Here is a 54,010-nt window from a genome sequence, read left to right on the forward strand (position 1 = left end):
AGTTCTGTTCAGATCGACCTCGTTGCCCGGCCGATACGCCACTCTTGAAGCCACGCAGCCTTTGCGCACAGTGCAGCAGACCATGCAGGACGTGCAGCAGTTCGACGAGCAGCGCGCGACCGAGCGCGCCCTATCCCAGGCACACGCCGCAGCGCAAGCGGACCAGCAACAGGGGAACGATCGGGGGCGGTGATGGACGGCGAAAAAGTCAATCCATCCACCAGCGATCTGGCGCAGCAAGTTGCCGCGCTTCAAGCGACTCTCGCAGACCTGATGGCCACTATGGTCTCGGTGATGAGCGATGCCCGTGTGGCGCAGGCGATGGGCAGCACAGAACGCGACCGGGTCGTATGCCTGCTCGGCAAAGCGATGGGGTCGCTGTCCGAGTCCATTTCAGACGGGCCCCTGCATTGGAATCATCCGTTTGTTCAAGAACTGCTCTTCGGCATGGCCCTCTGTCGTCTTGCGTGCAAGAACGCCTTTGAGGGGAACTGTCGACTGATGCCGGGCCATGAGATCGCTGATTTCCTGCAAGACCATTGCTTCGGTTGGCCAAGGAGGTTGTATGCCCATGAAACGACGCATTGAATTTTTCTCTGAGATCCGCTACTACCAGGACTTTCACGCAGCGGCTGAAGGACAAGGTGGCGATTCTCGCGTTGGCGATTTGATAAGAAGTGCACGCAATAATTAAATCTTCAAATAATTTCAGAGAGCTAAGCTCGGCGCATGCAACTACCCACCTACGACGACGTCATTGCCGCGGCCGCGCGGCTCGAAGGCCACGCCCATCGCACGCCTGTGCTGCGTTCGACCACCGCCGACGAGCAATGGGGCGCCCGGTTCTTCTTCAAGTGCGAGAACTTCCAGCGCATGGGCGCCTTCAAGTTTCGCGGCGCCTTCAATGCGCTCTCGAAATTCGACGCTACGCAGCGCAAGGGTGGCGTGATCGCGTTTTCTTCGGGCAACCACGCGCAGGCGATTGCGCTCTCGGCGCGGTTGTTGTCGATGCCCGCGGTGATCGTCATGCCCAAGGACGCACCCGCCGCGAAGGTGGCGGCCACAAAGGGCTACGGCGCCGAAGTGGTGATGTACGACCGTTTCACGGAAGACCGCGAGGCGCTGACCAGGCGGCTCGCGCAGGAGCGCGGCATGACGATGATTCCGCCCTACGACCACCCCGACGTGCTCACGGGGCAGGGCACGGCGGTGAAGGAGCTGATCGAGGAAACCGGTCCGCTCGACCACTTGTTCGTGTGTTTGGGGGGCGGCGGGCTGCTGTCGGGCTCGGCGCTGTCGGCACGCGCGCTGGCGCCCGGTTGCAAGGTCTACGGTGTGGAGCCCGAAGCCGGCAACGACGGCCAGCAATCGTTCCAAGCGGGAAAGATCGTGCACATCGAAACGCCCAAGACCATTGCCGACGGCGCCCAGACGCAGCATCTGGGCGGATACACCTTCGGCATCATCAAGCGCGACGTGAACGACATCTTTACCGTGACGGACGACCAGCTCGTCGAAGCGATGCGCTTCTTTGCGGAGCGCATGAAGATGGTGGTGGAGCCGACGGGCTGCCTTGCGTTTGCGGGCGCGATTGCGGCACGCGAGGCCATCGCGGGGCAACGGGTCGGCATCGTGATCAGCGGGGGCAATGTCGACCTGTCGCGCTACGCGGCCTTGCTCGCCTAGCTCACTCGCTCAGGCGCGGATTCCTTCTGCGGTCAGGTGCAGCAGCCGGTCCGCGCGGGCCGCGGCGCTTTCGGAGTGCGTGACCAGCACCAGCGAGGCGCCGTGTTCACGCGTCTGGCCGATGAGCAGCTCCATCACCTTGGCCGCGGTGGTCGGATCGAGATTGCCCGTGGGCTCGTCGGCCAGCAGCAGGGCGGGGCGATGCACGAGCGCGCGCGCAATGGCCACGCGCTGCAGCTGCCCGCCTGAAAGCGTTTGCGGCAGCCGCGCGCCCATGCCGGGCAAGCCGACCGCGTCGAGCATGTGCACTACACGGTTTGCATCGCGCTGCTGGCCGAGCAGCATCAGCGGCAGCGACACGTTCTGCGCCACGTCCAGGTGCGGCAGCACGTGGAAGGCCTGGAACACGAAGCCGACATGGCGGCGGCGCCAGAGCGCGCAGGCCTCGCCGTCGAGGGCACCGATGTCGATGCCCTCGTGCGTGACGGTGCCTGCGTCCCAGCTGTCGAGCCCGGCCATGCAGTTGAGCAGCGTCGACTTGCCCACGCCCGATTCGCCCACGATGGCGACGAACTCGCCGGGCTCGACAGTGATCGTCACGTTCTCGAAGACGGGCACGTCGCCGTAGTGCTTGGCAAGATTCGAAATGCGCAGTGTCATGCGGCGGCCGCGATGCGTTGAACGGCGGTGCGCACCGCGTCGGGTGCGTCGCAGGCGATGACGGTGCGCGCGGGCATGCTGCGCAGCCAGGTGATCTGCCGCTTGGCCAATTGGCGCGTGGCGGCAACGCCGCGTTCGCGCAGCTCGGCCATGGCCTTGGCGCCGGGCCTCTCGTTGCCGCAGGCATCGAGCATTTCCCACGCTTGCCGGTAGCCCACGCAGCGCATCGAAGGAAGCTCCGTCGACAAGTCGCCACGTGCGCGCAGTGCCTCGACCTCGTCGAGAAAGCCGGCGGCAAGCATGGCGTCGAAGCGATCGGCAATGCGCGCGTGCAGCCAGGCGCGGTCGGCGGGTTCGAGCGAAAAGAGCGCGCCGCCCGCCAGGCCTTTTGCGGCCTTGTTTTCACCCGCATGAAAGCTGGACAACGGCTGTCCGCTGCTTTCCCACACTTCGAGTGCGCGCTGAATGCGCTGGCTGTCTTGCGGCGCAAGGCGTGCGGCCGTCGCGGGGTCGACCTTGGCCAGCCGCGCGTGCATGGCGGGCCAGCCGAGCGCCGCGGCTTCGGCGTCGATGCGCGACCGCACTGCAGGGTCTGCCGCGGGCATGGCGTCGATGCCGTCGAACAGCGCCTTGAAGTACAGCATGGTGCCCCCCACCAGGAGCGGCAGGGCGCCGCGCCCGCGGATCTCTTCGATCAGCCGCGTCGCGTCGGCCACGAAAGCCGCCGCGCTGTAGCTTTCGGCCGGGTCGCGAATATCGATGAGGTGGTGCGGCACGCTGGCTTGTTCGGCCTTGCTCGGCTTGGCCGTGCCGATGTCCATGCCGCGGTAGATCAGCGCGGAATCGACGCTGACGATTTCGACAGGCCGCAGCTGTGCCACCGCGAGCGCCACCGCGGTCTTGCCGGAGGCCGTCGGCCCCGCGAGCGCGATGTATGTCAGTTTTTCAGGAAGGCCGGAAGCGGCAACGGAGGGCGGCATAAGCGCCCGAGGGTAACAACAAAACCGAAGCCGGGACTTTCGCTCAGATGGCCTGTGCGCTTGCCGTGGCCTTGCCGCGCGCTTCTTGCGGCAGCACGGCCGAATCCGGGCGAGGCACCGCCCGCAGCACCGGCACCGGCTGCGCGCCGCGCACGACGGGCGCGCCTTCCGGCTGCCGCGCGGCCAGCGTGGTCTCGGGCTTCATGCGGAACAGCTGCGAGAGCGCCGAACGGTACTGCGCTTCGCCGACCGAATTGGTGTTGTGGTGCGATCCGCCCTCGACCAGCACGAAGAGCTTGGGCACCGTGGCCGCGTCGTAGAGCTTGCGGCCCAGCGTGGGGTTGATCAGGCTGTCGGCGGTGCCATGCACCACCAGGAGCGGCGCGCCGATGTCCTTGACCCGGTTGATGGCCTCGAAACGCTGCGTGATGAGCGGACCGAACGGCAGCCAGCCCCACTTGAAGCCGCTCACTACGTCGGCAATGGAGGTGAAGGTGCTTTCGACGATGGTGCCGCTCTCGTCCTTGACGTTGGCCGCCAGGTCGATGCCGATGGCACCGCCCAGCGAGTGGCCGAAGATGTAGCGGTGCTGGCGCGGGTGGCGCGCGGCCAGCCACATCCAGGCGGCGCGGGCGTCTTCGCGAGCGGATTCTTCCGAAGGCAGGCCCTTGGAGCTCTTGCCGAAACCCCGGTAGTCGATGGCCAGCACCGAAAAGCCCAGTTCGTGCATGCGCTGGATGCGCGGGGCCGAACCGGCCACGTTGTAGCGGGCGCCGTGCAGGTACAGCATCACGGGCCGATCGGTGGTCTCGGGTTCGCCGCCGAGCCACAGGCCGTGCAGGCGCGCGGATTCGCCGGTAATGGACGACTGGAAGTCGATCCAGACGTCCTGCATGCCCTCGGTCATGGTGGCGGTGTTGCCCCAGCTGCGGTCGCTGGGTTGAAAAATCCATTCGCGCTGCTGTTCGTCGAATGTGGAGCAGCCGGCGGCCAAAAGGGCGCACAGCGAAATAACGGAGGCAAGCAGAGACCAGCGTTTCATGGGCTAGAGGGACAGCGAAGCCGGCAGAAAGTTCATACGCTTTCGACTGAAACGCGCCGACACTGCGTTCCAGAACCTCCCCCATAGTGCCTCAGGTGGCACTTTGTTCTACACATGCAACGCCCGTGCCCGCTTCGCGGATGACTTCCAAAAACTCCGTAAAAACCCTGAAAATGTCCGGATCTGCTACCTGCCGCGCATAAAAAGCGCGTCCAACTCGCGAATCGAGAGCTGCCGCCACGTCGGGCGGCCATGGTTGCACTGGTCCGAACGCTCTGTTGCCTCCATCTGGCGTAATAAAGCGTTCATTTCGTCGATGGTGAGCTTGCGGTTGGCCCGCACTGCGCCGTGGCAGGCCATGGTCGAGAGCAGCTCATTCTGTGCCCGCTGCACCACAGTGCTGGCGTCGTGCTGGGCCAGTTCGGCCAGAACACTGCGGGCGAGTTCGACCGGATCTCCGTCGGCCAGCGTGCCCGGCACCGCGCGCACCGCAAGGGTGCGCGGCGAAAACGGCGTGATTTCGAGGCCCAGCGTGGGCAGCACCGCGGCGCAGGCCTCGGCTGTGGCCACTTCTTGCGGTGTGGCCGCAAAGGTCGCCGGGATCAGCAGCGGCTGGCTCGTGATGGCGGCGCCGTCGAGCTGCGTCTTGAGGCGCTCGTAAACGATGCGCTCGTGTGCGGCGTGCATGTCGACCACGATCAGGCCCTGGCTGTTCTCGGCCAGGATGTAGATGCCGTGCAGCTGGGCCACGGCGCGGCCGAGCGGCCACGCCTCTTCGTTGGTGGCCAGCGGCTCGGCGGGGGCGGGGTTCGCCGCCAGCCCGACAGGCGCCCGGAACGACATGGGCGGGGTGCCGATCACGGGCCAGTGGGAGGTTTCGGCGCCGGAACGCTCCATTACCGATTCATCGGCTCGCCGCGGCCACATGGCGTCGAAATCGCCCACGCCGCGTTCTGCCGCCACAAAGTTGATGGCCGGCTGCGCCCAGGTGGCTCCAGAGGCAGGCACATTGGGCTTGAAGAAGGGCTGTTGCGCCGCTGCCGGCACGACCGCATCGCCCGCGCGCGGCGCGGCAAGCGCGTTCTCGATGGCATGGCGCACCGCCTGGTGCACCTCGCGACCATCGCGAAAACGCACTTCGATCTTGGTCGGGTGCACGTTCACATCGACCCGTGACGGATCGATTTCGAGGTAGAGCGCGTACACAGGCTGGCGCTGGCCGTGCAGCACGTCTTCGTAGGCGCTGCGCACCGCGTGCGAAAGCACCTTGTCGCGCACGAAGCGGCCGTTGACGTAGAAGAACTGGTGGTCGCCGCGCGATCGCGCCGCATCGGGAATGCCCGCACGGCCGACCACGCGCACCGCGCCGCCGATGTGATCGACCGCCACGCTCTGCATCACGAAGTCGTCGCTCAATGCATCGGCCAGCCGCTGCTCGCGCTTGTCGGCGGCGCGCCATTGCTCCATCAGCTTGCCGTCGTGCCATACCGAAAAACCGACTTCGGGCCGCGCCAGCGCATGCCGGCGCACGGCCTCGATGCAGTGGGCCAGCTCGGTGGCGTCGGTCTTCAGGAACTTGCGGCGCGCGGGCGTTGCAAAGAACAGCTCGCGCACTTCGACCGTGGTGCCGACGGAGCGTGCCACCGGCCGCAGTTCGCCGGTGCGCCCGTCGAGCGCAAAGGCGTTGTCGGCGCCGGTAAAGCGCGAAAGAATGCTGAGTTCGGCAATCGCGTTGATTGCCGCGAGCGCCTCGCCGCGAAAGCCCATGGTGCCGACCGTTTCAAGGTCGTTGAGGCTCGCGATCTTGCTGGTTGCGTGGCGGCGCAAGGCCACCGTGAGTTCTTCGCGCGGAATGCCCAGGCCGTCATCTTCGACCGAAATCAGCCGCACGCCGCCCGAGGCCAGCCGCACCGTGACCTGGCTCGCGCCGGCATCGAGTGCGTTGTCGAGCAGCTCGCGCACCACCGAAGCCGGCCGCTCGACCACTTCGCCTGCGGCAATCTGGCTGATCAGCTCGTCGGGGAGCTCGCGGATCGGCCGGCGTTCGAAGACGGGAATGGAGGAGGGAAGGGCGCTCACGCGAGCATTCTAGAAGCCCTGCCGGGATGTATCGACCTGTCATTGAGCGTGTCCGAATCCGTCACGGGACATCGGTTGGCGTGCGGCACGGATAATCCGCCACACCATGGAAATCATCAGCTTTCTCGTCGACTTCATCCTGCATGTCGACAAACACCTCGAGGCCTTCGTCGTGGCCTATGGCCCCTGGGTCTATGCGCTGCTCTTCCTGATCGTGTTCGTGGAGACCGGCGCGGTGGTGATGCCGTTCCTGCCTGGCGACTCACTGCTCTTCATCGTGGGGGCGCTGTGCGGCGTGGGGCTCATGAGCTATCCGATCGCGTGCGCGGTGCTCATCGTGGCGGCCATTCTGGGCGACCAGTGCAACTACAGCATCGGCCGCTATTTCGGGCCCAAGGTGTTCAAGTGGGAGAACTCGCGCTTCTTCAATCGCAAGGCCTTCGACCAGGCCCATGCGTTCTACGAGCGCTACGGCGGCATCACGATCGTGCTGGCGCGCTTCATGCCGTTCATTCGCACCTTCGCGCCCTTCGTGGCCGGCGTGGCTGAAATGAACCGGGCCAAGTTCACCATGTTCAATGTGGGCGGCGCGCTGATCTGGGTGCTCGGCATCGCAACGGCGGGTTACTTCTTCGGCAACCTGCCCTTCGTTCGCGAGCACCTCGACAAGATCATCTGGGCGCTGATCATCGTGCCTGGCTTGCTCGCAATCTTCGGCGCATGGCGCGCGTCGCGAGCGGAAAAGGCGCGCGCGCAACTGCCTTCGAAGGCTTAAACACCGGGCCCATGAAAAAAGCGCGCCAGTGATGGCGCGCTTCAACATGGGTTGGTAAAGGGTCAGTAGGTCGGGCCATTGCGCGGGTAATAGGTGCCCGGCGGATAGGCGCGCTGGCTCTCGTAGTAGTTGCGCTGGTTGCGTTCGTCGACACTGCGGCCCACTTGATTGCCGATCACGCCGCCCACGGCTGCACCGCCCAGGGTACTGGCCGTGTTGCCGCCGATGGCGTGGCCGACCGCTGCGCCGCCGAGCGCGCCAACGCCCGTGCCCAGGTTCTGGTTGGGACCGGAAGCGCAACCTGCGAGCGCCATGACCGAGGTCGCTGCTGCAGCGGTAATCCAGATGCGTGCTTTCATGATGTCCACCTTTCTAAAGTGATGGGTTCATGATGGGCAAAAGCGGCCCGGCCCCTGTGTAGGAGCCTGCCGCGCCTGACTGTGCGGTGCCACGGGCCGCCCCGCGTGGGACAGCAGGGCGGCGCGCAAGGGTTTAAAGCTGACGGCTGCGCGCGAGCGGCGGGTTCTGCGCAAAGTAGCGCTGGATGCCGCGCATCAGCGCATCGGCCAGGCTCTCCTGGTAGCTCACGCTGCGCAGGTTGGCTTCTTCTTCGGGGTTGCTGATGAACGCCGTCTCGACCAGCACGCTCGGAATATCGGGTGCCTTGAGCACGGCGAAACCCGCCTGCTCGACCTGCGGCTTGTGCAGCCGCGCGCCAATGCCGCGGATTTCGCCGAGCATGGCACCGCCGAGCTTGAGGCTGTCGTTGATCTGCGCCGTGGTGCTCATGTCGAGCAGCGCGCGCTGTACCTGCGCCTCGTGGTTGCCCACGTTCACGCCGCCGACCTTGTCGGCTTCGTTTTCCTTGTTGGCGAGCCAGCGCGCGGCGCTGCTCGAGGCGCCGCTCTGGCTCAACGCAAAAACGCTTGCGCCGCGCGCGGCGGGCGTGGTGAACGCATCGGCGTGGATGCTCACGAAAAGATCGGCCTGCACGCGCCGCGCCTTTTGCACGCGCACGCCAAGCGGCACGAAGAAGTCGGCGTCGCGCGTGAGAAACGCGCGCATCGGGTTGCCGCCGACGCTGCTGGAATTGATGCGGTCGCGCAGGCGATGCGCAATCTGCAGCACGATGTCTTTCTCGCGCGTGCCGTTCGGGCCGATGGCGCCCGGGTCTTCGCCGCCATGGCCGGGGTCGAGCGCCACGATGATGATGCGGTCAGTGCGGCTTGCGGTGGCGCCGCCGCGCGAGGCCGGGGCGGGCGCGGGAGGCGGCGCGACGGCCACCGGCGGTGCGGCGGGAGGTGCGACGGGCGCTGGCGGCGCGGCGGGGCCGGGCCGCGTGGCCTGTTGCGCCATCAGCTCGCCCAGCGGATCGGGTGCCGGCGCGGGTGGCGGCATGGCCACGGCTGGCGGCCGGGCGGGCGTTGCGGGAGGCGCGATGCTGCCGGCCGTCGGGCGCGGCGCAGGCACGTTGGGCGAGGGCCGCACGAGGATCGGCGGGCCGCCGTCGGGCGCCAGGCGCGAAGAAGGTGCCGCGGGCGGCGGCACCGAGGGCGCGGTGGCCACGGCGGTGTCGTTGCTGCTGCTCCCGTTGCTGCGCGGTGCCTCGCGCAGGCGCTCGGTGATCAGCGCTTCCATCGGGTCGATGGCTTTTTCGGGGTAGAGGTCGAGCACCAGCCGGTGCTTGTACGCAGCAATGGGCGCAAGCGAGAAGACCTGGGGCACCACGGCCTGCTTCAGGTCGAACACGATGCGCACGACCTTCGGCGCGTTCTGGCCCACGCGCAGCCCGTTGATGTAGGGGTCGCCGGGCTTGATCTTGCCGACCAGTTCGCGCAGCTCGGGGTTGAGGTCGATGCCTTCGATGTCCACCGCCAGCCGCGGCGGACTGCCGACCACCAGTTGCTGCGAATGCAGCCGTGCATCGGATTCGATGGTGACGCGCGTGTAGTCGGCCGCGGGCCACACGCGCACGGCAAGGATGGTGGCGCCGCGCGCAATCTGGTGCACGCCGAGCATCAGCGCAATGCTGCCGCCCTGCAGGAGCACGCGCCGCTTGAGGCCGCCCGCCTTCATGCGGCGATGTGCGTCAGCAGAGTGCTGCCGCGGCGAGTGTTCGCAAGAAGGGTCACGCTGCGTGTGTCGTCTGTCATTGCTTCTATTTTAATAGCGAGGTCCGCAATTGGTGTGCGGCCCGCAGCGTTTTCTGGCCATTCGGCAAGCTTGAGCCCCGGTCCGGCAAAAATGTCACGGAAGCCGGCGTCGTCCCACTCGCGCGGATCGTTGAATCGATAGAAGTCGAAATGGAAGATGGCAAGGCCGTCGGGCGCCTCGTGCGGCTCCACCACGGCATAGGTCGGGCTCTTGATGCGGCCCTGGATGCCGAGTGCGCGCAGCAGGTGGCGCACGAAGGTGGTCTTGCCGGCGCCGAGGTCGCCGTGCAGCGCAATGAAGGCATCGCGCAGCGCAGGTGCGGCCGCGAGCGCGCGCGCAAAGGCGTCGGTGTCCTCCTCGCTGCGCCAGCGCAGTGTGTGGCCGGCGTTCTTCGGCGTTTCTACAATCGGCAAGTGATCGTCAGCCATCCACTCGTTGCTCGTATTCAGGCATTGGCCCGGGAACTCGGATTCTCCCAAATCGGAATCGCGGGCGTCGATTTATCGAGCGCCGAGGAAGGTCTGATGCAATGGCTGGCCCATGGGTTCCATGGCGAGATGAAATACATGGCAACGCACGGCACGCGCCGCGCGCGGCCCGCCGAGCTGGTGCCGGGAACGGTGAGCGTGATCACCGCGCGCATGGACTACCTGCCGCGGGACACGCCCCTCGATGATTGGCAGGCCGTGGAATTCGATCGCCTCGAGCGGCCCGGAGAGGCCATCGTCTCCGTCTATGCACGTGGGCGCGACTATCACAAGGTGCTTCGCACGCGGCTCGCAAAGCTGGCTGAACGCATTGCGGAAGAGGTAGGGCCCTTCGGACATCGCGCCTTCACCGATTCGGCGCCCGTGCTCGAGGCCGAGCTCGCATCGCGCAGCGGCCAGGGCTGGCGCGGCAAGCACACGCTGGTGCTGGACCGCAGCGCGGGCTCGATGTTCTTTCTCGGCGAGATCTATGTCGACATGGCGCTGCCCGAGAGCGAGCCGGTCACCGCGCATTGCGGCAGCTGCAGCGCCTGCATCGATGTATGCCCGACCAAGGCCATCATTGCGCCGCACCGGCTCGACGCGCGGCGCTGCATTTCGTATCTCACCATCGAGCACGGCGGGCCGATTCCGCTGGAGCTTCGGCCGCTGATGGCCAACCGCATCTACGGCTGCGACGATTGCCAGCTGATCTGCCCCTGGAACAAGTTTGCGAAGAAGAGCGCGCTGCCCGATTTCGACGCACGCGAAGGACTGACCGGCCAGGCGCTGGCTTCACTCTTTGCCTGGACGGAGGAAGATTTCTTGCGCTTCACCGAAGGCAGCCCCATCCGGCGCATCGGGCACGAGCGCTGGCTGCGCAACATCGCCGTGGCGCTGGGCAACGCACTGCGCGCGGGCGAGAGCGGCGCCGCGGAAGCCCTGGCCACGCGGACATCGGATGCGAGCGAACTGGTGCGCGAGCACGTGGCCTGGGCGCTGGCGCAGCGCCCGAACGCCGAACAGCCCTAGCGCGGCAAGGCCAGCGCGAACGGCAGGCTCGCCACGCCGAGCAGCGTGGACAGGGTCACGAGTCCGGCCACATACGGGCCGTTGTAGCCCATGCGCGCCGCGAGCACATAGGCGCTCGAGGCCGTGGGCACGGCGGAGAACGCCATCAGCACGGAAGCCTGGGTTGCATCGAGCCGCAGCGCGCGAGACAGGCCCCAGGCAACCAGCGGCAGCAACAAATGCCGGATCGACAACACCGAAACCGCCAGCACCTTGCCGCGCCCCAGCGTGGCGAACTGCATGCCCGCCCCCGCGGCCAGCAGGCCGAGCGCGAGCGAGGCGGCGCCGATTCGCGTGAGTGTCGGCGTGGCCCAGTTCGGAACGGTGAAGCCCAGCAGGTTGGCCAGCAGGCCCGTCAGCGTGGCGACGATCAGCGGATTGCGCACCAGCTGCCGCGCAAAGCCGCTCTGCGCATGCCGCGCCATGGGCCACACCGCCGCAATGTTGAACATCGGCACACACACGCCGATCAGCACCGCAATCAGCAACAGGCCCTGCGGCCCGGCCAGCCGTTCGGCAAGCGCAAGGCAGATGAAGGAGTTGAAACGGAACGCGATCTGCGCGCTCGCCGCGTGGTCGCGCCGGTCGATGTGCGAGCGCAGGCCCGGCACGTAGGGCAGGGCATAGGCCAGCGCGATGCCGCTGAGCCCCACGCCGACGCCCGCCGTGAGCAGGCTCGAGGTGGCGCCAAAATCGAGCGGGCTGCGCACGATCGAATGGAACAGCAGCACCGGGAAGAGAAAGTAGTACACCAGGCTCTCGACCTGATCCCACACGCGGCGGTCGAGCGCGGTGTAGCGGCAGAGCAGCCAACCGATGGCAATGAGCGAAAAATCCGGAAAGAGCAGCTGGGCGAAGTTCACCGCTTCGAGCATAAACCGTGGCGGACCATGGGTAATCCACAGCACCGCCAATGTGCGAAGCGGCTAGCATCCGGGGCTTTGCTTTTTCGACATCAGTCAATCAAGGAGTTATAGATGCAACGTCGTCAATGGGGCGCCATGGTGGGTGCCGCCGCGCTGGTCGCGGCCGCGGGCCAGAGCTTCGCGCAGGGCTATCCCAACAAGCCGGTCGAACTGAGCGTGCCTTTTGCACCCGGTGGCACCACCGACATCGTGGCGCGCGTGATTTCCGACCCGCTCGGCAAGGTGCTGGGCCAGCCGGTGGTGGTGATCAACCGCGCAGGTGGCGGCGGCATTGTGGGCGCGGCCGAAACGGCACGCGCCACGCCAGACGGCTACAAGCTGGGTGTTGCCACGGTCTCGAGCACGGCGGCCAACCCGGCCATCAACCCCAAGGTTCCGTACGACCCGGTCAACGATTTCACGCCGATCATCAACATCGCGGCCACGCCGAACATCATTGCGGTGAACCCAAGCTTCCCGGCCAAGAACTACGCCGAGTTCGTGGCCGAGCTCAAGAAGAACCCCGGCAAGTATTCGTACGCCTCGTCGGGCACGGGCGGCATCGGCCACCTGCTGATGGAGCTCTACAAGAGCCTCACCAACACCTTCGTCACGCACATTCCCTACCGCGGCGCGGGCCCGGCGCTGAACGACGTGGTGGCCGGCCAGGTGCCGATCATGTTCGACAACATTCCGTCGGCCATGCCGTTCATCCAGAGCGGCCGCCTGATCCCCATCGTGGTGTCGGCGCCGCAGCGCTTGGCCGCGCTGCCCAACGTGCCGACCTTCAAGGAAGTGGGGCTCGAGCCGGTCAATCGCATGGCTTACTACGGCATCCTCGGCCCCAAGGGCCTGCCGAAGGAAGTGGTCGACAAGATCAACGCCGGCGTGAAGAAGTCCGTGGAAGACCCGGCCGTGAAGAAGCGCATCGAAGACACGGGCTCGCTGATCGTGGCCAACACGCCCGACCAGTTTGCCGCGCAGATCAAGGCCGAATACGACGTCTACAAGCAGGTGGTCGCCAAGCAGAAGCTGAAGCTCGACTGATCCTGCTTCTTGCGAACAGGCCGCCCGCGCCACGGGCGGCCTTTTTCTTTGGTGTTCTTCTTTTTGATATCTTGCGAGCATGACCGAGGCGGCCGCCGTACAAACCCCTGAAATCGACGACTTCATCGATGCCCTCTGGCTGGAGGACGGGCTGTCGAAGAACACGCTCGCCGCCTATCGCCGCGACCTGGCGCTGTTCGCGCAGTGGCTTCGCAGGGAGCGCAGCGGCACGGGGCTCGACACCGCGAAGGAAAACGACCTGCAGGCCTACATGGGCGTGCGTCTTTCCAGCAAGGGCAAGGCCACGTCGGCCAACCGGCGGCTCACCGTGTTCAAGCGCTACTACCGCTGGGCATTGCGCGAGCGGCGCATTTCGGCCGACCCCAGCTTGCGGCTGGCGCCCGCACGGCAGATGCCGCGCGCCATCAAGACCCTGTCGGAAAAGCAGGTGGAGGACCTGCTGGCCGCGCCCGATGTGGAAACGCCGCTCGGGTTGCGCGACCGCGCCATGCTCGAGCTGATGTATGCGAGCGGGCTGCGCGTGAGCGAACTCGTTGCGCTCAAGGCCATCGACATGAGCCTGAACGACGGCGTGCTGCGCGTGCTGGGCAAGGGCAACAAGGAACGCTTGGTGCCATTCGGCGGCGAGGCGCGGCGCTGGATAGAGCGCTACCTGGAGGAGTCGCGGCCCGCCATCCTCGATGGGCAGCAGACGCCCGACCTGTTCGTGACCTCGCGCGGCGCGGGCATGACGCGCGTGATGTTCTGGGTCATCGTGAAGAAGCAGGCCGCGGCCGCGGGCATTCACGTGCCGCTGTCGCCGCACACCTTGCGCCATGCGTTTGCCACGCACCTGCTGAACCATGGCGCCGACTTGCGCGCGGTGCAGCTGCTGCTGGGCCATGCCGATATTTCGACGACCACCATCTACACCCACGTGGCGCGCGAGCGGCTCAAGCAGCTGCATTCACAGCATCATCCACGGGGCTGAGGGCTGGGCGAATGAACCGCGCGATGCCGCTACCGCCACTGCGCATTGGTTGCGCCGGCTGGAGCCTGCCGCGTGCGTTGTGGCCGGAGTTTCCGTCCGAAGGCTCGCACCTGGAGCGCTATGCCCAGCGCTTCGACGCGGTGGAAATCGACACCTCGTTCTACCGGCCGCACCGGCGCGAAACCTACGAGCGCTGGGCCGCGAGCACGCCAGAGGGTTTTCGCTTTGCGGTCAAGCTGCCGCAATCCATCACGCACGAGAAACGGCTGCTCGATGCCATGCCGGAGTTCGATGCCTTTCTCGAACAGGCCGGCGGATTGGGCGCCAAGCTCGGCTGCCTCGTCGTGCAGCTTCCGCCCAGCCTGCCTTTCGATGCCGGCGCGGTGAAGCGATTTCTTTCGGCGCTGCGGCGGCGGCACCGGGGCGCGGTTGTGCTCGAGCCGCGGCATCGCAGCTGGTTCACGCCGCAGGTGGACGCGCTGCTGTCGCGGTTCCAGGTGGCCCGCGTGCTGGCCGATCCGGTTCTGTTCGACGAGGCGGCGGCTCCGGGTGGATGGCCGGCGCTGGCGTACCTGCGCCTGCACGGCTCGCCGCGGCGGTACCGGTCGGCTTACGACAACGCGCTCCTTGTGCGGCTTGCAAAGCGGCTGCGGCAGGCGCGTGAAGAGGGCGCGGCATGCTGGTGCATCTTCGACAACACGGCAGGCGGCGAGGCCGTGGGCAACGCGCTCGCGCTGCTGCGCATTGATTCAGAATCGGCGGTCTCTTCAGACCGACAGCCATGATTTTTTCCGGACCCGATATGCATTTTTCGTTCAAGCCGTCGCGGCTCTTTGCCGCCTTGGCGCTTTGCTGCGCAGCCGCCGCGGGCGCGCAGGCCCAAACCGTTCCCAAGACCATCCGACTCATCGTGGCGTACCCCGCGGGCGGTGTCAGCGACGTGGTGGCGCGAGCGCTCGGGGACAAGCTCGCTGCCCAACTGGGCACCACGGTGGTGGTGGAAAACCGCGCCGGCGCCAGCGGCGCCATCGGCATGGACGCCGTGGCCAAGGCCGCGCCCGACGGCGCCACGCTCGGCTTCTCGGCCATCAGCCCGCTGGTGCTGAGCCCGCACCTGGGCAAGCTGCCCTTCGATCCGCTGAAAGACATCGCGCCCGTTTCGAGCGTCATGTATTCGCCGGTGCTGCTGATTGCCACGCCCGCCAGCAAGTCGAAGGATTTCCGCGCGCTCATCGCCGATGCCAAGGCGCAGCCGGGCGCCGTGCGCTGGGCCACTTCGGGCCCGGCGTCGCTCGGCCACATCGTGCTGGAGCAGGTGAGGGTGGCCGCGGGCGTGGACATCACGCACGTTCCGTACAAGGGCGGCGGCCAGCAGCTCAACGATGCGCTGGGCGGGCAGTTCGAAATTCTTTCGACCAACGCGAGCCCCACGCTTTCGTCGCACATCCAGTCGGGCAAGCTGCGTCCGCTGGCGGTGGGCGCACCCGCGCGGCTCGAGAGCCTGCCGCAGGTGCCCACGCTGGGCGAACTGGGCTACAACGCCGCAAACATCAACTCGCTGTTCGGTGTGTTCGCGCCCGCCGCAACGCCGCCGGCTTTGATTGCGAAGTACAACACCGAGATCACCAAGGCATTGGCCAGCCCCGAGCTGCGCGCCAAGCTCACCGCCACCGACAACGTGCCCACCGGCGGCACGCCGGCCGCCTTTGCGAAGGAGATCGCCTCGGAGTTCGAGAGCAACGGGCGGATCATCAAGGCAGCGAACATCAAGGCCGATTGACCCTGCCGCTTGCAGGCTCGCGCCTCCCTACCTTATAGTAGGTAGATGTCCAGCGCCACAGCCCTTGCCACCGGCAGCACCCGCGAGCAGATCCTCGCGGTGGCGCGCTCGCTGATTGAAACGCGCTCCTACCTGGGCTTCAGCTTTCAGGACGTGGCCGATGCGGTCGGCATTCGCAAGGCGAGCCTGTATCACCACTTTCCCACCAAGGAAGCGCTGGGCATTGCGGTGATCCGCGAGGCCACCCAGCTTTTCAAGAACTGGGAAGCCGCACGAGTGCGAGCGCCGAACGACGCACTCGAATCCTATTTCCGCATGTACCGCAACACGCTCAAGGCGGGTTCGGGCATGTGTCCCGCAGGAGCGCTGACGCCCGGGTGGGACTGCATCAATGAGGAGCTGCGCCAAGCCGTGCAGGAGTTGCGCAACACGCAGGTGCTGTGGCTCACCGGCGTGCTCGGCGCGCTGGCGCCGGCCGGGCACAAGAAGGGCGCATCGGCGGCCTCGCTGGCGTCTTATGTGTTCTCGGTGTGCCAGGGCGCGCTGCTCGCGTCGCGCATGACGGGCCGCGTCGAAGACTTCGACGAAGCCATCGCGCAGCTCAGGAGTTCATTGCCCGGTTGACGCCGGGCGGATCGCAGGCACGCATCGACGTGCTTATTTTTTGACCCTTTTGCCTACCGATTGGATGGTAGGTGTGACACAAGGAGCATCTTCATGAAAGCCGTCATTTCCGCCTACGCCCGCTCGCCGTTCCACTTCGCGAAGAAGGGCGCACTTGCTGAGGTTCGCCCCGACACGCTGGCCGCCGGTGTGGTGCGCGGCCTGCTGCAGCGCACCGACCTCGACCCGGCGCTGCTCGAAGACATCGTCCTCGGCTGCGCCTACCCTGAAGCTTCGCAGGGCAACAACCTCGCGCGCATCGTGGGGTTGCTGGCGGGGCTGCCGCACGAGGTGGGCGGCATGACGGTGAACCGCTTCTGCGGCTCGTCGATGCAGGCGGTGCACATTGCTGCGGCGCAGATCGAAGCGGGCATGGGCGAGGCCTTCCTGTGCGTTGGCGTGGAGTCGATGACGATGGTGCCGCAGGGCGGCTTCAACTTCTCGCCCAATCCGGAGCTGAAGGAAAGCACCGACGCCTACATCTCGATGGGCGAGACGGCCGAGAACGTTGCGCAGCGCTGGAACGTGAGCCGCGCCGACCAGGAGGCCTTTGCCGTCGAGTCGCACCGCAAGGCCGCGGCCGCGCGTGCTGAGGGCCGCCTGGCAGGAGAGATCGTGCCGGTGCGGCTGGCATCCGGCGACGTGATCGATGCGGACGGCTGTATTCGGCCGAGCACCTCGCCCGAGGCGCTGGCGGGCCTGAAGCCGGCGTTCCGTCCCGATGGCGTGGTAACCGCCGGCACCTCGTCGCCGCTCACCGACGGCGCTGCGGTCGTTCTCGTGACCAGCGATGCCTTTGCCGCAAAGCACAACCTGCAGCCGCTGGCCCGCATCAGGTCCTTCGCAACGGTGGGCGTGGATCCGGCGATCATGGGCATCGGTCCGATCCCCGCGACGCGCAAGGCACTGGCACGGGCGGGCCTGACTGCTGCCGATCTCGACGTGATCGAACTCAATGAAGCCTTCTCGTCGCAGGCGCTGGCCTGCATTCGCGACCTGGGGCTCGATCCGGCCAAGGTCAATCTCGACGGCGGCGGGCTTGCCATCGGCCATCCGCTGGGCGCGACGGGTGCGCGCATCACCGGCAAGGCCGCGGCCCTGCTCGCGCGCGAAAAGGGCCGCTACGCGCTGGCCACGCAATGCATTGGCGGCGGGCAGGGTATTGCCACCATCCTCGAACGCGTCTGAAGGTTGGAGAATGCGCGCAGGCACTACAAGGAACCCTCATGGCGGCACTCCCTGACGACCCCGGCGCCAAGCGTGCGCTGTACCTCGAAGACCTGTCGGTCGGCGACCGTTTTCGCAGTGGTGAACACACGCTGGACGCGGCGCAGATCAAGGCCTTTGCGCTCCAGTTCGATCCGCAGCCTTTCCACACCGACGAAGAGGCCGCGAAGGACACCTTCTTCGGCGGTCTCGCGGCAAGCGGTTGGCACACGGCGGCGCTCACCATGAAGCTGCTGGTGGAGAGCGGCATTCCGCTGGCCGACGGCATCATCGGTTCGGGCGGCGAACTGCAATGGCCCAAGCCCACGCGGCCGGGCGACGTGCTGCATGTGGAGGGCGAGGTGGTCGAGATCGTCCCGTCGCGTTCCAAGCCCGGCCGCGCGATGGTGACGATGCGCTGCCGCACCCTCAACCAGAACGGCGACGTGCTGCAGAACTTCGCGCCCAAGCTGGTGGTGCACGCCAGGCCTGCGTAGGCCTTCTTCTATTCGGTCTTGGCGCCGGCCGAAAGCGCGCGCATCTCTCCGGCGCTGAAGCCGGCGCGCTCGCGTGCCTCGAAGTTGAAAGGCGGCTTCAGGCGCGGTGCTTCGTAGTGCGCCACGAGCTCGGGGTAGGTCTGTTCGGGGTCGCGGCCGGCGCGCTCGCACAGCCAGCGGTACCAGCGGTTGCCGATGGCCACATGGCCGACCTCGTCGCGCAGAATGATGTCGAGAATCTCGACCGCGCGCAGTGCATCGGGCGTGTTGACGCGCTTGAGCTTGGCCTGGATGAGCGGCGTGGCGTCGAGCCCGCGGGCCTCGAGCGTGCGCGGCACCAGCGCCATGCGCGCGAGCACATCGTCCTTGGTTTTCTCGCACATGCTCCATAGCCCGTCGTGGCCGGGGAAGTCGCCGTAGCGGTATCCCATGCCCTGCAGGTGCGCATGCAGCAGCGTGAAGTGCTGGGCCTCCTCGTCGGCCACGCGCAGCCAGTCGCGGTAGTAGGCCTCGGGCATGCCGTCGTAGCGCCACACCGCATCCAGCGCGAGGTTGATGGCGTTGAACTCGATGTGGCAGATCGAATGGATCAGCGCGGCGCGGCCTTCGGGCGTGAAGGGGGAGCGCTTTTGCACGGCGGTGGCAGCCACGCGCACCGGCCGTTCGGGGCGGCCCGGCACACCAGCATCGTCCCCTTCGGCGCGCAGGGGTTCAAGTGCTATGGAATCGGTAGCTGCCAGTGCAGCCGTGGCGCGTGTCGCAGCCACCTTGGCTTCAGGGTCGGTCAGTCGCAGCGCGGCCAACGCGCTCAATCGGGGGTGCATCCCTACAATTCTAGTTTTTGCCCCGCTCGGAGACCTTCACGATGGCCCTTTATGAACTCGACGGCGTTGCGCCGCAACTTGGCACCGGCGCATGGGTGGCCGACAGCGCGGAAGTGATCGGCAACGTGAAGTTGGGTGAAAACGCGAGCATCTGGTTTGGCGCGGTGCTGCGTGGGGACAACGAGACGATGACCATCGGCCGCAACAGCAATGTGCAGGACATGTCGATGCTGCATTCGGACCCCGGCAGTCCACTGGCCATCGGCGAGAACGTCACCATCGGCCACCAGGTCATGCTGCACGGCTGCACCATCGGCGACAACTCGCTGATCGGCATCCAGGCCGTGGTCTTGAATAACGCGAAGATCGGCCGCAACTCGATTGTCGGCGCCGGCAGCGTCGTGACCGAAGGCAAGGAGTTTCCGGACAACTCGCTGATCTTCGGTTCGCCCGCCAAGGTCATGCGCACGATCAGCGACGAAGACGCCGCCCGCTTGCGCCACGGCTCCGACCACTACGTACAGAACGCCGTTCGCTATGCGAAGGGCCTCAAGAAAATCGCCTGACCCGCGCAGGCCCAACAGAAAGAAGAATCCGTTTTGAGCGAGCTGCACAAATTCCTGTTCGATGGCCTGCCGGTGCGCGGCGTGATCGTGCGCCTGACAGATGCGTGGCAGGAAATCCTGGCGCGGCGCGCCTCCAACACCACCACCGGCGCCTATCCGCCGCCCGTGGCCGAACTGCTCGGCGAAATGACGGCGGCGGCCACGTTGATGCAGGCCAACATCAAGTTCAACGGCTCGTTGATCCTGCAAATCTTCGGCGACGGCCCGGTCAAGGTGGCCGTGGCCGAGGCCAAGCCCGACCTGAGCCTGCGTGCCACCGCCAAGGTCATCGGCGAGCTGCCGGCCGATGCGCGCCTGCCAGACATGGTCAACGAGAACAACAAAGGCCGCTGCGCGATCACGCTCGACCCGAAGGACAAGCTGCCGGGCACGACGCCGTACCAGGGCGTGGTGCCGCTCTTCGACGACGACGGCGAGAAGCTCGGCAAGCTGAGCGACGTGCTGCAGCACTACATGCTGCAGAGCGAGCAGCTCGACACCACGCTGGTGCTCGCGGCCGACGACAAAGTGGCCGCGGGCCTGTTGATCCAGCGCCTGCCGGTCAAGGGCGAGGGCAACCTCGAAGGTGCGTCAAGCGGTACTTCCGGCAAGGACCACGACCAGGCCAACGAAGACCAGATCGGCCGCAACGAGGACTACAACCGCATCTCGATTCTTGCGTCGACCCTCACGCGCGACGAGCTGCTGACGCTCGACGTCGAGACCATTCTTCGCCGCCTGTTCTGGGAAGAAAAACTGTTGCGCTTCGAGCCGCAGATGGGCTTGCTCGGCCCGCACTTCGCGTGCACCTGCGGGCGCGACCGCGTGGCGCAGATGATCCGCGGCCTCGGCGTGCAGGAGGCTGAAGAAATCCTGGCCGAGCGCGGCGACATCGAAGTGGGCTGCGACTTCTGCGGCAAGCAATACCGCTTCGATGCGGTCGACACGGCGCAGATATTCACGCCGCCGGGCGACCAGGTTCCCGCGAGCCCCGTGGTTCAATAGGTCGCGGGGCCTTTCTCGCGCTCGCTCAGGCGGGCTGCCGCAGCACCTTGATCATTGCGGCCAGTCGCTCGTTCGCAAAGCCTGCGCCCAGCGCGCGGTCGAACAAGCCCGTCAGGAAATCCGGAAAGCTCGCGTCGAGCTTGGCCTCGCGCGCCTGCTTCACGAAGAGCCGGCCGGAGCCCGCGCAGGTGGCCATCGAGCTTTCGGGTTCGCCGTAGCGGCCGGCGTGAATGGCTTGCCCCTCGGCATCGATCATTTCGCCGAGCACCGGAGAAATCGCGCCGATCATCTGCGAGAACTCGTTCACCTTCAGTCCTTCGGATTCGCAGATGCGCACGCCGTGGAAGAACCCGCTCATTGCGCCGAACATGCACGAGAGCGTGGCCAGGTCCCAGGCCGCCGCGTTGCCGATGGGCTCGCCCATGTACAGGATGTTTCCTGCAATGGCTTCGAGCGCCGGCCGGCAGCTGGCCAGCGCGCGTTCTTCGCCGGAGATGAAAAGCGGCGTGTCGGGCCGGCCGATCTGGCCGGGCGTGGCGAGCAGGGCGCCGTCGAGGTAGGCGACGCCGCTCAGGGCGGCCCAGTCGTCGCGCGCATCCTGCGGCGTGCCGGTGCTCAACTGCACCAGCACCTTGCCGCGCAGCGCATCGGCCACGCCGGGCGAGGCGAGGATCGACCGGGAGGCCGCATAGTCGGCCACGCAGATCAGCACCAGCGGGCTGGCCTGAATAGCGGCGAGGGCGCTGGGCGCGAGCACGGTGCCTTGGTCAAGGATGGGCGTGGCGCGCTCGGCGGTGCGGTTCCACACCGTGAGCGTGTGCCGGGATTGAAGCGCTCGCGCGAGTGCGATGCCCATGGGGCCGAGGCCGATGAGGGAAACGTCGGTCATTTGTTCGTTCTTTCTTTTTGATTGCAATTCAGTTCAGGCCGCGGCCGGCGTGAGGTTCTGGCCCAGACCGCCATCGACCGTGAGCCGCGCACCGGTCGTGAAGGTCGCCTCGAAGGCGAAGAAGAGCACCGCGCGGGCCACCTCTTCGGCCGTGCCGTGGCGCCGCATCGGCGTGATCTGGTCGCCCAGGCGGATGAACTCGGCGCGCTCCTCTGCCGTCGCATCGGCAATGCCGAGCGTGGGCGTGTCGATGAAGCCGGGGCTCACCACGTTGACCCGGGTGCCGCGTCCCACCAGCTCTGCCGCAAAGCCCGAGGCGAAGGAACGCAACGCGGCCTTGGTCGCGCTGTAGACGCTCAGGCCGTGCATGCCGCCCTTGTCCGCGATGGACGAGGTGACGACGATCGCGCCGCCCGCGCGCATCAGCGGCACGAGCCGCTGCACGGTGAAGAACGGGCCCTTGGTATTGATCGCGAAAGCGCGGTCGTAGCCGGCTTCGGTCACCTGCTCGAAGGGCTCCAGCGTCGAGATGCCCGCGTTGATGTGCAGCAGGTCGATGTGGCCGAGCTTTTCGCGGGCGAGCGCCGCGAGCGCGTCGATGTCGGCCAGCGAGCCGGCGTCCGATGCGACGACATGGGCGCGGGGGCCCAGGGTGCGGCGCGCGGCCTCGAGGTTCTTCGGGTTCAGGCCGGTCACGAGCACTTCGGCGCCGCCTTCGAGCAGCGCCTGAGCGGTGGCCAGGCCCATGCCGATGGTGCCGCCGGTAATGACGGCCTTCTTGCCGGCGTATTTGCCGTTTGCAGTGGTGTCCATGGACCGCGAGTCTTGAGTGGTTGTGTTCATGACGCGGATGATCCGGAAAGCGGCCGAAGGGGTCGCGCACATTCGGCCGCGGTGCAGCACGAACGGACGAAGGCGCGCGAGCATGCTTTGCCGGTGCGCCGGATAATTGCCCGATGAGCGATCACGCCCCCTCCGACACCCATCTGAACGTGCACGTGCGCCACACGCCCGGCGGCGTGGTCGGCTTCGAGGCCGTGCCCGATCACCGCATCAAGGTGCATGCGGGCGCGCCCGTCAACGGCGCCTGCAAGCTGCACAAGTTCCGCTACACGCGCGGAGACATCGACATCTTGCCGGCCGGCAGCTCCGACGTCTGGCACGAGGAAGCCGCGAGCACGTCGCTGGTCGTGCACATGCCGCCTTCGCTGCTGCGGCGCACCGCAGAGGAAATGGGGCTGCCACCCGACCGCGCGAGCCTCGCGGAGCGCCATCAGCTGCGCGATGCGCACATCGAGCACATTGCATGGGCGCTCGACGCCGAAAGGCGCGCCGGCTTTCCCAACGGCACCCTCTACGCCGACAGCCTGGGCACCGCGCTGGCGGCACACCTGCTCGGCGGGCACCGGCTGCACGAAACCGCGCCGGTACAGGGGCTCACCCGTCCGCAGCTGCGCCGCGTCACCGACTACATCGAAACCCACCTGGAGGGCGATCTTTCGCTGGCCAGGCTGGCCGAGGTGGCGGGGCTGAGCGCATCGCACCTGAAGACGCAATTCAAGCGCTCCACGGGCCTGCCGGTGCACGAGTACGTGGTTCACCGGCGAGTGGACCGCGCGCGCGGCCTGCTGGTGCGCAGCGGCATGGCTGCGAGCCAGGTCGCGCTGGAAAGCGGCTTTGCGCACCAGAGCCACATGGCGCGCTGCATGCGCCGCGTGCTCGGTGCCACGCCAAGCGAGGTTCGGCGCGCCGGCTAGGCAGCGCTGCCAGTCAAAGGCGCCCAGCGGACGCGTCGATCAGCGTGGAACCGCGTCGTCGAAATCGCTGAACGAGATATCGGGTGCACTCGTGTTGTGGCGCGAAGGCAGGCTGCGCCCGAAGCGCATCTGGGTGCCGCTCAGCGTCTTCACTTCAGGCAAAGGCACCACCTGCTCTGCGGCATCGGGAGATTCCCGCCACCTCACCTCGCTCACGTCGGCATTGTCGGCCGCAACGTACATCGAGCGCAGCACCGCGAAGGGCCGTGCTTCGGCGGTCGGCGACGAGAGCCTGACGTCGAGCGCGGTACGCGCGCGGCTGATTTCGGACACCTTGGCGACGGCGCTGCCGCCCCTGGCAAAGCGCAGGTGAATGGCCAGCGGCTTGGGCACGATGCGGATCGACGCAATGTCGACCACGGGCCGGCTGCCTTGCTCGACCGGGCCAAGCAGGAACGACGAACCGTAGACGCCGTCGCCGAAGCGTTCTTCCGGCAGCGGCTTGATGCGCCAGTAGCCGTCCGCGGGGTAGAGCACCAGCGCCTCGAGCACCTTGCCTTCTTCCTTGCGAAAGATCTGCAGCAGGTGAAAGCCGCGGTCGGTGCGCGCGCCCACGCGCACCGGCACCTGCTGCGGGCGCCAGAAGCTGGGCAGCGTCATGCCGACGATTCGCCACTGCGCGTCGTCGAGCAACACCACGCGGCGCGGCTTGAACTTGTGCGCGGGATCGGTGGGATGGGCGCCGCCGTCGAAGTTGCAGCCCGAAAAGTCGGGCGCGGTGATGTCCTTGCCGATGCTGTCCAGATAGGCCGGCTGCAGCGCCTCGATGCGCATGCGCCGGATGCCTTCGCCGCGCAGCACCAGCGAGACGTTGTCTTCCTCGGCGCAGGCGGTGGTAGTGGTGGCGTTTTCCACCGTGGCCGCAACCGGTGCGGCCGTGGCGGCGCCGGCTGCCAGCAGCGCGGGGCCGAAGAGACAAAGAAGACGGGCAAGACGAGAGAAACGAAGCGGGAACATCAGATCTCCGAACGGGGGTTTGTCGGGTTGTCGCGGCGGCCGAGCAGGTCGCTGAACAGACGATGTTCGCATTCCGGGTCGGAGCATTTCTCGCAAGGCCATGACCAGGAGGTGGGTTTCGCGTCGCCGCGGCTTCCTCGTGCCCGGGCCTGGCCTTCGTTGCCGGCGATGGAGTTGATGGCGTTCCAGGCATTGGAAAGCCTTTCGCCGCCGGTGCCATGCACCACGGCGAATGAAAGCCCGGCGCCCGACAACGCCGCGCGCACCAGCGTGTCCGTCGGCTCGCGCGCGTGGTCGCCGTCGCGCATCGCATCGGCAACCCAGGGGATGTCGAGCGCGGTGAGCAGCGTGATGGCATAGCGCCGCTGGGCAGCGAGCGCATCGGCGTAAAGCGAGGTGTCGCCGAACAGCTGCTCGCTGTACACCGCGGTCATGAGCGCCGTGGTGTCGGCCACCACCACGCCCGAGGCGGCCGCGGCGTCGATGCGGCGCGTCTGCTCGTCGGCGATGGCGCGTTGCTCGTCGGGGCGGGGCGTGCGGCCTTCGCGTTCGCACCACTCGCGCAGGTACTCGCCCACCAGCGTGGCCGCAATGCCGCGCTCCCGAAGGCGCTGCACGAGCGCGCGGGCGAGGTCGGTCTTGCCCGTGCTCTCGGCGCCGAGCAGCGCAATGACGCAGCCTGGGGGCAGCGTGGGCGTCATGCGCGCGCGGCCTCGCCGTGCATGCGCGAGCGCCAGGCAAGAAAACCCGCCACGCTGAGCACTGCGAACACCGCATAGAGCCCGACCGTGAGCCACAGGCCCTTGTGGATGAACAGGCCCACGCTCACGATGTTCACCGCCAGCCACACCAGCCAGTTCTCGATGAACTTGCGCCCGAGCAGGAATTGGCCGACCAGGCTGAGCCCGGTGGCAAAGCCGTCCCACCAGGGCACGTCGCTGTCCGTGAAACGGCGCAGGAAGAGGGCGACCGCCGGCCACGCCACCGCGCAGGCGACCAGCGCAAAAGCAATGCCGCGCGGCGAAAGCCGGCTGACGCGCAATGCGCTGCCATCGGCGCGATGGCCCCGCAGCCATTGAAACCAGCCCCAGAACGCGACGACCGCGAAGAACACCTGGAGCGAGGCATCGCCGTAGATGCGCGCCTCTGCAAACACAGCCACGTAAAGCAGCGAGCTGATGATGGCGAGCGGCCAGCCCCAATGGATTTCGCGCATGTTGCAGCCGACCATCGCCAGCGCCAGCACGGCAGCGACGAGTTCGAGCCAGCTGACCGGAGAGCCCCAGAGCGCAAAGGCGGGGGCCGAGAAGAACTCGGGCATCGACAGTGCCGTTTCGATCAGTGTGTGACTTGAACGAACACTTCGTTGGGCTTGACCATGCCCAGCTCCTGCCGGGCGCGCTCCTCGACCATTTCGAGCCCGACCTTGAGGTCGTTGACCTCGGAGGCCAGCCGCTCGTTGGTGACGGCGGCCTTGGCATTCGCCTCCTTCTGCGCGGCCAGCTTGGTCTGGAGCTGCGACACGTCGCGCACGCTGCCGCGGCCGTTCCAAAGCTGCCACTGCAGGATGACCAGCAGCAGCAACAGCACGATGGGTGGAACGAGGCGCGAGCGCATGCCGCAGTGCCGAGCGCTACTTCAGGTTGTAGAACGCGCCGCGGCCAGGGTAGCTGGCGATGTCACCGAGGTCTTCTTCGATGCGCAGCAGCTGGTTGTACTTGGCGATGCGGTCGGAGCGCGAGAGCGAACCGGTCTTGATCTGGCCGGCGTTGGTGCCCACCGCGATATCGGCGATGGTGCTGTCTTCGGTTTCGCCCGAGCGGTGGGAAATGACGGCGGTGTAGCCCGCGCGCTTGGCCATTTCGATGGCGGCGAAGGTTTCGGTCAGCGTGCCGATCTGGTTGATCTTGATCAGGATCGAGTTGGCAATGCCCTTGTCGATGCCTTCCTGCAGGATCTTGGTGTTGGTGACGAACAGGTCGTCGCCCACCAGCTGCACGCGCTTGCCCAGGCGCTCGGTGAGCAGCTTCCAGCCGTCCCAGTCGCCTTCGTGCATGCCGTCTTCGATGCTGATGATCGGGTACTTGTCGACCCAGGTGGCCAGCATGTCGGCCCAGTTGCCGGCCGAGAGCGTAAGGTTCTCGCCGGAGAGCACGTAGTTGCCGTCCTTGTAGAACTCGCTGGCGGCGCAGTCGAGGCCGAGCGCAATCTGCTCGCCCGCCACGAAGCCGGCCTTGTCGATGGCTTCGAGAATCAGCTGGATGGCCGCTTCATGGCTTTCGACGCTGGGCGCGAAACCGCCTTCGTCGCCGACCGCCGTGCTGATGCCGCGGTCGCCCAGGATCTTCTTGAGTGCATGGAACACCTCGGCGCCGTAGCGCACGGCTTCGCGGAAGCTCGGCGCGCCCACGGGGATGATCATGAACTCCTGCAGGTCGAGGCTGTTGTTGGCGTGCGCGCCGCCGTTGATGACGTTCATCATCGGCACCGGCAGCTGCATGCCGCCCATGCCACCGAAGTAGCGGTACAGCGGCAGGCCCGACTCTTCGGCCGCGGCACGTGCCACGGCCATCGAAACGGCGAGGGTCGCATTGGCGCCCAGGCGGCCCTTGTTGTCGGTGCCGTCCAGGTCGATCATCGTGCGGTCGAGGAACGCCTGCTCGCTGGCGTCGAGGCCGAGCACGGATTCCGAGATCTCGGTGTTGATGTTCTCCACCGCCTTGAGCACACCCTTGCCGAGATAGCGCTTCTTGTCGCCGTCGCGCAGCTCGATGGCTTCGCGCGAACCGGTCGATGCGCCCGAAGGCACGGCCGCGCGGCCCATGGTGCCCGATTCGAGCAGCACGTCGCACTCGACTGTGGGATTGCCTCGGCTGTCGAGGATTTCGCGGCCGACGATGTCTACGATTGCACTCACTTATTGCCTTTCGTTTTGAACTGAATCTCAGACCGGGGCGGAAACGCCCTCGACCAGAACCATATTGAAGAATTCGGTCGCGCCGGCACGCTTGGCGCGCGCGGCACGGTACAACTCGTCGTCGTAGAAGGCCTTGGCCTTCTCATAGCTGGGAAAGCGCAGCATGGCGATGCGCGCGGGCTGCCAGTTGCCTTCCATGGTCTCGAAGCGGCCGCCGCGCACCAGGTACTCGCCGCCCGCTGCCTTCACCGCGTCGGGCGCGACAGCCATGTACTGCTTGTACTGCTCGGGATCGGTGACCTTCATGTCGACGATGATGTATGCGGACGCCATGGTGTTCTCCAGTCTTGTTGTCGGGGCTCAGTTGAAAGAGCTTTCGAGGAAGCCGTTCTTCTTGGTGATGCGGTCCAGCTCGAGCAGCGTTTCCAGCAAGGCCTTCATGTGCTTGAGCGGCACGGCGTTGGGACCGTCGCTCAAGGCCTTGGCGGGGTCGGGATGCGTTTCCATGAAAACGCCGGCCACGCCCACCGCAATGGCAGCCCGTGCCAGCACCGGCACCATTTCGCGCTGGCCGCCGGAGCTCGTGCCCTGGCCGCCCGGCAGCTGCACCGAGTGCGTGGCGTCGAACACCACGGGGGCGCCAGTCTCGCGCATGATGGCGAGCGAACGCATGTCCGACACCAGGTTGTTGTAACCAAAGCTCGCGCCGCGCTCGCAGGCCATGAAGCTGTTTTCGGGCAGGCCGGCTTCCTTGGCGGCCGCGCGCGCCTTGTCGATCACATTCTTCATGTCGTGCGGCGCAAGGAATTGGCCCTTCTTGATGTTCACCGGCTTGCCCGACTGCGCCACCGCGCGAATGAAGTCGGTCTGGCGGCACAGGAAGGCGGGCGTCTGCAGCACGTCGACCACCTTGGCGGCCTCGGTGATGTCGTCTTCGGTGTGAACGTCGGTCAGCACGGGCAGGCCGAGCTCGCGCTTCACCTTGGCCAGGATTTCGAGGCCTTTTTCGCGGCCCGGGCCGCGAAAGCTGGTGCCCGAAGACCGATTGGCCTTGTCGAAGCTGCTCTTGAAGATGAACGGAATGCCGAGCGAGGAAGTGATTTCCTTCAGCGTGCCGGCCGTGTCCATCTGCAGTTGCTCGGATTCGACCACGCAGGGGCCGGCGATCAGGAAGAAGGGCTGGTCCAGCCCGATGTCGAATCCGCAGAGTTTCATGCCACTGCCTTCAGGTTTTTGGTACCGCCCGCGCTGCGGGCCTTGTGGTCGAGCGCCGCCTTGATGAAGGCGTTGAAGAGCGGATGGCCGCTCCACGGGGTCGACTTGAATTCGGGGTGGAACTGCACGCCCATGTACCAGGGGTGCACGTCCTGCGGCAGTTCGACGATTTCGGTGAGGTGCTCGCGCTGGGTAAGAGCGGAAATTACCAGGCCGGCGGCGCGCAGTTCGTCCAGGTAGTTGACGTTGGCTTCGTAGCGGTGGCGATGGCGCTCGGTCACCACGTCGCCGTAGATGCTGTGGGCCAGGGTGCCGGTCGAGACGTCGGAGCTTTGCGCGCCCAGGCGCATGGTGCCGCCGAGGTCGGACTTCTCGTTGCGCGTCTTCACGGTGCCGTCGGCGTCCTTCCACTCGGTGATCAGCGCGATGACGGGGCAGGGCGTCTCGGGGTCGAACTCGGTGCTGTTGGCGTTCTTCAGGCCCGCCACGTGGCGCGCGTATTCGATGGTGGCCACCTGCATGCCCAGGCAGATGCCGAGGTAGGGCACCTTGCCTTCGCGTGCAAAGCGGGCGGCAGAGATCTTGCCCTCGACGCCGCGCTGGCCAAAACCCCCGGGCACCAGGATGGCGTCGTACTTGGCAAGGCGCGAAACGTCTTGCGGCGAAATGGTTTCGGAGTCGATGTAGTCGATCTTCACGCGCGCATGGTTCTTCATGCCGGCGTGGCGCAGTGCTTCGTTCAGCGACTTGTAGCTGTCCGACAGGTCGACGTACTTGCCGACCATGGCAATGCTCACTTCCTGCTGCGGATGCTCGACTTCGTAGACCAGCTCGTCCCAGCGGTTGAGCTTGGCCGGCGGCGTGTTGATGCGCAGCTTGTCGCAGATGAGGCCATCGAGGCCCTGCTCGTGCAGCATGCGCGGCACCTTGTAGATGGTGTCCACGTCCCACATCGAGATGACGCCCCATTCGGGCACGTTCGAGAACAGCGAGATCTTGGCGCGCTCGTCGTCGGGAATCGGGCGGTCGGCGCGGCACAGCAGCGCGTCGGCCTGGATGCCGATGGCGCGCAGCTCCTTGGCGGTGTGCTGCGTGGGCTTGGTCTTGAGTTCGCCGGCGGCGGCAATCCAGGGCACGTAGCTCAGGTGCACGAAGGCCGAGTTGTTCGGGCCCATGCGCAGGCTCATCTGGCGCACGGCTTCCAGGAACGGCAGCGATTCGATGTCGCCCACGGTGCCGCCGATTTCGACGATGGCCACGTCGACCTCATGCGGGGTGCCGAGGCCGGCGCCGCGCTTGATGTATTCCTGGATTTCGTTGGTGATGTGCGGGATCACCTGCACCGTCTTGCCGAGGTAGTCGCCGCGGCGCTCTTTTTCGAGCACGGTCTTGTAGATCTGGCCGGTCGTGAAGTTGTTGGCCTTGCGCATCCGCGTGGTGATGAAGCGCTCGTAGTGGCCGAGGTCGAGGTCGGTTTCGGCGCCGTCGTCGGTAACGAATACTTCGCCATGCTGGAACGGTGACATCGTGCCGGGGTCGACATTGATGTACGGATCGAGCTTGATGAGGGTGACCTTGAGGCCGCGCGATTCGAGGATCGCGGCGAGGGAGGCGGAGGCGATTCCCTTGCCAAGGGAAGATACGACACCACCGGTGACGAAGACAAATTTGGTCATGCCAGTTCCGGACCACAGATCCGGGCAGTGGGAAATTCCGATTATAGGTGTCCCCTTTGCGTCCCTTCGGGCGAGGGCCATCCCATTCCTGATCTTGTCGGTATGTGAGCAACAATATGGCTCATGCAAGATCTCGCCGGCAAACACATCGTCCTGGGCCTTACCGGCGGTATCGCCTGCTACAAGTCGGCGGAATTGTGCCGCCTGTTCGTGAAGGCGGGCGCCACCGTCCAGGTCGTGATGACCGAGGCGGCCGAGCAGTTCATCACGCCGGTGACGATGCAGGCGCTTTCGGGGCGCACGGTCTACACCTCGCAGTGGGACGCGCGCGAGCCCAACAACATGCCGCACATCAACCTGAGCCGCGAGGCCGATGCCATCGTGCTCGCGCCCTGCAGCGCCGACTTCATCGCGCGGCTCGTGCAGGGCAGGGCGGACGACCTGATGAGCCTGATGTGCCTGGCCCGGCCGATGGAGCGCGTGCCGCTGTTGATTGCGCCGGCCATGAACCGCGAGATGTGGGCGCACCCCGCCACCCAGCGCAACCTGATGCAGGTGTCGGCCGACGGCGCCACGGTGCTGGGCGTGGGCAGCGGCTGGCAGGCCTGCGGCGAGACGGGCGACGGCCGCATGCTGGAGCCGGCGCAGCTGCTCGAAGACATCACCGCTTTCTTCGCGCCCAAGCTTCTTGCAGGCCACAAGCTGGTCGTCACCGCCGGGCCCACTTTCGAGCCGCTCGACCCGATACGCGGCATCACCAATCATTCGTCCGGCAAGATGGGCTTTGCCATTGCGCGCGCCGCGCACGAGGCCGGCGCCCAGGTCACGCTGGTGGCTGGCCCGGTGCATCTGCCGACCCCGCGCGGGGTGAGCCGCATCGACGTGCTCTCGGCGCAGGACATGTTCGAGGCGACCCTGAGTGCGGCGCAGTCCGCTAGCATTTTTGTAGCGACGGCCGCTGTGGCCGACTGGCGCCCGGCCACGCACAGCGAACACAAGATCAAGAAGGACGGCAGCGGCAACACCCCGGTGCTCAATTTCGTCGAGAACGCCGACATCCTGCTTGCGGTGGCCAAGAGCGAGCGGGCCCAGTCGCGCAAGTTGTTCTGCGTGGGTTTCGCGGCCGAGAGCGAGAACCTGGCTGAACACGCCAAGGCCAAGCGCCAGCGCAAGGGGATTCCGCTCCTGGTCGGCAACATCGGCCCGCTGACCTTCGGCCAGGACGACAATGCGCTGCTGCTGGTGGATGCCAACGGCACCCGCGAGTTGCCGCGCGCACCCAAGCTCACCCTGGCGCGCGAACTCATGACCGAGATTGCCGCACGCCTGCCCGACTGGAGAGTCTGATGAATCCCCAATGGAACACGCCGCCGAATGGCGATTTCGCCAGCTATGTGGAACGGCTGTCGGCCCAGGCCGCATTGCCCAAGCGGGCCGCGCACGACGGCGACCATGGGCTGGACGCGGGCATCACGCCCGCACCGGGCGCGCAGGGCACCGCGGCGGCGCAGCGGCGGTCGGCTTCGAACGAGGACACCGCCGCGCCGGCCGGGGCGTTCACGCCCGGGGCGCTCAAGGTGATGGCCGCGGTGGGCGGACTTGTGCTCCTGGTGCTGTGGTCGGCCGGCGTGCCGTTTTTCGTGCTGGTCTTGCTGGCAGGGGCTGCGTTCTGGCTCTTCAGCAAGTTCAAGGGCCTGAAGCTCACGCCCGGCGTCGCCAAGTGGCAGCAGGTGCTCGAGGAAGCCGCCCGCAAGCAAAGAGAACAGCAACAAAAGCAAGGCAAGTAGAAGTGAAAGTAGACGTCCGTATCCTCGATCCACGCATGGTGGATCGATTGCCCGCCTATGCCACGCCCGGCAGCGCAGGGCTCGATCTCAGGGCTTGCCTCGATGCGCCCATCACGCTGGAGCCCAATGCCTGGCAGCTCGTGGGCACGGGCATCGCGATCCACCTGGCCGATCCGGCCTATGCGGCGCTGATCCTTCCGCGCTCGGGCCTTGGCCACAAGCACGGCATCGTGCTGGGCAATCTCGTGGGCCTGATCGACAGCGACTACCAGGGCGAGCTGAAGATTAGCGCCTGGAACCGCAGCGACACGCCTTTTGTGCTCCAGCCGATGGAGCGGCTCGCGCAGCTCGTGATCGTGCCGGTGGTGCAGGCGCAGTTTCGCGTGGTCACAGAATTTGCAGCCTCGCAACGCGGCGAAGGCGGCTATGGGTCGACCGGCAAGCACTGACGACGTTGCCGGCCACTCCCTCGTGGCCGGAATCGTTTCGGGCCAGTAAAGATCGGAACCCGTCAGCTCGCGGCGCGCTCCTACATGCCGGTGTGTGTCGGGCGTCATCCCCCTTGCGGGAATGGCGTTAAACACAAGCTTAGGCAGGGTGCATTCGGATGCACCGGCTATTTCCGAGGAGCCATCCACATGAAAATCTCAACGCGCTTCGTTTCCATTGGCGCTTCCGTGCTGGCACTTGCCACGCTCACGGCCTGCGTCGCTCCCGCGCCGGTCTATCACACGACGCGCTACCCCTACCAGGCACCGCCGCAGGCCGTTCCATACCAGGAAGCGGCGTACGTCGAATACGGCCATGTGGCCAACATCGAAGTGCTGCGCAGCGAAACCAGGGGCACCGGCACTACCGGCGGTGGCGCGGTGGCAGGCGGTGTCGTCGGCGGCGTGGTGGGCAACCAGTTCGGGCACGGCAGCGGCCGCGCCGCGGCAACCGCCCTGGGCATTGTGGGCGGCGCACTCCTGGGCAACACCATCGAAGCCCAGAACAACGGGCCGCGCGCCTACGAGAGCTATCGCATCTCGGTGCAAACCGATCGCGGCGGCTATCGGGCGTTCGATGTGCAGCATCCGGGCGACCTGCGCATCGGCGACCGCGTGCGCATCGACAACGGCCAGCTCTCGCGCATGTAGGCTGTTTTCCAGGGGCGCTTTCACGAGCAGCAAAAAGCCGGGCAGTGCCCGGCTTTTTGCTGGCTCAAGCGATTTTTTCGCTCGCCGGTTTCAGTGCAGCAGATCGTTGCCGGGGGCGGTCGGCGGCACCTTGAAAAAGGCCGTGCCTGCCGTTCCGCTGCCAACTTCTTCTTCGGTGGCTTCGCGCACCGAACGCACCGTGATGTCGAGCCGGATCGCAATGCCCGCGAGCGGATGGTTGCCGTCGAGCACCAGGTGGTCAGGGTAGATCTCGGCCACGGTGTAGATCACGTCCTTGGGCATGTCTTCGCTCACGCCCTTGGGCAGCGCGGCGCCGTCGAAGGTCATGCCTTCTTCCGTGCCTTCAGGGAACAGCGAGCGGGGCTCGAGAAAGAGCAGCTGGTCGTTGAAGTCGCCAAAGCCCTGCTCGGGCTCCAGCTGCAGTTGCACCTTGGCGCCGGGCTCGTGGCCCTGCAGGGCGGCTTCGATCACGTCGAAGAGGTCGTCGCCCCCCACCATGAATTCCACGGGCTCATCGAGCACATCGAGCACTTCGCCCAAAGTGTCTTTCATCGTCCAGGTCAGGCCGACCACGCATTGTTCAGAGATTTCCATTGCAGAATTCTCCCATGGAGATTACACAACCGCTGCCGTTGCTCGGCGGCCTGAGCGCCGCGCAGTTCATGCGGCGGTATTGGCAGAAAAAGCCCTTGCTCGTGCGCCAGGCCATACCCGCCATGGTGCCACCGATCGAGCGCAGTGCGCTCTTTGCCCTGGCCGAGCGCGAGGACGTGGAATCGCGCCTGATCCGACACGGCAAGACCGGATGGACACTCAAGCACGGCCCGCTCGCGCGCCGCGCGCTGCCGCCGCTCAGGCAGCCCGAATGGACGCTGCTGGTGCAGGGGGTCGACCTGCATCACGACGGCGTGCATGCGCTGCTGCAGCAGTTTCGCTTTCTGCCCGATGCGCGGCTGGACGACCTGATGATCAGCTACGCCAGCGACAAGGGCGGCGTGGGCGCGCATTTCGACAGCTACGACGTGTTTCTGCTTCAGGCACAAGGCACGCGGCGCTGGTCGATCGGCAAGCAGAGCGACTTGCGCCTGCAGCAAGGGGTGCCGCTCAAGATCCTCGAGCAATTCGAGCCCGAGCAGAGCTTTGTGCTCGAGCCGGGCGACATGCTCTATTTGCCGCCGCGCTATGCGCATGACGGCGTGGCTGTCGGCGACGACTGCATGACCTGCTCCATCGGCCTGCGCTCGTCCGCCGCGGGCGAGCTCGGCGCCGACCTGCTGGCGCGCATGGTGCAGGCCTACTCGGAAGCGCTGGAAGACGCCGGCCCCGCCGAACTGGCGCGCTACCGCGATCCGTCGCAGCCCGCCGTCGACGCGCCGGCCGCCATGCCCGCCGCACTGCAGGCCTTTGCACGCAAGGCGGTCGACGCCGCGCTGCGCGACCCCGACGCCATCGACCGTGCGCTGGGTGAATCGCTCACCGAGCCCAAGGCCAACGTCTGGTTCGACGAAGGCACCGAAGCGCCGGAGGTGCTGCGCAGCGTGGCGCTCGACCGCCGCACGCGCATGCTTTACGACGCGCGGCATCTCTACATCAACGGCGAAAGCTTTCGCGCCGGCGGCGCCGATGCAACGCTGATGCGCAGGTTGGCGGACCAACGCGCGCTCGGCCCGCGCGAACTGGCGCGTGCAAGCAGCGGTGCGCTCGCGCTGCTGGCCGAGTGGTGCGAGGCAGGGTGGCTGCATGCCGATTGAACCTACGACGGCGGCAGAACCGCTCTTGCCCGAAGGCCGGTTCGATGGCCGTGAAGCCTTCGAAGGCCTGGTGCGGGCCGCGCTTTCCGCCGCGGCCCGGCAAGGCTGGAGGGAGCTGGTCCTGAGCGACCCCGACTTCGCCGATTGGCCCTTGGGTGAGCGCGCGGACATCGAGGCGCTTCAGGCCTGGTCGGCCTCCGGCCGCCGATTCGTTCTGCTGGCACAGCGCTTCGATGTAGTCGAACGTATTCATGCACGCTTCGTTCCCTGGCGCCGCGTGTGGGATCACATCATCGAGTGCCGCGCGGTGCGCGCGGAAGGCAGCAACGCGGTGCCCAGCGCGATATGGACGCCCGAGTGGTTCGCCCACCGCACCGACCCCGAGCGCAGCCGTGGTGTGAGCGGCTTCGACCCGCGTTCGCGTCGCGAACTGCGCGAGGCTCTCGATGAGTCATGGCGAGCGGGACGGCCCGCATTTCCGGCATCGACACTGGGCTTGTAAGCCAATGCCGCGAATGAGGCCGCGAGACACAAACGGGCAGTGATGCGGGTCTAGAATTTTTTCGTCCAGACATTCATTGCAAAGGAGTTTCCATGAAGAAGCCGTCTACCGTCCTGCTGGCCTCGTTGATCGCCGCCGCCGCACTCGTGGCTTGCGGAAAGAAGGAGGATGCTGCGCCGGCGGTTGTGACCCCGCCGCCTGCATCGGTGACCGAACCGGCTCCCGCACCGCCCGCGGCTGCTCCGGCACCTTCGACGACCACCGATCCGTCCGCCGCAACAACGCCTTCGCCGGGCGCCTCTTCGGCCCTCGATGCGGCCAATGCCGCTACTGAGGCTGCCAAGAAGAACGAAGCGCCGAAGCAGTAACGAGGAACGCCCCAGCGGGCTTTCATTCACCCAGCAAAAAAGCCGCCTCACGGCGGCTTTTTTGCATGGTGCGCCGGAGCGGGCAAGACGCGAACGATCAGACCTCCAGCCAGGGCGAACCTTCCGATGCACTGGCCGTGAGCATCTCGGCCTCGTGGCCCCCAAGGGCCTCGGCCATGAGGCGCCGCACGATGTCGGGCCGGTTGTTCTGCTCGCTCAGGTGCGCCGCAACCACGTGGCGCAGGCCCTCGTGCCGAACCGCGCGCGCAATGTCCGCGGCGGCTTCATTCGACAAGTGGCCATGCTTGCCGCCGACGCGCAGCTTCAGAAAGGCCGGATAGGCCGAATTGGCCAGCAGTTCGCTGTCGTGGTTGAACTCGAGCAGCAACGCATGAACGCCGCTCAGCCTTGAGAGCACATGGGCTGTGGCATGGCCCAGGTCGGTGAGCACGCCGAGCGTTCGCGCGCCGTCGGAGCAGCGCAGCTGCAGCGGCTCGCGCGCGTCGTGCGGCACGGTAAAGGGCTGCACTGCAATATCGCCGACTGCAAACTCGGCGTCGTCGCGTGCCAGGTTGAGCCGGCCTTCGAAGTCGCGCCCGCCCGTGGCGAGCCAGGTGCCTTCGCTCATCCACACGGGAATGCGGTTGCGCCGCGACATCGAGTGGGCGCAGCCGATGTGGTCGCCGTGCTCGTGCGTGACGAAGATCGCGTCGATATCGGTGGCTGCGAGGCCTGCCTTGGCAAGCCGCAGATCGAGTTGCCGCAGGCCGAAGCCGCAGTCGATCAGGAGCCGGGAGGTGCGGCCGCTGCTGGTCGCTTCGACCAGCGCGGCGTTGCCCGTGCTGCCGCTGCCGAGGCTTCGGAAGCGGAGCATGCGGGTTACTTCAGGTCGTCTGCAATGACCTGGACGATGCGCTGCGCATTGGCCGAGGTTTCGGGTGCGCCGGATTCGTTCAGCACCGAGACCGTGGTCGATTCGCCTTGGCCCTTCACGAGGATGCGGAACTTGATCGGTGCTTCGTTCTTGCTGGAGCTGCTGCCGAACAGCTTGCCGAAGAAGCCGGGTTCCTTCGTGTCCGCGTTGGGGGTCACGTAGCGCACGTAGTAGATGCCGGCGCTGCGGTCGCGGTCTTCCACGGTGAAGCCGGTGCGGTCGAGCGCCAGGCCCACGCGGCGCCATGCGCGGTCGAAGCCTTCGCTGATCTGCACCACCGGCTGGCCGCCGGCGTTGGAAACCGTGGCGGTCTTGGTCGGTGCGCTGGTGGCGGCCAGGATCTTCGACTGTTCTTGCGAAACGCCAAGCTTGACCATCAGGCGGCGCAGGAACTCGGTTTCGAGTTCAGGGTCGCTCGGGCGCGGCTGCCACACGGTCTGGTCCTGGCGGCTGTTGTTGTAGACCTCTTGCATGCCGCGGTGGCTCACGAAGATCTCGGTGCCGTTGGGCGTGCGCTCCAGGCGGGTGCGGAAGCGGTCGAGCTCGCCCGTCGAGTAGACCGACTCGACCAGCTTGCCCAGCGTGCCGCGGATGATGTCCTGCGGCAGCTTGGCGCGGTTTTCGGCCCAGTCGGTTTCCATGATGCCGAGGTTGCGCTGCTCGGTGGTCAGCAGGAAGCCGCTCTCTTGCCAGAAGTCCTTCACCGGATCCCAGAGCTGGTCGGGCGTACGGTTGATGACGATCCAGCGCTGCGTGCCCGAACGTTCCATGCGCACGTCGCCGATGTTGGCCACCGCGGTGGGAATGCCAGGCGCGTTGGTTGCGCCAGCCTGGTAGGCGTTGGCGGTGACCGCGCCGCCCGGAACCGCATAGCGGTTCTCGCGCGAAAGCTGAGACAGGTCGGGCGGGACTTCGAGCGTGGGGGCCTTGCCGGCGCTCTTGTAGTCGATCTTGTCGCCCTCGAGAACGGAGCAGGCGGCGAGGCTGACAACAAGGGCCAGCAGTGCGAATCGCGAGATGTGCGAAAGGTTCTTCAACGTCGTCTTCCTTGTTGGAATGGGTTCGATCAATCTATGGGGCCGCATTGCCCGCACTCTCTGAGCACGGTTCAGGCAAAAGGTTGCGTAACCTCGATGCGGCAGGGAGAAAAGAGATGGGAGTATTGGGGAGATGAAGCGGGCTCAGCCCTTGAGCAGGCCGCAGGCGCGCAGGGCAGCCTCGACCACGGGTTGGTTCGTTTCGGCCAGTTCGGTGAGCGGCAGGCGCAGGGTGCCGCCGCAAAGGCCGAGCCTGGACATGGCCCACTTGAGAGGAATCGGGTTGGGTTCGACAAACAGGTTGCGGTGCAGCGGCATCAGCTCGAACTGGATCTGCATCGCCTTGCGCACGTCGCCCGCAATGGCCGCAACGCACAGCTCGTGCATCTTGCGCGGCGCGATGTTGGCCGTGACGCTGATGTTGCCTTGCCCGCCGCAGAGCATGAGAGCCACCGCCGTCGGGTCGTCGCCCGAATACACGGCAAAGTGCTTGGGCAGGTCGCGAATGAGCCACTGGGCACGCTCGATGTTGCCGGTGGCTTCCTTGATGCCGATGATTCCCGGCACCTGCGCCAGGCGCAGCACGGTGTCGTGCGCCATATCGGCCACGGTGCGGCCGGGCACGTTGTAAAGCACGGTGGGCAGGTCGCCCACGGCTTCGGCAATGGCCCTGAAGTGCTGGTACTGGCCTTCTTGCGTCGGCTTGTTGTAGTAGGGCACCACCTGCAGCTGGCAATCGGCGCCCACGCCCTTGGCGAACTTGGCGAGCTCGATGGCTTCCTTGGTCGAATTGGCGCCGCAGCCGGCCATCACGGGCACGCGGCCCTTGGCCTGCTCGACCGACACGCGGATGATTTCGCAGTGCTCTTCCACGTCGACCGTGGGCGATTCGCCGGTGGTGCCGACCACGCCAAGGCAGTCGGTGCCTTCGTCGATGTGCCAGTCGATCAGCCGGCGCAGGGCGGGGTAGTCGACACTGCTGTCGTCGTGCATCGGCGTGACGAGAGCGACGATGCTGCCTGTCAGTTGCTCCAAGGGGGAATCTCTCTGTCGGTGGACGAAAGCGCCGATTCTACTTACTCCGGAGCCCCCGGAAACAGCCGCGCCGGCGGGGTCAGTTTGGCCGCAGCAGGCGGCGTTCGGGCGCGCCCGAGGCGGCGCTGCCGGCGCGAACCGCGGCAATGCGCTGAACGAAGCGGTCCGGCTCGGCAAGAAAGCCGTCCTCGTAGCCCACCACGCGCAGCTCGCGGCAGGCGGCCAGCAGCTCGCCAGGCTGCAGCAGGAAGTCCGGGCGCGAAGGCTTGCCCACCGTCTCGTTTCCTGCGGCAAAGGTTTCGTAGAGCAGCACGCCGCCCGCCGCGACCGCGGCCACGATGTCGGCCATGCGCGGCCGCCACAGGTAGTTGGTGACGACCACAGCACCGAAAGACTGGCCCGCAAAAGGCCAGGGGCCGGATTCGATGTCGGCGGTAAGGGTGCGGCCGAAGGCGCTCGCGGCTTCAATCGCTTCGTTTGAGCGGTCGACGCCCGTGGCCGCATGCCCGAGCCCGGCAAACCACTGCATGTGGCGCCCCTGGCCGCAGGCCACGTCCAGCACGGTACTGCCGGGCGCGAGCAGGTGAGACCACCGCACGATCCATTCCGACGGTGCAAGTCGGCCGTGCAAGGCTGCTATGTCTTTCATAGCGGTCAGAAGCACGACCAGACCTGGTCGACCAGCGTCACCAGGAAGTCCGGATGAACGTAAAGCGCGAAAACGCCGCCCAGCACCGCCAACGCGGCGGCCAGCCAGCCGGCGTGCACGAGGTGGTGGCGCATCTGGGGAGTCATTGTGGTCGCCATTTTCCGCCGTCGGCTCAGCCCGGCACAGCGGCCGGCCGCGCTCCGCGCGCAATGGCGCCTTCCTTGACCGGCAGGTTGATCAGCGCCGCGAACACGCCAAGGGCAATCGCGATGTACCAGACGATGTCGTAGCTGCCCGTGGTGTCGTACAGGTAGCCGCCAAGCCACACGCCGATGAACGACCCGACCTGGTGGCTCAGGAACACGAAGCCGCTGAGCATCGACAGGTGCGCCACGCCGAAGATGCCAGCAATGATCGCGTTGGTTGCAGGCACCGTCGAAAGCCACAGAAAGCCCATGGCTGCCGAGAAAACATACACGCTGAGCGGCGAGATCGGCACCAGCAGAAACAGCACGATCGAGACTGCCCGCGCAAAGTAGATGGCCGCCAGGATCTTGCGCTTGGCCAGCTTCTGGCCCAGGAGCCCCACGGTATAGGTGCCGAACACGTTGAAGAGCCCGATCAGCGCCAGCGCGTAGCCCGCCACTTCCACCGGCAGCTTCTGGTCGCGCAGGTAGGTCGGCATATGGATGCCGATGAATGCCAACTGGAAGCCGCACACGAAATACCCAGCCATCAGCAGCCCGAAGCTCGGGTAGCGGAACGCTTCGCCCACCGCCTGCAGCACCGATTGTTCACGGTGTCCGGCCAAGGCCCCTTGCCGCGGCTCACGCAGGCCCAGGGCGAGCGGCACGATCACCAGCACCAGCACAGCCACCACAGCCAGCGCGGTTTGCCAGCCCAGGTGGCCGATCAACCGGCCCTCGATCGGCGCCATCAGGAACTGCCCGAACGAGCCCGCGGCCGCGGCCACGCCCATGGCCCACGAGCGCCGCTCGGCCGGAATCTGGCGGCCGATCACGCCGTACACCACGGCATAGGTCGTCCCGGCCTGCGCGGCGCCGATCAGCACGCCGGCGCTCAGGGTGAACAGCAGCGGGGTGGGCGAATACGCCATGCCCAGCAGGCCCAGTGCATAGAACACCGTGCCCGCCACAAGGACCCGGAAGGCCCCGAAGCGGTCGGCCACCATGCCCGCGAACACGCCGAAGATGCCCCACGAGAGGTTCTGCACTGCAAGCGCGAACGAGAAGGTCTGGCGGCTCCAGTCCTGCGCCTGAGTAATGGGCTGCAGCCAGAGCCCGAAGCCGTGGCGGATGCCCATCGAGAGCGTGACGATCATGGCGCCGCAGATCAGCACCTGCTTGACCGAGAGAGTGGGGGAAGAGGCTTGCATGCCTCTGAATGTACCGATTTGCTACTTGGGCAGGGTGGCGCGGGGCCAAAGGCCATTGATGATTTGTTGGGGCCGGATCGATGCGTTGTTCGCATCAAAGCGTCAGCATGTGACAGCCGCCAAGTAAGCAAAGACCGGGCGGATCGTCGGCCGGTCCGGTCGGTGTTCCTGTATGGGTATCCAGTCATTTCGCATCGACTGACTACAATCCGCCCCCATGGCGACTCCCCCCAAGACTCCCCCCAGTTCATCGTCCGCGTCCTCCGGGTACTCGGAAGGTTCCATCCGCGTGCTCAAGGGCCTTGAGCCCGTGAAGCAGCGCCCGGGCATGTACACCCGGACCGACAACCCGCTGCACATCATCCAGGAGGTGCTGGACAACGCCGCCGACGAGGCATTGGCCGGCCATGGCAAGAAGATCAAGGTCACGCTGCACGCCGACAATTCGGTGAGCGTCGAAGACGACGGCCGCGGCATTCCCTTTGGCCTGCACCCCGAAGAAAAGGCCCCCGTGATCGAGCTGGTCTACACCCGGCTGCATGCGGGCGGCAAGTTCGACAAGGGCTCGGGCGGCGCCTACAGCTTCTCGGGCGGCCTGCACGGCGTGGGTGTGTCGGTCACCAATGCGTTGTCGAAGCGGCTCGAAGTCACTTCGCATCGCGAAGGTTCCGTGGCCAAGCTGGCCTTCAGTGCCGGCGACGTGATCGAGGCGCTCGAGATCCGCAAGCTCGAAGCCGGCGAACGCAAGCAGGGCACCACCGTGCGCGCCTGGCCCGACGCCAAGTACTTCGAAACCGCGGCTCTGCCGATGGGCGAACTCACCCACCTGCTGCGCAGCAAGGCCGTGCTCATGCCCGGCGTGAGCGTCACGCTCACGATCGAGAAGACCAAGGAAACCCAGCAGTGGCTCTACAAGGGCGGCCTGAGCGACTACCTGATGCAGACGCTCAACGGCGACCCGGTGATTCCGCTGTTCGAAGGCAGCGGCCATGCCGACAAGAACGCCGACAACTTCGCCGAAGGCGAGGGCGCCGACTGGTGCGTGGCCTTCACCGAAGACGGCCAGCCGGTGCGCGAGAGCTACGTCAACCTGATTCCCACCAGCGCCGGCGGCACGCACGAAAGCGGTCTGCGCGACGGCCTCTTCACCGCGGTGAAGGGCTTCATCGAGCTGCATTCGCTGCTGCCCAAGGGCGTGAAGCTCTTGCCCGAAGACGTGTTCGCACGCGCTTCGTATGTGTTGAGCGCCAAGGTGCTCGATCCGCAGTTCCAGGGCCAGATCAAGGAACGCCTCAACTCGCGCGACGCGGTGCGGCTGGTGTCGAGCTTTGTGCGCCCCGCGCTCGAACTTTGGCTCAACCAGCACGTCGACTACGGCAAGAAGCTCGCCGAACTGGCCATCAAGGCCGCGCAAACACGCCAGCGCGCCGGCCAGAAGGTCGAAAAGCGCAAGGGCTCCGGCGTGGCGGTGCTGCCCGGCAAGCTGACCGATTGCGAAAGCAAGGACACGAGCCACAACGAAGTGTTCCTGGTCGAGGGCGACTCCGCCGGCGGCAGCGCCAAGATGGGCCGCGACAAGGAAAGCCAGGCCATCCTGCCGCTGCGCGGCAAGGTGCTCAACACCTGGGAAGTGGAGCGCGACCGGCTCTTTGCCAACACCGAAATCCACGACATCTCGGTGGCCGTGGGCGTCGATCCGCACGGGCCCAACGACACGCCCGACATGAGCGGCCTGCGTTACGGAAAAATCTGCATCCTTTCCGATGCCGACGTGGACGGCTCGCACATCCAGGTGCTGCTGCTCACGCTGTTCTTCCGGCACTTTCCGAAGCTCATCGAAGCCGGCCACGTGTATGTCGCAAAGCCGCCACTTTTCCGCGTGGATGCCCCGGCGCGCGGCAAGAAACCGGCTTCCAAGGTCTATGCACTTGACGAAGGCGAACTGACCGCCACACTCGACAAATTGCGCAAGGACGGCGTGCGCGAAGGCGCCTGGAGCATCAGCCGCTTCAAGGGCCTGGGCGAAATGAGCGCGGAACAATTGTGGGAAACCACGCTCAATCCGGATACCCGGCGCCTCATGAAGGTACAGCTGGGGCGCTTCGACTTCACGTCCACCCAAGGGGAGATCACCAAGCTCATGGGCAAGGGCGAGGCAGCCGCGCGGCGCGAACTCATGGAACTGCGCGCCGACGATGTCGATATCGATGTTTGACCACCCTCGTGAAAATTTCAGATTTCATGCGTCCGTTGCTTCTGGCCTTGCTGCTGCTGTGCACGCAGCAGGGGCTTGCGCACGCCGCTGACGTCTACGGCTACATCGACAGCAAGGGCGTTGCGCACTTCGCTTCCGAGAAGATCGACGAGCGCTACCAGCTCTTCTTTCGCGGCGGGCAGAGCTTCGACACGGCCAAGGGAATTTCGCCGCTCGGCCGGAGCGGGCGCAGGCTCGACGGCAAGGTGCCGCCGGCTTCGCAGACATTGCTCGCGCTCTTCGAAGCCTCGCCGAGCTACAAGACCGCGAAGGCCGCGTTGCGCGATGCGTCCAACAAGCATTCGATCGACTATGAACTGCTGCAGGCGCTCATCGCCACCGAATCGGGCTTCGACGCGCAGGCCGTTTCACCCAAGGGCGCGATGGGCCTCATGCAGCTCATGCCGGCCACCGCGCAGCGCTACGGCGTTGCGGCGGACAAGCGCGGCACCATCGAGAAGAAGCTGTTCGATCCGCGCATCAACATTGCCGCCGGCTCCCGCTATCTGCGCGACCTGATCGCAATGTTCCCGGGACAGATCGAACTGGCGCTTGCCGCGTATAACGCCGGCGAGGGCGCCGTGCAGCGCGCGGGCAACAAGATACCGAACTACAAGGAAACGCAGAACTACGTGCAGACGGTGCTGCGGCTCTATGCGTACCTCAAGCCATCGGCGGCAATGGCGGCGGACGGCGGCGGCAGCACCAGCGGCGTGCGCGGCGGCAAGGCGCCCGGCCGCATCCGCATGGAACTGGTGGTTCCAAAGGGCGGGGCGATGGGCCGTGGCAACATGCCGTCCGCCTCGCCAGGCAGCATGCCGTCCATGCCCGAGGCTTCCGAGCAGCCGGCGGTGCCGGACGGCGCAGCGGAAACGCCGGTGTCCTGATGCCGAGTCCCCGCCTTTACTCGTCGATGGAGGAGTCCTTCATGCAACGCCGAAGCCTTGTTCTTGCGACCGCCGCTTGCGCGGTGGGCGGCGCCGCGCGCGCAGCATGCGGCCATGCACGACATGCTGCCGGCGGTGCCTTCGTCGAAAGAGCCATATGCGCCGCAGCGAGATGGCGTGGGCCACCGCCGCACAGGGCAGGGCCGCATGCACGTGCTCGGCGGCTCCGTGCAATCGGCGGTGCATGAGGCTTTCACACTAGGCTGAGCGCGCAAGCGCACAGCCAGCAACTGTTTCTCTTTCTCTTTTCTCCATGGACGACTCCCAACCTCCGCTCGATCTCCAGGGTCCCACCGACGGCGACACCACCCTCACCCTTGCCGACTACGCGCAAACCGCGTACCTCGAATACGCGCTCAGCGTGGTCAAGGGCCGCGCGCTGCCCGATGTGTCCGACGGCCAGAAGCCGGTGCAGCGGCGCATTCTCTATTCGATGTCGCGCATGGGCCTGGGCTTTGGCGGCACCAATGGCACCGTGGGTGCCAAGCCCGTCAAGAGCGCGCGCGTGGTCGGCGACGTGCTCGGCCGTTTTCATCCGCACAGCGATCAGGCGGCGTACGACGCGCTGGTGCGCATGGCGCAAGACTTCTCGCAGCGCTATCCGCTGGTCGACGGCCAGGGCAACTTCGGCAGCCGTGACGGCGACGGCGCCGCGGCCATGCGCTACACCGAAGCGCGACTGGCCCGCATCACCAGCCTGCTGCTCGACGAGATCGACGAAGGCACGGTCGACTTCATTCCCAACTACGACGGCAGCACCGAAGAGCCGCGCCTGTTGCCCGCGCGCTTGCCCTTCACGCTGCTCAACGGCGCGAGCGGCATCGCAGTGGGCCTGGCCACCGAAATCCCGAGCCACAACCTGCGCGAGATTGCCGATGCCTGCGTGGCGCTGATCAAGTCGAACGGCAAGCTCAGCGAAGAAGAGTTGCTGCAGATCGTGCCCGGCCCCGACTACCCGGGCGGCGCGCAAATCATCAGCGGCCCCGGCGACATTGCCGACGCCTACCGCACCGGCCGCGGCTCGCTCAAGGTGCGCGCGCGCTGGAAGATCGAAGACCTTGCGCGCGGCCAGTGGCAGCTGGTGGTCAACGAACTGCCGCCCGGCGTCAGCACGCAGAAGGTGCTCGAGGAAATCGAGGAAATCACCAACCCGAAGGTCAAGGCCGGCAAGAAGGCCCTGAGCGCCGAGCAGACGCAGCTCAAGGCCGCGATGCTGTCGGTGCTCGACGTGGTGCGCGACGAGTCGAGCAAGGACGCCGCCGTGCGCCTGGTGTTCGAGCCCAAGACGTCGCGCATCAGCCAGGAAGAATTCATCACCACGCTGCTCGCGCAGACCTCGCTCGAAACCTCGTCGCCGATCAACCTCACGATGGTGGGCATCGACGGCAAGCCGACGCAGAAGTCGCTGCGCCAGATGCTCAACGAGTGGATCGCGTTCCGCGAAATCACGGTCGAGAAGCGCTCGCGGCACCGGCTGAACAAGGTGCTCGAGCGCATTCACATCCTCGAAGGCCGGCAGCTGGTGCTGCTGAACATCGACGAGGTGATTGCGATCATCCGCGCGGCGGAAGATCCGAAGGCCGCGCTCATTGCGCGTTTCAATCTCAGCGAGCGCCAGGCCGAAGACATTCTCGAAATTCGCCTGCGCCAGCTTGCGCGGCTCGAAGCCATCAAGATCGAGCAAGAGCTGAAGGGCCTGCGCGAGGAGCAGAAAAAGCTCGAAGACATCCTGGGCAGCCCCGCGGCCCTGCGCCGCCTGCTGGTGAAGGAAATCGAAGCCGACGCCAAGACCTTCGAAGACTCGCGCCGTACGCTGATCCAGGCCGAGAAGCGAGCCGTAGCTGAAGTGAAAGTGGTCGACGAACCCGTCACCGTCATCGTTTCGCAAAAGGGCTGGGTCCGCGCACAGAAGGGCTGGGCCAGCGAGAAGGCCGCGGGCAACGGTTCGGCCGCGCCTGAATACAGCTTCAAGTCCGGCGACGCACTTTACGGCGCCTTCGAGTGCCGCAGTGTCGACACGCTGCTGGTCTTCGGCAGCGCCAAGGACAAGACGGTGCGCGTGTACACCGTGCCCGTGGCCTCGCTGCCCGGCGCGCGCGGCGATGGCCAGCCCGTGACCACTCTCATCGAACTCGATGCCGGCACGCATGTCACGCATTTCTTCGCAGGCCCGGTGGGCGCGAGCGTGCTGCTGGCCAACACCGGCGGCTACGGCTTCATCGCCACGGTTGAAAACATGATGTCGCGCCAGCGCGGCGGCAAGGCCTTCATCGACGTGGGCGAGGGCGAGCAGCTCTGCCGTCCCTCTCTTGTGGGCGGTGCGAGCGGCGCCGAGCCGATGCCCGCCGCCACGCACGTGGCCTGCGCCTCCACCGGCGGCCGCATCCTGACCTTCGATATCGCCGAGCTCAAGAGCCTGCCCAAGGGTGGCCGCGGTTTGACGTTGATCGACCTCGACGCGAAGGACACGCTCGCGGGCGCCGCCGCCTACACGCGCAGCGTGAAGATCGAAGGCATCGGCCGCGGCGGCAAGGAGCGCGACGAAACCCTGGAGATCCGCACGCTCAACAACGCGCGCGGCAGCCGCGCGCGCAAGGGCAAGGCGGCCGACCTCGGCTTCAAGCCGACGAGCATCGTGCGGGTTCTGTGATGGGCGGCATCGACATCAGCACCATCGGCCTCGCGATCGCGGTGGTCACGGGCCTTGGCAGCTTCTGGTTCGGCCGCCACATGCGCCTGAAGCGCGGGGCCAAGAAGCGGGAGAAAGAGCGCATGGCGGCGCAGGCCAACGAAACCCGGCAGCAGCGCCGGGCGCGGGAGCGCCGCGAGAGCGGCAAGTAGGCGAAAAAAAGGCCCGCGCGCGGCGGGCCTGAAAAGGATCGGTTGCGAGACCCTTGGAGAAATCCTTGGACTGCTGCCGGGGTCAGAACGTGTGGCGGATGCCGAACTCGTAGCCGGTCGACGTCTTGGGACGCAGCGCCACGGCATTGAACGCCGAGGCGTACGACGGGCCGGCGCCGACCGTGAGGTTCGCGCCGTTCTTGTTGGACACGCGTGCAATCGTTCCGTAGAGCGCGGTGCGCTTCGACAGGTTGTGCACGTAGCCCAGCGCTAGCTTGTTCGCCTTCGGATCGGCGACCGGCGCGCCGAAGAGCTGCTGGCGGTTGAAGTCGTACTTGACGCGCGAATACGACGCGCGGATCACGCCCGGGCCGACCGGCACGGTCACCCCCAGCAGGTAGCCCGTCAGGTCCAGGTCCGGCGTTTGCGTGAAGATGTTCAGCGCATCACGCTCGTCCCTGGAGCGCGAGACGATACCGAACACCTTGACCACGCCGAAGTCGTAGGTCGAGCCGAGATTGAAGGTGCTGATCTTTCCCGGCCGCGCCACGGCGGCAGCGCCCGTGCCGGTGGTGAAGGTCGTGTCGTTCTGCGCATAGCTGGCCGAGATGTCGAACGGCCCGTTGGCGTAGCCGATGCGGCCGCCGATGTGGCGTCCGGCGCTCGAGCGGTCGGCGCCGGCCAGGGTATCCGGCGACGTGCGCGTGCGCTCGTGCAGCGCGTACTCCACACTGCCGTAGAAGCCACCCAGCTTGGGGGGCAGGAAATACTGCACCATGTTGCTGCTGCGCTTGTAGCCCGAGTTGGAGCCGAAGCCGGTGCCGCTCACGCTGGTCTCGTTGGCATCGATGATGAGCGAGCCGCCGATGCCGGTGTCGCCGAACGGGTCGTACTGCTCTTCGGTGTACACGGTGGCGGTCTTGTCGCGGCCCAGGCGGACCTCGCCGAAAGCGCCCGACAGGCTGACGGTGGAGCGGCGCGTGAACGCCGAGACGCCGGTGGCGCCGTCGTCGTTGGTGATCGGCGCCTCGAGCCAGAAGCCGGCCGCGAGACCGCCGCCGAGATCCTCCACGCCGCGAAAGCCGAGGCGGCTGGAGCTCAGGCCCGAATTGGCCAGCTCGGTGCGACTGGCCTTGACGGCATAGACGGGGCCGAAGGCGGTGGCCGACTCGCTCTTGTTCGAGACGCTGCGCACGGCGGCATCGACGACGCCGAACAGGGTTACGGTGGACTGCGCCGACGCTGCGCCGCAGGCAGCCAGCGCGGCCAGGACGACCAGGGATTTCTTCATTCGTATCACTCCATGATGGGGAATCGCCGCTCCGATCAGAGCCGGCGCTGAGCGCCTCGGGCCTTGAGGCCCCGAGACAGTCATGGAGTGTTGGCGTGAAACAAGTCAGCCTGATTGCAAACGAAAGTTACCCTTCGAGGTCGACGGCCGTCATGACCATGCCGCGGGAACGGGGTAATGCGAGTCCGGCGACGGCGCTAGTGCAGCCCCTGCCACCAGCGCTTGTTGGTCCGCGCCTGTCCCACCGTGACCACTTCGCCGATGACCGGCGTGGCCAGCTCGATCTTCTTTGCCGCCGCCAGGTCCGCGATACGCTCCAGCGGGTCGTGCCAGGTGTGGAAGGCAAGGTCGAAAGTGCTGTTGTGCACCGAGAAGAGAACCTTGCCGCGCAGATCCTCGAAGGCCTGCACGCTCTGCTCGGGCGTCATGTGCACCGCGGGCCAGTAGGCGTCGTAGGCGCCGTTTTCCATCAGCGCCAGGTCGAAGCCGCCGAAGCGTTCGCCGATCTGCTTGAAGCCCGGAAAGTAGCCCGAGTCGCCGCTGTAGAAGATGCGCTGGTCGCCGCTTTGCACCACCCATGAGGCCCACAGCGTGCGGTCGCGGTCGGTCAGCGTGCGGCCCGAGAAGTGCTGCGCGGGCGTGGCGGTGAGCTTCACGCCGTTGTTTTCGCCGCCTTGCCACCAGTCGAGCTCCGTCACGCGATCGGCCGGCACGCCCATGGCCAGCAGGCGCGCGCGCACGCCCAGCGGCACGAAGTAGCGCTGCACACGCTGTGCAAGGTACTCGATGGTCGCCACGTCGAGATGGTCGTAGTGGTCGTGCGAAAGAATCAGCCCTTCAATGGGCGGCAACTGCTCTAGCCTGAGAGGCGGCTTGTGGAAGCGCTTGGGCCCGGCGAAGCTGAACGGCGAGGCCCGTTCGCTGAACACCGGGTCGATCAGCCAGTACTTGCCCTGCAGCTTGAGCAGGTGCGACGAATGCCCGAGCCGCACCACATGGTTGGCCTTCGGGTCGAGCGCCTCCAGGTCGGCGGTGCTCAGCATCTGCACGGGAATGGGATCGACCGGCACGGTGTCGACCTTGCTGCCCACGATGAAGCGCGACCAGATCCGCCAGGCGCTGGCGGAAGGCAGGACTTCCGGGTTCGGCAGATTCTGGAAGCCGCAGCCCTTGAACTGCGGCGATGCGTCGTAGCGTGCCTCGCACCCGCTGCTGCTCACGCAGCCCGCGACCAGCGCGCAGCTGGCCGCGAAGAGCGAGGTGCCGTAGCGGCGAAAGCGGCTCAAGCGTTGTTTCAGAAAGAGCAGGGGGCGGGCAACGTCGTTCATGGATGCGGGTTTGGGGTGTTGGCGGCGCGAGCTTAGCCGCGGCTTCGTTGCCAATGGTTTCAACGGCAGAAACATTCGGTGCAAAGGGGCATTGCGCGCCGGTTGTCGTATGCCATGCGTTCTATGGCCGGTAGCGGCGGCGCGCGGCACACTGAAAAGCGCCGAACCCTGCGGGCTTTGAAGGGCGACATCCACCATGAGCAGCAATCGCTACCCCATCATCTACGTGCGCGGCTACGCCATGACGGAAGCCGAGCGCGACGACACGGCGGCCGACCCGTTCTGCGGCTTCAATGTGGGCTCCACGGTGTACCGCGCCACCGTCAAGAAGGACGCACCGGCACAGAAATTCGTATTCGAATCTCCGGTGGTGCGGCTCCTGGCGGACTTTCAATACCAGAGCGTCTACCAGAACGGCCTGGACATCCTGGACAACGACTGGAAACCTTCGCCCGACGAAACCGGCAAGGACGTGGACGGCATTCCGGCCGCGTCCGTCGTGATCTACCGCTACTACGACAGCGGCTCCGAACTGCTCGGCGACGGCAAGTCGCGCGACGTGAAGATCTATGCGCAGGGCCTGAGCAAGCTGATCCTGCGCGTGCGCGACCTGGTCGCGCTGCGCGAGGGCGCCGCTTTTTCACCGGCGGACTTTCGCTGCTACCTGGTGGCGCATTCGATGGGCGGACTGGTCGTGAGGGCCTTCCTGCAGAACCCCACGCTCGGGGACGCGGCGGCGCGCGCCTGTGTCGACAAGGTGTTCACTTATGCCACGCCGCACAACGGCATCGACCTGGGCGGCGTCAACGTGCCGGGCTGGCTCACGGCGAACGAGATGAACACCTTCAACCGCGAGAAGATGTCGGAGTTCCTCGACACGGCGCCGGTCGACGGTCGCATGGACTACCTGCCCGCAGCGGCCTTTCCGGCGGAGCGCTTCTTTTGCATGGTGGGCTCCAACCGCGGCGACTACGAAGCGGCCAAGGGCCTGTCGCGCATGTTCGCGGGCCACGGCAGCGACGGGCTGGTGCGCATCGAGAACGCCTCGCTCTGGTCCATCGACGAGGCAAAGCGCAGCAAGCCCGTGGCCACCGCCTACGCCTTTCGGTCGCACTCAGGCTACTTCGGCATCGTCAATTCCGAGGAGGCGTACCAAAACCTGGTGCGCTTCTTGTTCGGCGACGTGCGCGTCGATCTCTGGTTCGACGTGGAAGGCGTGACTCTTCCGCCCGACCTGCCCAAGGACGCCGATGTCGATGCGCTCTACCAAGTCGAGTTGCTCGCCGCTCCGCGCGGCAAGCGCTGGTACCTGAGCCGGCGCGTGGCCGAAGAAGATTCACCCGCCTGCCGCACGCACAAGGAACTCACCGACCCGGCCAGGCCCGAGCGCCGCTCGATCTACCTGTCGACCGTGTTCCTGGCCAACAAGGCGCGCGTGAAGCAGGACCGGCCGACGCTGGCCTACGCCATGACGCTCGGCGTGCGCGTACCCGACTACCAGGTCAACAAGAAGTTCTGGCTCGACGGGCACTACGAGGGCAGTTCGCTGTTCCGCGACACGCTGGTCATCGAGCTTTCCCCGCCCCAGGCGGACGATCCGGCGCAGAACTGGAACATCAAATACGGTTGGCAGACCGACACCGCGGGCAAGGCCTCGCTGCCGATGAGCTCGACGCAGCTGGCCAATGGCAAGCAGCAGTGCATCGTGCCGCTTTCGAGCCTGGGCGCGGCAGCGGCGGCACCGGGCATCAGCGGCAAGGTGCGGCTCGAAGTCAGCGCCTGGAACTGAGACGGCCGCGCGGGTGGCGGGGGCATACTCGGGGCGGCCCCGAGTCCTTGCCTGCTTTCCACTTCCATGAAAACTGCCGTTCTCGTCATCGACATGCAACGCGGCCTCTGCGACGACCCGCCGCGCCCCCACGAAGCCGAACAGGTGATCCACCGCATCAACGCGCTGACCGAGCGCGCACGCGCGGCCGGCGTGCCGGTGGCCTTCATCCAGCACGAGAACACCATCGACCTGGAGTTCGACTCCGAGCGGTGGCAACTTGCCGATGCGTTGCACGTGGATGCGAGCGACACGAAGATCCGCAAGAACACGGCCGACTCGTTCCTGCGCACGCCGCTCGAAGCGTGGCTCACGGGCCATGCGGTGCAGCGCGTGGTGATCTGCGGCTATTCGTCGGAGTTCTGCGTGGACACCGCCGTGCGGCGCGGCGCCGCGCTGGGCTACGAGGTCATGCTCGCGGCCGATGCGCACACCTCGCACGACAAGCCGCATGCCACGGGCGCCTTCATTCGCGCACACCACAACGCCACGCTGTCGGACATCACGAGCTTTGATGTGCCGATCCGCGCGGTGGCCAGCGCGCAGATCGCGTTCGGCGACTGACTCCTGGGCGCTAGGACATGCGCCCGGTGGCAAGGGCGTGCGCCCAGTCCGGCCGCCCGTTCTTCAGCGCCAGCGCCGCCATGGCCGTGTGGTCGTAAGGCACCGCAATCAGCCGGGAGGACCATCCGCTTTCTTGCCGCTCCACGATGGCATAGCGCGCATTCGGCGAGCCGGTTTCCACGGCGTGCGGGTACGGATGAATGTCGTCGTAAGCCGGCAGGCCCACGCTGCCCGGATTGACGATCAACTGCCCGCTGGATGCATGCGCCACGCGCGGCACATGTGTATGCCCGCAGGCAACAAGCTGCGCATCGACCTGGCCGAGGCGCGCGTCGATTTCCGCCTGGGCAGCAGCGCGGAACACCGTGGGCTCCACGGTCTCCAGAAAGTATTCGAGGTCGCTGGAAGGCGTGCCGTGGCAGAGCAGGATTTCCGGATTGAAGCGCAGGCTGTGCCCGAGCGACGCGATCCATTCGAACTCCTTCGCGCTGAGCCGCGCATGCGCGAACGCATCGGAGGGGCCGCGTTTTTCCGAAGGCCTTGTGAGCAGCTGGCGTTCATGGTTGCCCGCAAGATGAATCCAGTCTTGCGCCATCAGGAACTGCGCGGTTTCCAGCGGCATCAGCGGGCCGGAGAGGCTGTCGCCCAGGTTGGCGATGACATCTGCGCCGCGGCGGGCAATGTCTTCGATCACGGCTTCGAGTGCGGGGAGGTTTCCGTGGATGTCGGAGACGAGGGCTATGCGCATTTGATAGGGCTTTTTCGGGGGCGGGGCGATCTTAGTCCTGGGGTGCGGTTTGGGCTTTTTCCAGGGCGCGTGCAAAGGCCACCGGGTACTCCCCTCCGCGAATGTCCCCCGGCTTCGCCTCCTCCTTTATTTCGCTGCGCGGAGCACCCGATGCCCTGTGCACTGGGGCACGCTGCTGGTGCTTCGCTGATCAACGACCGCCCTGAACAACGCACACGCGAAAATCAATCCGCCCCAGACCGCCAGACCCGCGCCAGCGCACTGAGTTTCCCGCGAAACCCCAGCCGATCGTTGGACAGCGCATCGATGAAGTCCGACAGCCGCTGCGACTTCACCATCGTGTAGATCGTGAGCCAGGTCGTGAAGACGAATACGACGCCGAACCAGATCGCCTTGCGCCACAGCGGCGCGTCGGCCTCGGCCAGCAGGTTCATGCCCAGAAAGCCCGTGGTGACGGTGCCGATCAGGCCGAACAGCGTGACCACCGTGAGCCGCACCACGGTGCTCGCCTGCCGGCGCAGGCTGTCTGCATCGAGGTAGGTGTTCATGTCGGCAATGCGCGACTTGACCTCGTCGTAGAGCGGATCGAGCCCCAGGTGCGTGGTGCACATGTGGGAGAGAGCGCGCACCTGCGCCTGTTCGGAAATCTCGTGGAACCAGTAGCGGTGGGTAAAGCGCAGAAAGCGCTCGAAGCTCGAGCGGATGGCGCGCTTGAACTGCTTCACGCTGGGCGTGCTGCGAATGTCGAGCCGCTTGAGGGCCTCCACCAACTGGTCGGAGAACATCAGGAGCGATGCCTTCTGGAAATGCGCGATGAGGAACAGCAGGAAGTGCTGGTGCCTGAATTGCGCGAGCACGCCGCGGTCGCGGCAGCAGAAGAATTCGGAGCGTGCATCGCCCACCACGATCAGCGCGTGGCCGTTGCACAGGTAGCGCGTGTTCGGCGCCGCGCCTGCGTCGACCCAGAAGCGGTCGTAGCAGTACTTGTGCTCGAAGTCTGCAAGGTGCTGATCCGCATAGGGCAGGTGGGCATCGCGGGTCGCATCGGCTTCGGCGGCGCCGGTGACGAGGCCGAGCCGGATGAAGTCGTTGCGCGAAAGGCGCTTCGGATCGTCGAGCGAAAGGTATGCCATCACGGGCATGCGGTAGTACTCGATCTGCCGGTAGCGCAGCACACCCGGGTCGTCGGAATGATCGCTCACCAGCGGCTGCATCAGGTAGGCCCAGTGGGCCGAAATGCGCGGCGCGCGATGCTCGGCCACATGCGAGAGAAATGCGTCGCGCTGCTGCGCATCCGATCGCGCAAGCACGCTGCCGTCGGCGGCCAGCCACTCGACGCTGGCCATGCAATGCAGCGCGCCGCCGTCGGCGCTCCAGCCAGCGGGGTAGGCGCGGCCGAAGCGGTAGAGCAGGTCTTGCGCCTGCGCAAGGCTCAGGTTGTCCGCGCCGACTTCGAGGTTGAGCAGCACCACGTCGATGTCGAAGAAAAAGTACAGGTCGCAATGCACCACGTCGAGCGTGATCGGCGCGTCGCCGGCCTGCGGCACCATGCGCACGGCCGCAACGTCGCGCCGCCTAAAGATGCGCATCGGCGAATCGCCATCGTTGCCGCCTTCCTCGCCGCTCTTGCCCTTGGAGCGGCCCTCGCCGTACAGAAAGCGCTGCACATACGGCAGGAAGCT

Annotated in this window: 59 protein-coding genes (1 of these 59 cut by a window edge); 29 read left to right on the forward strand and 30 right to left on the reverse strand. The window is 66.3% G+C overall.

Going from position 1 to position 54,010, the window contains the following annotated elements:
- From EJI00_RS25270 to EJI00_RS18460, 3 genes are all read left to right on the forward strand, one after another.
- Positions 1-193 (forward strand): hypothetical protein (locus EJI00_RS25270; protein ID WP_221885052.1); only part of this gene is annotated, 193 nt, incomplete at its 5' end.
- On the forward strand, positions 193-588 hold the full coding sequence (locus EJI00_RS18455) for a hypothetical protein (protein WP_148110642.1): 396 nt from the start codon (positions 193-195) through the stop codon (positions 586-588). The genes EJI00_RS25270 and EJI00_RS18455, both read left to right, overlap by 1 nt.
- Before the next feature lie 141 nt (positions 589-729).
- The gene (locus EJI00_RS18460; protein WP_126748949.1) at positions 730-1,686 is read left to right on the forward strand and encodes a threo-3-hydroxy-L-aspartate ammonia-lyase; all 957 of its coding nucleotides are present in this window, start codon (positions 730-732) and stop codon (positions 1,684-1,686) included.
- Positions 1,687-1,695: 9 nt separating this feature from the next.
- On the opposite strand, the gene EJI00_RS18465 is transcribed toward EJI00_RS18460, so the two are convergent.
- The 4 genes from EJI00_RS18465 to mutL form a co-directional block, all read right to left on the reverse strand.
- Positions 1,696-2,346, reverse strand: coding sequence for an ABC transporter ATP-binding protein (locus tag EJI00_RS18465; protein WP_126748950.1), 651 nt, complete (start codon positions 2,344-2,346; stop codon positions 1,696-1,698).
- Complete coding sequence (miaA, locus tag EJI00_RS18470) at positions 2,343-3,326, reverse strand: tRNA (adenosine(37)-N6)-dimethylallyltransferase MiaA (protein WP_126748951.1); 984 nt, start codon at positions 3,324-3,326, stop codon at positions 2,343-2,345. The genes EJI00_RS18465 and miaA overlap by 4 nt, the downstream gene beginning before the upstream one ends.
- Positions 3,327-3,369: 43 nt before the next feature.
- Positions 3,370-4,368 (reverse strand): alpha/beta hydrolase, encoded by a 999-nt coding sequence (locus tag EJI00_RS18475; RefSeq protein WP_126748952.1) that lies wholly within the window; start codon positions 4,366-4,368, stop codon positions 3,370-3,372.
- Positions 4,369-4,554: 186 nt separating this feature from the next.
- Complete coding sequence (gene mutL / locus EJI00_RS18480) at positions 4,555-6,447, reverse strand: DNA mismatch repair endonuclease MutL (protein WP_126748953.1); 1,893 nt, start codon at positions 6,445-6,447, stop codon at positions 4,555-4,557.
- Between the two features lie 106 nt (positions 6,448-6,553).
- On the opposite strand from mutL, the gene EJI00_RS18485 reads away from it, so the two are divergent.
- Positions 6,554-7,222: a DedA family protein gene (locus tag EJI00_RS18485; RefSeq protein ID WP_126748954.1), complete on the forward strand. Its 669-nt coding sequence runs from the start codon at positions 6,554-6,556 to the stop codon at positions 7,220-7,222.
- A gap of 62 nt (positions 7,223-7,284) precedes the next feature.
- Here the strand turns inward: EJI00_RS18485 and EJI00_RS18490 are convergent, their stop codons facing one another.
- From EJI00_RS18490 to tsaE, 3 genes are all read right to left on the reverse strand, one after another.
- A complete protein-coding gene (locus tag EJI00_RS18490) occupies positions 7,285-7,581 on the reverse strand; it encodes a glycine zipper domain-containing protein (RefSeq protein WP_126748955.1) in 297 nt (98 codons plus the stop codon).
- Positions 7,582-7,714: 133 nt separating this feature from the next.
- Positions 7,715-9,298 (reverse strand): N-acetylmuramoyl-L-alanine amidase, encoded by a 1,584-nt coding sequence (locus EJI00_RS18495; RefSeq protein ID WP_126748956.1) that lies wholly within the window; start codon positions 9,296-9,298, stop codon positions 7,715-7,717.
- A complete protein-coding gene (gene tsaE / locus EJI00_RS18500; RefSeq protein ID WP_126748957.1) occupies positions 9,295-9,804 on the reverse strand; it encodes a tRNA (adenosine(37)-N6)-threonylcarbamoyltransferase complex ATPase subunit type 1 TsaE in 510 nt (169 codons plus the stop codon). Before tsaE ends, EJI00_RS18495 begins: the two co-directional genes overlap by 4 nt.
- Between tsaE and queG the strand changes: the two genes are divergently transcribed.
- Entirely contained in the window at positions 9,790-10,875 is a 1,086-nt protein-coding gene (gene queG / locus EJI00_RS18505; RefSeq protein ID WP_126748958.1) for a tRNA epoxyqueuosine(34) reductase QueG, read from the forward strand. The two genes, tsaE and queG, sit on opposite strands and share 15 nt — an antisense overlap.
- Here the strand turns inward: queG and EJI00_RS18510 are convergent.
- Positions 10,872-11,789: an AEC family transporter gene (locus EJI00_RS18510; RefSeq protein WP_126748959.1), complete on the reverse strand. Its 918-nt coding sequence runs from the start codon at positions 11,787-11,789 to the stop codon at positions 10,872-10,874. The two genes, queG and EJI00_RS18510, sit on opposite strands and share 4 nt — an antisense overlap.
- 102 nt (positions 11,790-11,891) lie before the next feature.
- On the opposite strand from EJI00_RS18510, the gene EJI00_RS18515 reads away from it, so the two are divergent.
- From EJI00_RS18515 to EJI00_RS18545, 7 genes are all read left to right on the forward strand, one after another.
- Positions 11,892-12,866 carry a tripartite tricarboxylate transporter substrate binding protein BugE gene (locus EJI00_RS18515; protein ID WP_126748960.1) on the forward strand — a complete coding sequence of 325 codons (975 nt, stop codon included), beginning with the start codon at positions 11,892-11,894 and terminating at the stop codon, positions 12,864-12,866.
- A gap of 79 nt (positions 12,867-12,945) precedes the next feature.
- On the forward strand, positions 12,946-13,857 hold the full coding sequence (xerD, locus tag EJI00_RS18520; RefSeq protein ID WP_126748961.1) for a site-specific tyrosine recombinase XerD: 912 nt from the start codon (positions 12,946-12,948) through the stop codon (positions 13,855-13,857).
- An 11-nt stretch (positions 13,858-13,868) separates the two neighbouring features.
- A complete protein-coding gene (locus EJI00_RS18525) occupies positions 13,869-14,642 on the forward strand; it encodes a DUF72 domain-containing protein (protein ID WP_126748962.1) in 774 nt (257 codons plus the stop codon).
- A 17-nt stretch (positions 14,643-14,659) separates the two neighbouring features.
- Complete coding sequence (locus EJI00_RS18530) at positions 14,660-15,637, forward strand: Bug family tripartite tricarboxylate transporter substrate binding protein (protein WP_126748963.1); 978 nt, start codon at positions 14,660-14,662, stop codon at positions 15,635-15,637.
- A 45-nt stretch (positions 15,638-15,682) separates the two neighbouring features.
- Positions 15,683-16,261: a TetR/AcrR family transcriptional regulator gene (locus EJI00_RS18535; RefSeq protein WP_126748964.1), complete on the forward strand. Its 579-nt coding sequence runs from the start codon at positions 15,683-15,685 to the stop codon at positions 16,259-16,261.
- A 93-nt stretch (positions 16,262-16,354) separates the two neighbouring features.
- Complete coding sequence (locus tag EJI00_RS18540; RefSeq protein ID WP_126748965.1) at positions 16,355-17,488, forward strand: thiolase family protein; 1,134 nt, start codon at positions 16,355-16,357, stop codon at positions 17,486-17,488.
- Positions 17,489-17,526: 38 nt separating this feature from the next.
- Positions 17,527-18,003, forward strand: coding sequence for a MaoC family dehydratase (locus EJI00_RS18545; protein WP_126748966.1), 477 nt, complete (start codon positions 17,527-17,529; stop codon positions 18,001-18,003).
- An 8-nt stretch (positions 18,004-18,011) separates the two neighbouring features.
- On the opposite strand, the gene EJI00_RS18550 is transcribed toward EJI00_RS18545, so the two are convergent.
- Positions 18,012-18,827: a ferritin-like domain-containing protein gene (locus EJI00_RS18550; protein ID WP_126748967.1), complete on the reverse strand. Its 816-nt coding sequence runs from the start codon at positions 18,825-18,827 to the stop codon at positions 18,012-18,014.
- 41 nt (positions 18,828-18,868) lie between these two features.
- Between EJI00_RS18550 and EJI00_RS18555 the strand changes: the two genes are divergently transcribed.
- Positions 18,869-19,393, forward strand: a complete 525-nt coding sequence (locus EJI00_RS18555) for a gamma carbonic anhydrase family protein (protein WP_126748968.1) — start codon at positions 18,869-18,871, stop codon at positions 19,391-19,393.
- A 33-nt stretch (positions 19,394-19,426) separates the two neighbouring features.
- Complete coding sequence (locus tag EJI00_RS18560) at positions 19,427-20,437, forward strand: Hsp33 family molecular chaperone HslO (protein ID WP_126748969.1); 1,011 nt, start codon at positions 19,427-19,429, stop codon at positions 20,435-20,437.
- A 25-nt stretch (positions 20,438-20,462) separates the two neighbouring features.
- On the opposite strand, the gene EJI00_RS18565 is transcribed toward EJI00_RS18560, so the two are convergent.
- Complete coding sequence (locus EJI00_RS18565) at positions 20,463-21,326, reverse strand: NAD(P)-dependent oxidoreductase (protein WP_126748970.1); 864 nt, start codon at positions 21,324-21,326, stop codon at positions 20,463-20,465.
- A gap of 33 nt (positions 21,327-21,359) precedes the next feature.
- Complete coding sequence (locus EJI00_RS18570) at positions 21,360-22,139, reverse strand: SDR family oxidoreductase (RefSeq protein WP_126748971.1); 780 nt, start codon at positions 22,137-22,139, stop codon at positions 21,360-21,362.
- Between the two features lie 143 nt (positions 22,140-22,282).
- On the opposite strand from EJI00_RS18570, the gene EJI00_RS18575 reads away from it, so the two are divergent.
- Positions 22,283-23,083, forward strand: a complete 801-nt coding sequence (locus EJI00_RS18575) for an AraC family transcriptional regulator (protein WP_126748972.1) — start codon at positions 22,283-22,285, stop codon at positions 23,081-23,083.
- A gap of 39 nt (positions 23,084-23,122) precedes the next feature.
- Here the strand turns inward: EJI00_RS18575 and EJI00_RS18580 are convergent, their stop codons facing one another.
- Genes EJI00_RS18580 through EJI00_RS18615 form a run of 8 tightly spaced genes read right to left on the reverse strand, consistent with a single transcriptional unit; the run spans position 23,123 to position 29,908 of the window.
- Positions 23,123-24,100, reverse strand: a complete 978-nt coding sequence (locus EJI00_RS18580; protein ID WP_126748973.1) for a hypothetical protein — start codon at positions 24,098-24,100, stop codon at positions 23,123-23,125.
- Entirely contained in the window at positions 24,100-24,801 is a 702-nt protein-coding gene (locus EJI00_RS18585; protein WP_126748974.1) for an AAA family ATPase, read from the reverse strand. The genes EJI00_RS18580 and EJI00_RS18585 overlap by 1 nt, the downstream gene beginning before the upstream one ends.
- Entirely contained in the window at positions 24,798-25,421 is a 624-nt protein-coding gene (gene pnuC, locus EJI00_RS18590; protein ID WP_126748975.1) for a nicotinamide riboside transporter PnuC, read from the reverse strand. Before pnuC ends, EJI00_RS18585 begins: the two co-directional genes overlap by 4 nt.
- Positions 25,422-25,438: 17 nt before the next feature.
- The gene (gene ftsB, locus EJI00_RS18595; RefSeq protein WP_126748976.1) at positions 25,439-25,717 is read right to left on the reverse strand and encodes a cell division protein FtsB; all 279 of its coding nucleotides are present in this window, start codon (positions 25,715-25,717) and stop codon (positions 25,439-25,441) included.
- Positions 25,718-25,733: 16 nt separating this feature from the next.
- On the reverse strand, positions 25,734-27,017 hold the full coding sequence (eno, locus tag EJI00_RS18600) for a phosphopyruvate hydratase (protein WP_012748543.1): 1,284 nt from the start codon (positions 27,015-27,017) through the stop codon (positions 25,734-25,736).
- A 27-nt stretch (positions 27,018-27,044) separates the two neighbouring features.
- Positions 27,045-27,350: a DUF1330 domain-containing protein gene (locus EJI00_RS18605; RefSeq protein WP_126748977.1), complete on the reverse strand. Its 306-nt coding sequence runs from the start codon at positions 27,348-27,350 to the stop codon at positions 27,045-27,047.
- Positions 27,351-27,377: 27 nt separating this feature from the next.
- A complete protein-coding gene (gene kdsA, locus EJI00_RS18610) occupies positions 27,378-28,232 on the reverse strand; it encodes a 3-deoxy-8-phosphooctulonate synthase (protein ID WP_126748978.1) in 855 nt (284 codons plus the stop codon).
- Entirely contained in the window at positions 28,229-29,908 is a 1,680-nt protein-coding gene (locus tag EJI00_RS18615; RefSeq protein WP_126748979.1) for a CTP synthase, read from the reverse strand. Before EJI00_RS18615 ends, kdsA begins: the two co-directional genes overlap by 4 nt.
- A gap of 123 nt (positions 29,909-30,031) precedes the next feature.
- On the opposite strand from EJI00_RS18615, the gene coaBC reads away from it, so the two are divergent.
- The 4 genes from coaBC to EJI00_RS18635 all read left to right on the forward strand — a co-directional run bounded on the left by coaBC (position 30,032) and on the right by EJI00_RS18635 (position 32,834).
- Positions 30,032-31,255: a bifunctional phosphopantothenoylcysteine decarboxylase/phosphopantothenate--cysteine ligase CoaBC gene (coaBC, locus tag EJI00_RS18620; RefSeq protein ID WP_126748980.1), complete on the forward strand. Its 1,224-nt coding sequence runs from the start codon at positions 30,032-30,034 to the stop codon at positions 31,253-31,255.
- Positions 31,255-31,695: a hypothetical protein gene (locus tag EJI00_RS18625; RefSeq protein ID WP_126748981.1), complete on the forward strand. Its 441-nt coding sequence runs from the start codon at positions 31,255-31,257 to the stop codon at positions 31,693-31,695. Before coaBC ends, EJI00_RS18625 begins: the two co-directional genes overlap by 1 nt.
- A 2-nt stretch (positions 31,696-31,697) precedes the next feature.
- The gene (gene dut, locus EJI00_RS18630; RefSeq protein ID WP_126748982.1) at positions 31,698-32,144 is read left to right on the forward strand and encodes a dUTP diphosphatase; all 447 of its coding nucleotides are present in this window, start codon (positions 31,698-31,700) and stop codon (positions 32,142-32,144) included.
- Positions 32,145-32,333: 189 nt separating this feature from the next.
- Positions 32,334-32,834 carry a glycine zipper 2TM domain-containing protein gene (locus EJI00_RS18635; RefSeq protein ID WP_126748983.1) on the forward strand — a complete coding sequence of 167 codons (501 nt, stop codon included), beginning with the start codon at positions 32,334-32,336 and terminating at the stop codon, positions 32,832-32,834.
- A gap of 90 nt (positions 32,835-32,924) precedes the next feature.
- On the opposite strand, the gene EJI00_RS18640 is transcribed toward EJI00_RS18635, so the two are convergent.
- On the reverse strand, positions 32,925-33,449 hold the full coding sequence (locus tag EJI00_RS18640) for a peptidylprolyl isomerase (RefSeq protein WP_126748984.1): 525 nt from the start codon (positions 33,447-33,449) through the stop codon (positions 32,925-32,927).
- A gap of 14 nt (positions 33,450-33,463) precedes the next feature.
- Here EJI00_RS18640 and EJI00_RS18645 point away from each other — a divergent pair, with 14 nt between their 5' ends.
- The 3 genes from EJI00_RS18645 to EJI00_RS18655 all read left to right on the forward strand — a co-directional run bounded on the left by EJI00_RS18645 (position 33,464) and on the right by EJI00_RS18655 (position 35,476).
- Complete coding sequence (locus EJI00_RS18645; RefSeq protein ID WP_126748985.1) at positions 33,464-34,606, forward strand: JmjC domain-containing protein; 1,143 nt, start codon at positions 33,464-33,466, stop codon at positions 34,604-34,606.
- Complete coding sequence (locus EJI00_RS18650) at positions 34,596-35,108, forward strand: hypothetical protein (RefSeq protein ID WP_126748986.1); 513 nt, start codon at positions 34,596-34,598, stop codon at positions 35,106-35,108. The genes EJI00_RS18645 and EJI00_RS18650 overlap by 11 nt, the downstream gene beginning before the upstream one ends.
- Positions 35,109-35,200: 92 nt before the next feature.
- Entirely contained in the window at positions 35,201-35,476 is a 276-nt protein-coding gene (locus EJI00_RS18655; RefSeq protein ID WP_126748987.1) for a hypothetical protein, read from the forward strand.
- A 97-nt stretch (positions 35,477-35,573) separates the two neighbouring features.
- Here EJI00_RS18655 and EJI00_RS18660 read toward each other — a convergent pair whose 3' ends face one another.
- The 6 genes from EJI00_RS18660 to EJI00_RS18680 form a co-directional block, all read right to left on the reverse strand.
- Positions 35,574-36,350, reverse strand: a complete 777-nt coding sequence (locus tag EJI00_RS18660; protein ID WP_126748988.1) for an MBL fold metallo-hydrolase — start codon at positions 36,348-36,350, stop codon at positions 35,574-35,576.
- A gap of 5 nt (positions 36,351-36,355) precedes the next feature.
- Complete coding sequence (gene bamC / locus EJI00_RS18665) at positions 36,356-37,447, reverse strand: outer membrane protein assembly factor BamC (RefSeq protein WP_126748989.1); 1,092 nt, start codon at positions 37,445-37,447, stop codon at positions 36,356-36,358.
- Between the two features lie 144 nt (positions 37,448-37,591).
- On the reverse strand, positions 37,592-38,518 hold the full coding sequence (dapA, locus tag EJI00_RS18670; protein WP_409514033.1) for a 4-hydroxy-tetrahydrodipicolinate synthase: 927 nt from the start codon (positions 38,516-38,518) through the stop codon (positions 37,592-37,594).
- A 43-nt stretch (positions 38,519-38,561) separates the two neighbouring features.
- Positions 38,562-39,131: a class I SAM-dependent methyltransferase gene (locus EJI00_RS18675; protein ID WP_126748991.1), complete on the reverse strand. Its 570-nt coding sequence runs from the start codon at positions 39,129-39,131 to the stop codon at positions 38,562-38,564.
- Between the two features lie 5 nt (positions 39,132-39,136).
- Positions 39,137-39,277 carry a hypothetical protein gene (locus EJI00_RS25110; protein WP_185868163.1) on the reverse strand — a complete coding sequence of 47 codons (141 nt, stop codon included), beginning with the start codon at positions 39,275-39,277 and terminating at the stop codon, positions 39,137-39,139.
- A gap of 26 nt (positions 39,278-39,303) precedes the next feature.
- On the reverse strand, positions 39,304-40,527 hold the full coding sequence (locus EJI00_RS18680; RefSeq protein WP_126748992.1) for an MFS transporter: 1,224 nt from the start codon (positions 40,525-40,527) through the stop codon (positions 39,304-39,306).
- A 217-nt stretch (positions 40,528-40,744) separates the two neighbouring features.
- On the opposite strand from EJI00_RS18680, the gene EJI00_RS18685 reads away from it, so the two are divergent.
- The 5 genes from EJI00_RS18685 (at position 40,745) to EJI00_RS18705 (ending at position 46,569) form a co-directional block, all read left to right on the forward strand.
- Positions 40,745-42,742, forward strand: a complete 1,998-nt coding sequence (locus EJI00_RS18685) for a DNA topoisomerase IV subunit B (RefSeq protein ID WP_126748993.1) — start codon at positions 40,745-40,747, stop codon at positions 42,740-42,742.
- Positions 42,743-42,768: 26 nt separating this feature from the next.
- Positions 42,769-43,668 (forward strand): lytic transglycosylase domain-containing protein, encoded by a 900-nt coding sequence (locus EJI00_RS18690; protein WP_126748994.1) that lies wholly within the window; start codon positions 42,769-42,771, stop codon positions 43,666-43,668.
- Between the two features lie 63 nt (positions 43,669-43,731).
- Positions 43,732-43,935, forward strand: a complete 204-nt coding sequence (locus tag EJI00_RS18695) for a hypothetical protein (RefSeq protein ID WP_126748995.1) — start codon at positions 43,732-43,734, stop codon at positions 43,933-43,935.
- 46 nt (positions 43,936-43,981) lie between these two features.
- On the forward strand, positions 43,982-46,378 hold the full coding sequence (gene parC, locus EJI00_RS18700) for a DNA topoisomerase IV subunit A (protein WP_126748996.1): 2,397 nt from the start codon (positions 43,982-43,984) through the stop codon (positions 46,376-46,378).
- Complete coding sequence (locus tag EJI00_RS18705) at positions 46,378-46,569, forward strand: hypothetical protein (RefSeq protein ID WP_126748997.1); 192 nt, start codon at positions 46,378-46,380, stop codon at positions 46,567-46,569. Before parC ends, EJI00_RS18705 begins: the two co-directional genes overlap by 1 nt.
- Before the next feature lie 82 nt (positions 46,570-46,651).
- On the opposite strand, the gene EJI00_RS18710 is transcribed toward EJI00_RS18705, so the two are convergent.
- Positions 46,652-47,860 (reverse strand): porin, encoded by a 1,209-nt coding sequence (locus tag EJI00_RS18710; protein ID WP_126748998.1) that lies wholly within the window; start codon positions 47,858-47,860, stop codon positions 46,652-46,654.
- Positions 47,861-48,057: 197 nt separating this feature from the next.
- Positions 48,058-49,188 carry an MBL fold metallo-hydrolase gene (locus tag EJI00_RS18715; protein WP_260590776.1) on the reverse strand — a complete coding sequence of 377 codons (1,131 nt, stop codon included), beginning with the start codon at positions 49,186-49,188 and terminating at the stop codon, positions 48,058-48,060.
- A 196-nt stretch (positions 49,189-49,384) separates the two neighbouring features.
- On the opposite strand from EJI00_RS18715, the gene EJI00_RS18720 reads away from it, so the two are divergent.
- Both EJI00_RS18720 and EJI00_RS18725 read left to right on the forward strand, forming a co-directional pair.
- Positions 49,385-50,977, forward strand: coding sequence for an esterase/lipase family protein (locus tag EJI00_RS18720; RefSeq protein WP_126748999.1), 1,593 nt, complete (start codon positions 49,385-49,387; stop codon positions 50,975-50,977).
- Positions 50,978-51,043: 66 nt separating this feature from the next.
- Positions 51,044-51,580, forward strand: coding sequence for a cysteine hydrolase family protein (locus EJI00_RS18725; RefSeq protein WP_126749000.1), 537 nt, complete (start codon positions 51,044-51,046; stop codon positions 51,578-51,580).
- Between the two features lie 10 nt (positions 51,581-51,590).
- Here EJI00_RS18725 and EJI00_RS18730 read toward each other — a convergent pair whose 3' ends face one another.
- Positions 51,591-52,328, reverse strand: coding sequence for a metallophosphoesterase family protein (locus EJI00_RS18730; RefSeq protein WP_126749001.1), 738 nt, complete (start codon positions 52,326-52,328; stop codon positions 51,591-51,593).
- A 224-nt stretch (positions 52,329-52,552) separates the two neighbouring features.
- On the reverse strand, positions 52,553-54,010 hold the 3' portion of the coding sequence (locus EJI00_RS18735) for a hypothetical protein (RefSeq protein ID WP_126749002.1). The gene runs 216 nt beyond the window's last position; only the last 1,458 of its 1,674 coding nucleotides appear in the window; its start codon lies off the right edge, out of view — the gene reads right to left on this strand; the stop codon is at positions 52,553-52,555.

This window comes from Variovorax sp. DXTD-1, assembly GCF_003984625.1.
In the GTDB taxonomy this organism is placed as follows: Bacteria; Pseudomonadota; Gammaproteobacteria; order Burkholderiales; family Burkholderiaceae_C; genus Variovorax.

Bases quoted from the DNA above. Each gene is read 5' to 3' on its own strand.
- EJI00_RS18455 (WP_148110642.1), top strand. From the start codon at position 193: ATGGACGGCGAAAAAGTCAATCCATCCACCAGCGATCTGGCGCAGCAA.
- EJI00_RS18460 (WP_126748949.1), top strand. From the start codon at position 730: ATGCAACTACCCACCTACGACGACGTCATTGCCGCGGCCGCGCGGCTC.
- EJI00_RS18465 (WP_126748950.1), bottom strand. From the start codon at position 2,346: ATGACACTGCGCATTTCGAATCTTGCCAAGCACTACGGCGACGTGCCC.
- miaA (WP_126748951.1), bottom strand. From the start codon at position 3,326: ATGCCGCCCTCCGTTGCCGCTTCCGGCCTTCCTGAAAAACTGACATAC.
- EJI00_RS18475 (WP_126748952.1), bottom strand. From the start codon at position 4,368: ATGAAACGCTGGTCTCTGCTTGCCTCCGTTATTTCGCTGTGCGCCCTT.
- EJI00_RS18485 (WP_126748954.1), top strand. From the start codon at position 6,554: ATGGAAATCATCAGCTTTCTCGTCGACTTCATCCTGCATGTCGACAAA.
- EJI00_RS18490 (WP_126748955.1), bottom strand. From the start codon at position 7,581: ATGAAAGCACGCATCTGGATTACCGCTGCAGCAGCGACCTCGGTCATG.
- EJI00_RS18495 (WP_126748956.1), bottom strand. From the start codon at position 9,298: ATGAAGGCGGGCGGCCTCAAGCGGCGCGTGCTCCTGCAGGGCGGCAGC.
- tsaE (WP_126748957.1), bottom strand. From the start codon at position 9,804: ATGGCTGACGATCACTTGCCGATTGTAGAAACGCCGAAGAACGCCGGC.
- EJI00_RS18510 (WP_126748959.1), bottom strand. From the start codon at position 11,789: ATGCTCGAAGCGGTGAACTTCGCCCAGCTGCTCTTTCCGGATTTTTCG.
- EJI00_RS18515 (WP_126748960.1), top strand. From the start codon at position 11,892: ATGCAACGTCGTCAATGGGGCGCCATGGTGGGTGCCGCCGCGCTGGTC.
- xerD (WP_126748961.1), top strand. From the start codon at position 12,946: ATGACCGAGGCGGCCGCCGTACAAACCCCTGAAATCGACGACTTCATC.
- EJI00_RS18525 (WP_126748962.1), top strand. From the start codon at position 13,869: ATGAACCGCGCGATGCCGCTACCGCCACTGCGCATTGGTTGCGCCGGC.
- EJI00_RS18530 (WP_126748963.1), top strand. From the start codon at position 14,660: ATGCATTTTTCGTTCAAGCCGTCGCGGCTCTTTGCCGCCTTGGCGCTT.
- EJI00_RS18535 (WP_126748964.1), top strand. From the start codon at position 15,683: ATGTCCAGCGCCACAGCCCTTGCCACCGGCAGCACCCGCGAGCAGATC.
- EJI00_RS18540 (WP_126748965.1), top strand. From the start codon at position 16,355: ATGAAAGCCGTCATTTCCGCCTACGCCCGCTCGCCGTTCCACTTCGCG.
- EJI00_RS18545 (WP_126748966.1), top strand. From the start codon at position 17,527: ATGGCGGCACTCCCTGACGACCCCGGCGCCAAGCGTGCGCTGTACCTC.
- EJI00_RS18550 (WP_126748967.1), bottom strand. From the start codon at position 18,827: ATGCACCCCCGATTGAGCGCGTTGGCCGCGCTGCGACTGACCGACCCT.
- EJI00_RS18555 (WP_126748968.1), top strand. From the start codon at position 18,869: ATGGCCCTTTATGAACTCGACGGCGTTGCGCCGCAACTTGGCACCGGC.
- EJI00_RS18565 (WP_126748970.1), bottom strand. From the start codon at position 21,326: ATGACCGACGTTTCCCTCATCGGCCTCGGCCCCATGGGCATCGCACTC.
- EJI00_RS18570 (WP_126748971.1), bottom strand. From the start codon at position 22,139: ATGGACACCACTGCAAACGGCAAATACGCCGGCAAGAAGGCCGTCATT.
- EJI00_RS18575 (WP_126748972.1), top strand. From the start codon at position 22,283: ATGAGCGATCACGCCCCCTCCGACACCCATCTGAACGTGCACGTGCGC.
- EJI00_RS18580 (WP_126748973.1), bottom strand. From the start codon at position 24,100: ATGTTCCCGCTTCGTTTCTCTCGTCTTGCCCGTCTTCTTTGTCTCTTC.
- EJI00_RS18585 (WP_126748974.1), bottom strand. From the start codon at position 24,801: ATGACGCCCACGCTGCCCCCAGGCTGCGTCATTGCGCTGCTCGGCGCC.
- pnuC (WP_126748975.1), bottom strand. From the start codon at position 25,421: ATGCCCGAGTTCTTCTCGGCCCCCGCCTTTGCGCTCTGGGGCTCTCCG.
- ftsB (WP_126748976.1), bottom strand. From the start codon at position 25,717: ATGCGCTCGCGCCTCGTTCCACCCATCGTGCTGTTGCTGCTGCTGGTC.
- EJI00_RS18605 (WP_126748977.1), bottom strand. From the start codon at position 27,350: ATGGCGTCCGCATACATCATCGTCGACATGAAGGTCACCGATCCCGAG.
- kdsA (WP_126748978.1), bottom strand. From the start codon at position 28,232: ATGAAACTCTGCGGATTCGACATCGGGCTGGACCAGCCCTTCTTCCTG.
- EJI00_RS18615 (WP_126748979.1), bottom strand. From the start codon at position 29,908: ATGACCAAATTTGTCTTCGTCACCGGTGGTGTCGTATCTTCCCTTGGC.
- coaBC (WP_126748980.1), top strand. From the start codon at position 30,032: ATGCAAGATCTCGCCGGCAAACACATCGTCCTGGGCCTTACCGGCGGT.
- EJI00_RS18625 (WP_126748981.1), top strand. From the start codon at position 31,255: ATGAATCCCCAATGGAACACGCCGCCGAATGGCGATTTCGCCAGCTAT.
- EJI00_RS18635 (WP_126748983.1), top strand. From the start codon at position 32,334: ATGAAAATCTCAACGCGCTTCGTTTCCATTGGCGCTTCCGTGCTGGCA.
- EJI00_RS18640 (WP_126748984.1), bottom strand. From the start codon at position 33,449: ATGGAAATCTCTGAACAATGCGTGGTCGGCCTGACCTGGACGATGAAA.
- EJI00_RS18645 (WP_126748985.1), top strand. From the start codon at position 33,464: ATGGAGATTACACAACCGCTGCCGTTGCTCGGCGGCCTGAGCGCCGCG.
- EJI00_RS18650 (WP_126748986.1), top strand. From the start codon at position 34,596: ATGCCGATTGAACCTACGACGGCGGCAGAACCGCTCTTGCCCGAAGGC.
- EJI00_RS18655 (WP_126748987.1), top strand. From the start codon at position 35,201: ATGAAGAAGCCGTCTACCGTCCTGCTGGCCTCGTTGATCGCCGCCGCC.
- EJI00_RS18660 (WP_126748988.1), bottom strand. From the start codon at position 36,350: ATGCTCCGCTTCCGAAGCCTCGGCAGCGGCAGCACGGGCAACGCCGCG.
- EJI00_RS18675 (WP_126748991.1), bottom strand. From the start codon at position 39,131: ATGAAAGACATAGCAGCCTTGCACGGCCGACTTGCACCGTCGGAATGG.
- EJI00_RS25110 (WP_185868163.1), bottom strand. From the start codon at position 39,277: ATGACTCCCCAGATGCGCCACCACCTCGTGCACGCCGGCTGGCTGGCC.
- EJI00_RS18680 (WP_126748992.1), bottom strand. From the start codon at position 40,527: ATGCAAGCCTCTTCCCCCACTCTCTCGGTCAAGCAGGTGCTGATCTGC.
- EJI00_RS18685 (WP_126748993.1), top strand. From the start codon at position 40,745: ATGGCGACTCCCCCCAAGACTCCCCCCAGTTCATCGTCCGCGTCCTCC.
- EJI00_RS18690 (WP_126748994.1), top strand. From the start codon at position 42,769: ATGCGTCCGTTGCTTCTGGCCTTGCTGCTGCTGTGCACGCAGCAGGGG.
- parC (WP_126748996.1), top strand. From the start codon at position 43,982: ATGGACGACTCCCAACCTCCGCTCGATCTCCAGGGTCCCACCGACGGC.
- EJI00_RS18705 (WP_126748997.1), top strand. From the start codon at position 46,378: ATGGGCGGCATCGACATCAGCACCATCGGCCTCGCGATCGCGGTGGTC.
- EJI00_RS18710 (WP_126748998.1), bottom strand. From the start codon at position 47,860: ATGAAGAAATCCCTGGTCGTCCTGGCCGCGCTGGCTGCCTGCGGCGCA.
- EJI00_RS18715 (WP_260590776.1), bottom strand. From the start codon at position 49,188: ATGAACGACGTTGCCCGCCCCCTGCTCTTTCTGAAACAACGCTTGAGC.
- EJI00_RS18720 (WP_126748999.1), top strand. From the start codon at position 49,385: ATGAGCAGCAATCGCTACCCCATCATCTACGTGCGCGGCTACGCCATG.
- EJI00_RS18725 (WP_126749000.1), top strand. From the start codon at position 51,044: ATGAAAACTGCCGTTCTCGTCATCGACATGCAACGCGGCCTCTGCGAC.
- EJI00_RS18730 (WP_126749001.1), bottom strand. From the start codon at position 52,328: ATGCGCATAGCCCTCGTCTCCGACATCCACGGAAACCTCCCCGCACTC.